The organism is Aminobacter sp. 01T433 (genome assembly GCF_056398585.1).
On record NZ_JBFTPR010000011.1, the window covers coordinates 110523 to 167424 of the forward strand.

Below are 56902 nucleotides of genomic sequence, written 5' to 3' on the forward strand. Positions count from 1 at the left end.
GAAACAGCGCTCTACGGCCTTGGCCAACTGGTTTCAGACAAGGGCGATCACCGCGAGGCGCACCGGCTGTTCGAAACGCTGGCAACCATCGCACCCAATTCAGCGAAGGTCTGGTTCAGGCTGGGATTTGCAGCACAGGCGCTCGACGATCACGCCGGTGCGGCCGAGGCCTTCCGCCGCTCGCTTGAGCTGGACACTCATTTCGCCGGAGCAAAATTCTCGCTGGCCAAGAGCCTTGCCGAACTCGACCGCAGCGAAGACGCCATCGGCATGCTTGAAGCGCTTGAGCATGAGCTTGAGGCGGAGCCACGCGGCGAAACCTTGTTGGCCAAGACCAAAGCGCTGCTGACGCGGTTGAAGCGGGAAACCCGGCCAAGCTACATCATGCTCAACCCGCAGCCCAAGGCAGCACGCCAGCTTGTTGGGGCGCTGTAGACAGCGAGGTCGCTGCAGTGCCAGTGGCTTCGCTACGGCCTTACGCCTTCAGCAGCCACTCATGCTCTTTGGCGTTGTGAAACTTCCACGTCCGCTTCGGCCCGGCCATCACATTGAGATAATACAGATCATAGCCATGGCAGGCCGCGCACGGATGATAGCCCTTGGGCACCAGCGTCACGTCACCGTCTTCGACCGCCATCGCCTCGTCGAGGTCGCGATGACCCGCATCGTTGAACTCGGTATAGACGCGCTGGAAGGCAAACCCCTGCGGCGGGTTGAGCCGGTGGTAGTAAGTCTCTTCCAGCTGCGACTCGTTTGGCAAATTGTCTTCGTCGTGCTTGTGCGGCGGATAGCTTGACGTGTGTCCGCCCGGCGTAATGACCTCGACCACCAGCAGCGAATCCGCCGGCTCGCCTTCGGGCAAGATATTAGTGACGTAGCGCGTGTTGGTACCCTTGCCGCGCGTCTCCTGCTTGACGTCGTCAGGTCCGATCACCCGCACCGAGAGGTCGCCAGCAAGACCAGGAGCTGTACAAACCGCAAGTTCGACATCGGTCTCGGCTCTTACCGACCAATCGCCGCCTGCCGGCACATAGACCGACCATGGCTTGCCCTCGAAAGGCGACATGCGTTCGCCCAGCGTGCCAAGGTCCTCTTCGCCGACCCGGACATGCGCCTTGCCCGAGACCAGCACCAGGCAGGTCTCGCGGTCGGCCGTCCAGTCGCCATAGGTGTCGCCGGGCTCGAGCTTGTGCAGGTCGAAGCCGACATAGGTCCAGCCGGCGATCTCGGGCGTCACATGGGTAACGCGTCCGGTGCCATGCTTGGGCTTGATCAGAAGTTTGGACATCTTCTCATTCCTTGTCGGCGGCAACGTCGATGCCGGGCTTGTAAGTGATGAGGAATTGCCAGGCACCGTAGGCGGCCATGCCGCCGGCAAGCGTGCCCCAGAAGCCGGAACCGGTGACAAATTCGAACACCGACCACGCCGCGCAGAACACGACGATTGCGATGCGCCGCCAAAGCGGCCGGAAGAACGGGTGGTTCTGGTCCTGGATCAATTGAGCACTGCCTCGCCGATGAACCGTTTCAGATCGTAGCCGGCCCCGACACTGGGTCAAGTATTGGGGAAGCCCTGTGTTTCGACCGTGTAGCCAGCAGCCGTCATCACCCGCATCAACTCCTTGTAGCCGACCTGAGCCATCTTGAGCGGAGGATTTTTCCTGGGGTCCTGCTCGGCCTCGACGACGAACCAGCCTTCATAGCCGTAGTCGGCAAACTTCTGCACGATCTTGCCGAAATCGAGCGAACCGTCGCCCGGAACGGTAAACGCCCCAAGTGCCACCGCATCGAGGAAGGACTGCTTTGACCAGTCGAGGCCCTGGATGACCTCCATGCGCACGTCCTTCACATGGACATGATTGATGCGCTTGTGGTGATTATCGATGGCGCGCAGCACGTCGCCGCCGGCAAAGGCAAGGTGGCCTGCATCAAGCAGCAGCGGAATGCCCTCGCCCGAGTTCTTCATGAACGCGTCGAGCTCGTGTTCGAACTGCACCACCGCCGCCATGTGATGATGATAAGACAGCGGCATGCCCTGCTCCGCACACCATTCGCCGAACGCGGTCAACTTGCGGGCGTAGACCTTCATCTCGTCGTCGGAGAGCACCGCCTTGCCGGCCAGCGGCTTCGTCCGGTCGCCCTGGATCGAGCGGCCGACCTCGCCATAGACGATACAAGGCGCATTCACCGCCTTGAACAGATCGATCATCGGCTGGATACGATCCTTGTTGGCAGCGATATCCTCATTGACCAGCGTGCCCGAAAACCAGCCGCCGCACAGGGTGACATCGATCTTTTTCAGGATCGGCAGCATTTCCTCCGGTGTACTGGGAAAACGACGGCCTTGCTCCATGCCCGTGAACCCTGCCGAACGCGACTGGCTCAGGCACTCCTCCAGCGACACGTCATCGCTCAGTTCCGCAAGATCGTCATTCCACCACGCGATGGGGGACATGCCCAGTTTGGCTTTCACGTCAGTTTCTCCGGTGTCATTTTGTTCCAGCGCGCCTGCTTGGCGGCAGCCCATATTCGTCCATCGTTAGCGCCGCCCCTCACTGTCCTGCCGGACATCTCTCCCCGTAAACGGGGAGAGAGTGGCTGCCATCACCGCTTTCGCAAATCACCAACTGCGCCAGTTGGCGAAATCAGTGCGGACGGAGTTTCTCTCCCCGTTTACGGGGAGAGATGTCCGGCAGGACAGTGAGGGGCAGCGCCAACATCACAAGTCCTAGGCTCGGCCTCAATCCCCAACGCGCTGCAGCTTCAGCTTTTCCTCGTAGCCCTTGCGCGCCGCATTGACCTCCGTGCGTGCGCTCACCTCAGGCACCGCGACGTCCCACCAGTGACCACCTTCCCCTGTCGAAATCAACGGGTCCGTATCGATCAGCACCACGGTCGTCCTGTCGCTCTTTCGGGCGCGGTCGAGTGCGGCTTCCAGATCGGCGATGGACGATGCCTTTTCGGCATTTGCCCCAAGGCTTTTGGCATGGGCTACGAAGTCGATATCCGGCAGCACCTCATGGCGGCTGTCACGCAGCAGATTATTGAAGTTCGCGCCGCCGGTCGCCATCTGCAGCCGGTTGATGCAGCCATAGCCGCGGTTGTCGAGCAGAACGATCGTCAGCTTCAACCCGAGCATGACAGATGTCGCGATCTCGGAATTCAACATCAGATAGGAGCCGTCGCCGATCATGATGACGACCTCCTTGTCAGGTCGTGCCATCTTGGCGCCCAGGCCGCCGGCAATCTCGTAGCCCATGCAGGAGAAGCCGTATTCCGAGTGATAGGAACCGGGGCTGCCCGCTTGCCACAGCTTGTGCATCTCGCCGGGCAGTCCGCCCGCCGCGTGCAAAACAATGATCTCGCTGCCAAGTGTGCGCTGCACCGCACCAATCACCTGTGCGTCCGAAGGCAACGCGGCGTTGGTCGCAGCAGTCACTTTGGCGGCCGCCTTGCGCCACTCCGCCTTGCCAGCTTTGGCGTTTTCGGTCCACGCGCTTGGCGCCTTGTAGCCCTTCACCGCAGCTGAAAGCTCAGTGAGCCCTTCGCGCGCGTCGGCGACAAGCGGCAATGCGCGATGCTTGGCTGCATCGAACAACTGCACGTTGAGCCCGATGATGGACTTGCCGGCACCATTGAACAGCGACCACGAGCCGGTGGTGAAATCCTGCAGCCTGGTGCCTATCGCCAGCACCACATCGGCCTCTTCGGCAAGCCGGTTGGCGGCAGCCGTGCCAGTGACGCCGACAGCGGCCATGTTGAGCGCATGTTCGTCGGTCAACGCCGACTTGCCGCCTTGCGTTTCGCAGATCGGAATGCCGGTCCCCTCGACAAAACGGGCAAGTTCTTCCGAAGCGCCGGAATAGAGCACGCCGCCACCGGCGACGATCAACGGCTTCTTGGCGGCCTTCAGCACTTCCGCGGCAGCTGCAAGCTCGTCGCGGTCGGGCCGTGGGCGACGCTGCATCCACAGCTTCTCGGCAAAGAAGCTCTCGGGATAGTCATAAGCCTCGGCCTGCACATCCTGGCACAGCGACAGCGTCACCGGCCCACATTCGGCCGGGTCGGTCAGAACCTGCATCGCGCGCGCCATCGCCGGGATGATCTGTTCCGGCCTGGTGATGCGGTCGAAATAACGCGATACCGGACGGAAGCAGTCATTGACTGAGACTGTGCCGTCGCCGAAATCCTCGACCTGCTGCAGCACAGGATCGGGCACGCGGTTGGCGAAGACATCGCCGGGCAAAAGCAGCACCGGCAGCCGGTTGACATGCGCAAGTGCCGCAGCCGTCACCATGTTGACAGCGCCGGGGCCAATAGAGCTGGTCGCCGCCATCATGCGTTGGCGGAAATTGGTCTTGGCGAATGCAATCGCCGCATGGGCCATCGCCTGCTCGTTGTGCGCGCGAAAAGTCGGCAGCTCGTCGCGAACCTGGTAGAGCGCTTCGCCGATACCCGCGACATTGCCGTGGCCAAAGATCGCCCAGACGCCGCCGAATAAGGGCAGCTTCTTGCCGTCAATGACGGTCATCTGCCGCGTGAGATAGCGCGTCAGCGCCTGCGCCATAGTCAGGCGAATGGTCTTGGTCATAGTAATTTTCCTCCGCCTTCCTTATGCCGCCCGACGGCCGCGCGCCGCAAGCCACGCCTTGGTCAGCTGTTCGAAACGCTGCGCCATGTCGTCCACCGCGGCCTGGTCCGTCATCTTGCCGCCGAGCCACTGCTCGGCTGCATGGACAAAGATGCTGCGGCCGACGGCGAACCCTTTGACCACCGACGCATCGACGGTCGCCGCGAACGCCACCTCCAGCTCAGCGAGTGGCGCCTCAAGTCCAAGCAGGACCACCCCCCGGCAATAAGGATCATTCCTGGTGATCACAGATTCGATCTTCTTCCACGCGGCCGCCGAAGCCTGTGGCTCGAGCTTCCACCAGTCGGGCTTGATGCCAAGCGCGTAGAGTTCCTCCAGCGCACGCGGAATGGTGTCTTCGTCAAGCGTGCCGTGCTTGCCGGCGATGATCTCGATCAGCAATTCGCGACCGACCTTTCGCGCCGCCTCGAACAGTGTCCGCAGCTTCTGCTGCTGCTCGGCCTTGAGTTCGGCGGGGTCATCAGGGTGGTAGAAGCACAAGCATTTGATGGTGTGATCGACAGGCCATTCGACCAGCTGCGAGCCGATGTCCTGCGAGAATTCGAAACGCAGCGGGCGTGAGCCCGGCAGTTCCACCGGCCGGCCCATCCAGCCAAAGGGGTGACGGGCGAATTCGAACATCGCCTCGCGGCCGAACTTCTCGTCGATCAACATGCCGTAGCCGTCGCGGCCGCCGGCAACCTTGGCCGCCGCCTTCACCGCCAGGACCTTGAAGTCGCGAATGCGCGCGGGATCGGCACCCAGGCGGGTGGCGATGTCTTCGAGCTGGATGCGGTGGTCGCAGGCCAGCGCCATCATCGCGGGGATCTCGTTGCGCCGCGTCGTTGCCCAGTGAACGTGGTTGATCGCCTCGTCCTTGCGCAGCGCACGCTGGGTGCTGCCGTTCTTGAGGAAGAACTGCAGCTCCTCGAAGGTCGGAATTTCGGGCGAGCACAGCAGCCGTGAGACTGCGAAGGCGCCGCAGGCATTTGCCCAGGTCGCCGAGGTGGCGAGAGTTTCGCCACCCAACCAGCCGCGCAGGAATCCGGACATGAAGGCGTCGCCCGCGCCCAGCACGTTGTAGACCTCGATCGGAAATCCCTTGCCTATGATGCCTGCTTCAAGATCGTCAGCGATTGGCCCGTCATAGACTATGCAGCCCATCGGCCCGCGCTTGAGCACGATGGTCGCGTTCGACAGCGCCCGGATTGTCTTCAGCGCATCGAGCAACTCGCTTTCGCCAGAGGCGATCATCACCTCCTCTTCGGTGCCGACGATCAGGTCGCAGTCGGCCAGCACGCCCTTGAGATGGTTGGAGACAGCGTCCGAGGCGATGTAGCGGCTTTCGCCTGCGGCATGACCGGCAAGGCCCCAGAGGTTCGGGCGGTAATCGATGTCGAACACCACCTTGCCGCCGGCTTCCTTGATCAGCCGCATCGCCTTGCGTTGCGCGGCATCGGTGGAGGGACGCGAAAAATGCGTTCCGGTAACAACGATAGCTCGCGCCGAGCGGATGAAATCAGGATCGATGTCGTCTTCGTTCAGCGCCATGTCGGCGCAGTTCTCGCGGTAGAAGATCAGCGGGAACGTCTTGTCGTTTTCGACAGACAAAAGCACCAGTGCGGTCAGCCGTTCCTTGTCGGTCACCAAACCCTTGTCGGAGACGCCCTCCCGCAGCATCTGCTCGCGGATATAGCGGCCCATATGCTCGTCGCCGACGCGCGTCAGCAGCGCCGAGCGCAGCCCTAGCCTTGCCGTGCCTATGGCGATGTTGGCCGGACAACCGCCGACCGACTTGGCAAAGGACGCGACGTCCTCCAACCGCGATCCGGTCTGTTGACCATAGAGGTCGACCGAGGCGCGGCCGATGGTGATGACGTCGAGCAGCGCTGTAGGCTGGATGTTGGGATCGGCCATGTGTTCCTCCCGGTCGCTCCGCCGCGCCGGCCTGCCTTCGCGTGATTTGCCGCAGGCCAAACAATGAAATTTGAATTCCAACAATTCGTCAATCGGAATGTTCATTCCCTCGACGGATTGTGCTTCGCCACCCCTCGCCTGTTAGGGAGGGGTGGCGAGCCGACGCTCAGCCCTTCAGGCGAACCGTCTTGCCTTCCTTGACCGACCTCAGTGCCGCATCTGCCAGTTGCAGCGCGATCAGCCCGTCCTTGCCGCTCGGCGAAACCTTGGCGCCCTTGGTCACCGAGGCGACAAAGGCGGCGATCTCGGCGGCATAGGCTTCGGTGTAGCGGGTCATGAAGAAGTCGTGCAGCGGCGGGCGCGTGTAGCCCATGGCGTTGGCGACCTCGATCGACACGGCGCGCTGGTTTTCCGCCGCGACCATGCCGTCCGAACCGTGCACCTCGATGCGCTGGTCATAGCCATAGGTGGCGCGGCGCGAATTGGTGATGACGCATTGCTGTCCGGTCGCCGTCTCGAGGATGACGCTGACGCTGTCATAGTCGCCAAGCTCTCCGATCTTCTTGTCGACCAGCGCCGAAGCCGTGGCTGTCACCGCCACCGGCTCAGCACCGAGCAGGAAGCGCGCCATATCGAAGTCGTGGATGGTCATGTCGCGGAAGATGCCACCCGAACGTGTAATGTATTCCGCTGGCGGCGGGCCTGGATCGCGCGAGGTGATCACGACCTGCTCGACCTTGCCGATGGCACCGTCGTCGATTGCCTTGCGCACGGCGGCGAAATGCGGATCGAAGCGACGGTTGAAACCAACCATCAGCGTGCCGCCGGCCTTTTCGACCACGGCCAGGCACTTTTCGACGCGGACAGCATCGAGATCGATCGGCTTTTCGCAGAACACCGCCTTGCCGGCGAGCACGAAGCGCTCGATCAGATCGGCATGCGTGTCGGTCGGCGTGCAGATCACCACCGCGTCGATATCCGACGCCTTTTCGATCTGATCGATGGAACGGACCTCGCATCCATAAGCGCCGGCCAGATCGTTCGCCGCTTTTTCGAAGGCGTCCGCCACCGCCACGAGTTTCGCCGAAGCATTGGACGCCACCGCTTTGGCGTGAACCTTGCCGATACGACCTGCACCCAGGACACCAAACCGAACTGTCATGACAACCTCATTTCCTTGGCCCGCGCCGTCCGGGCCTGCAACTTTGTTCTGGAAGGAGTGGCGGACCGCCCGCTGACGGGATGCCGGGCGGTCCGGATTTCTGACATGATCCCGATAAGATCATGTCCAAAGAACTCATCAAGCCTTCTTGCGCTTGTTCTGGCGATGCTGGTCGATGATCACAGCCGCCACGATGATGATGCCCTTGACGATCTCCTGATAATAGGCGCCGACCTTGAGGAAGGTGAAGCCAGAGGTCATCACGCCGAGAATGATCGTGCCGATAACGGTTCCGGTAATCCGGCCGACGCCGCCCGACAGCGAGGTACCGCCGATGACCGCAGCTGCAATTGCGTCGAGTTCGTAAGCGACGCCCATGCCCGGCTGGCCGGAGGCGGCACGCGCTGCCGTCACCACGCCAGCGAGACCCGACAGCAGGCCGGCGATGGCATAGACCTTGATCAGGTGGCTGCCGATATTGATGCCGGACACGCGAGCGGCTTGCGGGTTGGCGCCGATGGCATAGGTGAACTTGCCGTAGCGGGTGTAGCCCAGCGCGATGTGGAAAATGATCGCAACGAGCAGGAAGATGATGACCGGCAGCGGCAGCGGGAAGCCCATGATGTTGAAGCTCTTGCCGAGCCAGGTAAAGCTGTCGTCGAGCAGCGCCACCGGCTGGCCGAGCGTGTACCATTTGGCGAGGCCGCGCGCCGACACCATCATGCCCAACGTCGCTATGAAAGGCGGTATCTTGGTTCTGGCGATCAGAAATCCGTTGACCGAGCCGGCAAGCAGGCCGACGCCAAGGCCAGCGAGGATCGCCCAGATCGGCGAAATGTCAGTGAGCGAGGGGTAGACCGCCCTCGGGTTGAGCGACGTCTGCGCCAGGCTTGCCGCAACCATCGCTGCGAGGCCCACGACCGATCCAGACGAAAGGTCGACACCGGCTGTGATGATGACCTGGGTCACGCCGACCGCGATGATGCCGATGACCGACACCTGCAGGATGATGATCGACAGGCGCTGCTTGTTGGCAAGGAAGCTGTCGCCGACGATGATCCAGCCGAGTATCTCGAAGACAATGGCAATGCCAATCAGCACACCCAGGATCGACACCTCTGGCGGCAGGCGCTTCTTGCTTCCGATGGCGTTTGCGGAGCCCGCAATCTCGTTCGTCGACATGGTTCTTCCACCCTTGAGCTTATTGGCGCCGTCAGTTCGACGCGAGTTCCATGATCTTCACCTGGCTGGCCTCGGCGCGATCGAGGAAACCGGTCACCCGGCCCTCATGCACCACCATGATGCGATCGCTCATGCCCAGCACTTCGGGCATCTCCGACGAGATCATGATGACACCCACGCCCTGCCCGGCGAGCTTCGAAATCAGCCGGTGGATTTCCGCCTTGGCGCCGACATCGATGCCGCGGGTCGGTTCGTCGAGGATCAGGATCTTCGGTTTGGTCAAAAGCCAGCGGGCGATCAGCACCTTCTGCTGGTTGCCGCCCGACAAGTTGATGATCGGCTCGGCCATATCAGGCGTTTTCACCCTGAGTGCCTGGCTGATCTCGATTGAATCCTTGGTCAGCTGCTTTTGCTTGACGAAACCGTTCTTGACGTAACCCGACTGCAGCACCGCCATCTGGGTGTTTTCCTGGATGTCGAGCAAAAGGAAGCAGCCGGTTTCCTTGCGGTCCTCCGTCAGGAAGGCCATGCCGTGCCCCATCGCCTCAGCCGGGCTATTGATGCGCACGCTCTTGCCGAACAATTCGATCGTGCCGCCGTTGGCGGGCGTTACGCCAAACAGCGTTTCGGCGATGTTCGAGCGGCCGGAGCCGACCAGACCGGCAATGCCGAGAATTTCGCCCGCGCGCAGATCGAACGACACGTCGCTGAACACGCCTTTTAGCGTCAGTCCCTTGGCTGACAGCACCACCTTGCCGATCGGCACTTCCTCCTTGGGGAACATCTGGGTGATCTCGCGCCCCACCATCATGCGGATGATGTCGTCGCGCTTCACCTCATGCGAGGAATTGGTGGCGATATATTTGCCGTCGCGGAACACCGACACCTCGTCGGCGATTTCAAACAGTTCGTTCATCTTGTGGGTGATGTAGACGATGCCCTTCCCCTGCTCCCGCAGGGTGCGGATGATCGTGAACAGGTGATCGACCTCGCGCTCGGTCAGCGCCGATGTCGGCTCGTCCATGATCAGCACGTCGGATTCGTAAGACACTGCCTTCGCGATCTCGACCATCTGGCGGTTGGCGACGCTCAGCGTACCGACCTGCACATCGGGGTCGATGTCGATATTGAGGCGCTTGAACAGCGCTGTCGTCTTGCGGCGCATCTCGCCGTGATCGACGAAGCCGAAGCGGCTTGTCGGCTCGCGCCGGATCCAGATGTTTTCGGCTACCGTCATCGGCGCCATCAGGTTCAGCTCCTGATGGATCATGGCGATGCCGTTTTCGAGTGCATCGAGCGGACCGTTGAGCTTGATGTCCTTGCCACGCAGCTTGAAGCTGCCGGAGTCGGGCGTATAGATGCCGGCAATGATCTTCATCAGCGTCGACTTGCCGGCGCCGTTTTCGCCCATCAGCGCATGCACGCTACCGCGCTTGAGGCGAAGCTGGACATTGTCGAGGGCAAGCACGCCGGGAAATTCCTTGCGCACGTCGGCCACTTCGAGAAGATAGTCAGGTGCAGGCACAGCGCCGCTTTCGCGTGCTGCCTCGGTCATGCCAGGGCTCTGCATATCTGTTCTCCCAGACCCGGCTCAAGCGCGGCTTGAGACACGGAGGAAAATGCGCCGCCGCCATGCGGCGACGCATTTCATGGATCATATCAGTTCTTGGAGGTGAACTGTTCCATGTTTTCGGGCGTCACCAGCTGGAACGGGATCCAGACCTTGGGTTCAACCTTCTCGCCCTTGGCAAGCGCCATGGCCGCCTTGATGGCCCCGCCACCCTGGCCGGCCGCGTCCTGGAACACCGTCACGTCGAGGTCGCCAGCCTTCATATAGGCAAGCGCTTCCTGCGTGGCGTCGACACCGCCGACGACGACGTCCTTCATGTCCCAACCGGCGGCCTTCATAGCGTTGATCGCGCCGATCGCCATGTTGTCGTTGTTGGAAACGACAGCGTCGGGCTTATGTCCGGCTGCGATCCAGTTGGTCATCAGGTCCTGCGCCTTGACCGGGTCCCAGCCAGCCGTCTGCTCGTCGATGATCTTCATGAACGAGCAATCGGGCGTCGCGATCACGTCGTGAACGTCCTTGGTGCGCATCTGCGCAGCCTGGTTGGCCAGGTCGCCCTGCATGACCAGGATGCCGGCTTCGGTCTTGCCAGCCGCTTTCAACAGGCGGCAGATTTCCTTGGTCTCGAGCGTACCGGAATCGGCTTCGTTCGACGCCACGAACGCGCCCTTTTCACCAAGCGCATCGACGTCGATCGGCTGGCGATTGACATAGACGATCGGAATGCCAGCATCGTTGGCGAGCTTGGTCATCGGCGCGGTCGCCGAGGTATCGACGGCGTTGACGATGATGGCATCGACCTTGGCGGCGATGAAGTTCTGAACCTGCGAAAGCTGCTTGTTGACGTCGTCATCGGCAATTTCGATCACGACCGGCTGGCTCGCATCGGCCGCGGCCTTTTCGATACCCTTGCGCAGGACGGTCAAAAACGTGTCGGAATTGGCCATGCTGACGCCGATGTCGGCGGCAAACGCCGAGCCAGTCATCAGCGCGCACATCGCTGCGCCGAGCAAATATTTCTTCATGATCACTCTCCTCCAAGAATGGTGCCCGGCCGCACCCCATAGCGCCGGAAGTCCGCGGCTGCGCCGAAGACCCATTTCCACGGACGCCGCCATCGCTCCTCCGCGATAACAGTGCGCCGCCCGCCTTCCGATGGTGCCGACCCTGATTTCAGAATGTTCGGGCCGTGCTTTTTGTATATGAAATGTTTATTCCATATTCCAAGCGGACGTCAAGAGATATTCCGCTGCTGAGCATCGGCAGGGCATCGGATTTGGGTTCGATGAACAGGCGCGCGGAACCGAGCCGCCCACGCTTGCGCAGGCGACCTGCCAGCACGCTTATTTTCAGACGCGTGACTTGATGAATTCGATGCTCGCTGCGAGCGCGTCGGCAGGGTCGGCAAGACCGTGGACGGCGGGCGAAAACGGCTCGAACGACAACAGTCCGGCATAGCCGCCCGCCATCAGCGCGCGAATCTGGCCGATATTGTCGAGCCGGTCGCCGGCGTCGACCAGGATGCGGTGCGGGTCGCGCATGTCGGATACGCTGACCGCTTGATCATCGACACCGGAGATGTGGACCAGTCCGGTCATTCCAGGAAAAATCTCCGGCTCGCCGGCGAGGTGATGATGGAACGTGTCGTGCACCATGCGGAAGGTAGCCGCGCCATCGATGTCGCCAATCGCCTCCGCGGCTTCGCGCTTGGAGCGCAGCGAACAGACCTCAAAACCCAGCGGTTCGACCAATCCACGAATGCCCCTGTCGCCCAAGATCGACTTCAGTGCCGTGAGCGCCATCCGCACATTGCGTTGCCGCTCGCCTTCGCCCTGCCCCGAACCGTCATTGACCGGAACCAGGACGAGTGCCGCAGCACCGACATCTCGGGCATAGTCGGCGAGTTCGATGGCCTCGGCCTCACGCGCCGCATTCCACTCGTTGAATCGCTGCAGCGCATTGATGCTTGATATGGATATTCCATTTTCAGCGGCCAGCTCGCGGATCGCCTTGGCCGGCGTGCCATCGAGAATGGCGTTGCCGGAAAGATCATTGCGAATTTCAACATGGCCGATGCCGAGTTTTTTGCTCAGCGCGAAGAACCCAGCGGGCGATAGCCCCGGTGCCGCCATGTGATTGAGCGCGAAAGTGAGCTTGCTGGTCGCTGCCATGCCGACATCCTCCCGGGAAACAGGCCGCGGCGATGTGCCGACGGCATTTCCATTCCATTCCGCCCGACTTGCGGAATAGTCAATCTGAAAAATGACGAGAAACCATCATTGCTGATAGATTCAGGGTCAGATGTTTTCCGGCAGATAGATGTCGAACGGCAGGAAGGTCTGTCCCGGCGCGTTAGCCGCCCCCTCCTCGATCGAATGCGCCATCAGCCCGACAAGTTCGCGGCACAGCGGCTGGAGCGGGGTGGCGATCACCATCACGGCCAGCCCCTCGGCAAGTGCCGCACGCGTCTCGGTGGTGATCTCGTTGCAGATCAACACCGGCAGAGGATCGGGCCTGAGCTGCCGCAATGCCGAAATCGATCCTTCGATGCCACCGCCAGCGACGTAACAGCCGACAAGGTCAGGATGCCGCGCAAGGAGGCCTACAACCGACTCATGGGTCATCTCATGGGATTCGTGATTGACGATCGTCTCCAGCACGGTGAATTCAGGCGCGTGTTCGCGGAAGAACGCGCGAAAGCCGATCTCGCGCAATTCGTGCCCATGAAAGCGATGGCTACCAACGAACAGCGCCACCTTCCCCGGTTTTCCAGCGCATTTGGAGATCATCCAGGCGGCAGTGCGCCCGACCTTGAGATTGTCGATGCCCACATAGCCTTCGCGCACGCCCGTGGCGAAATCGGAAAGCAGCGAGAAGACCGGAATGCCCCGCGCCTTCATCTCGGCGACCGCGGCCGTCACTGTCGGATGGTCTGGGCTGACCAATGCGACGGCGTCGCAATTGGCCGCCAGCCGATGCAGCCGTTCGACGATTTCTTCGGGTGCCAGCGACTCGGCGAAGTCGATTGCGGCCACCCCTCGAAAGCGCTGAGCCTGCGCAATCGCCTTTTCCAGCTCGCTTGCGAAGGTGCGGTAGAACACGTCCTTCGGGCGCAACAACAAGAAGCCGAGCCGGTATTCGGGCAGTTCCTTGCGCATGCGCTGCGCGATCAACCCGGCAGCGTGATAACCGATGCCTGTCGCAGCCTCATAAACGCGCCGCGCCGTTTCCTCGCGCACCGGCAGGCGGCCGTTGAGCACGCGGTCGACGGTCGCGACACTGACGCCTGAAACGCGGGCGAGATCCGAAATGGTGGGCCGCTTGCTCATGGTCGCTTCCTAGCACATGTCAGCCCACCATAGCCCATCGTGATAGAAAATGATAGAAACTATCATCTTCCGATTGAGAGAATTGCATGAGAGGATTATGGTTCTTTCCGTAAACGGCCTCCCGGACAGACATCGCCGAGCCGTTTCCGACTTCAGGGAGAGAGCCATGACCGTGACGCCATCGGCGCGCGACTACAGCCTCGTCGGCCAGGACTCCAGGCGTGCCGTGGAAAGCGGCCTCGCCGCCGCCGAGTGGTACCACACCGACATTCCCCGCAAGCAGATGAAGGAGCTGATGCAGCGCTCCGACGGCCCGGCCATTCGCGACACCGCCATCTGGCTCGGCCTGCTCGTTGCCTTCGGTGCAGCGGGCGCTGCCCTCTGGGGCAGCTGGTGGTGCGTTCCCTTCTTCCTTTGCTACGGCGTGCTCTACGGCTCGGCCACCGACTCGCGCTGGCACGAATGCGGCCACGGCACCGCCTTCAAGACGCAGTGGATGAACGACGTTGTCTATCAGATCGCCTGCTTCATGATCATGCGCAATCCGGTGACCTGGCGCTGGAGCCACACCCGTCATCACACCGACACCGTCATCGTCGGCCGCGATCCCGAAATTGCCGTCATGCGACCGCCGGGCCTTTTGCGCGTCGTGCTCAACTTCTTCGGCATCATCGATGTCTGGCACGCACTGGTCGACATGATCCGCAACGCGGCGGGCGTGTTGAGCCCTGCTGAAAAGACCTTCGTCCCCGAGCAGGAGCAGCACAAGGCGATCCGCATCGCCCGCATCTGGGTGGTGATCTATGCGCTCACGATCGGCCTGGCTGTCTATCTCGGCTCATGGCTGCCGCTGATGTTGATCGGCCTGCCGCGCCTCTACGGCGCCTGGCACATGGTGATGTGCGGCCTGCTGCAGCATGGCGGCCTCGCCGACAACGTCATCGACCATAGGCTCAACAGCCGCACCGTGCTGATGAACCCCATCAGCCGCTTTACCTACTGGAACATGAACTACCATGTCGAACACCACATGTTCCCCATGGTGCCCTATCATGCGCTGCCCAAGCTGCATGAGATGATCAAGCACGACCTGCCCGCGCCAAACCCGTCGATCCTGGACGGCTATCGCGAGATGGTGCCCGCCTTCCTGCGCCAGCTCCGCAACGAGGACTATTTCGTCAAGCGTGAGCTGCCGGCGACGGCGCGGCCCTATCGCGACGACTTCCACCAGGCAACGGCAATAGCCGCGGAATGACGCCTCCCAAGGCATAGCGAAGGGGCGGCTATTTGGTCGCCGCCCCAACCCAAGAAATTCTCAGGGAGAGAGACGATGAGTGACTGGGTGGAGGCCTGCGCGGCCGACGACATCAACGAAGAAGACGTCATGCGTTTCGACCATGACGGACGCACCTTTGCCATCTACCGCAGCCCGGAAGACGAGTTCTTCGCCACCGACGGCCTGTGCACGCATGAGCAGATCCATCTGTCGCAAGGTCTGGTCATGGGCGACATCATCGAGTGCCCCAAGCACAATGGTCGTTTCAACTACAAGACCGGAGCCGCCCGTGGCGCGCCCGTCTGCGTCAACCTCAAGACCTATCCGGTGAAAGTCGACGCCGGCAAGGTCTTCGTCCAGCTGGGTTGAAACCGATGGCGGCAGGAATGGTCATCATTGGCGCCGGAGAATGCGGCATCCGCGCGGCCTTTGCACTGCGCGAGGCAGGTTACGACGGTAGCGTCACCCTGGTCGGCGCCGAAGCGCATCTGCCTTACGAGCGTCCGCCGCTGTCCAAGGACGCGATGGTCGACCCCGAAGCACCATCCATCAAAACCATAGCAGATACGGCGCGCCTCGCAGAACATGGCATTAACCTGCTCGGCTCGACATCGGCCATCTCGATCGACCGCGCCAACCGCTCGATCCGCCTCACCGACGGGTCCGATCTTGCCTACAACAAGCTTTTGATTGCAACGGGCTCTCTCCCGCGCAAGCTGCCGCTTCATGGTCTTGGGCCGCGCTGCGTTGATCTCCGCACTTTCGACGATGCGCTCGCCATCCGCGCCCATTTGCGCGCCGGTTCGCATGTCGCCATCGTCGGCGGCGGCTTCATCGGTCTCGAACTCGCAGCGTCCGCCCGCAAGCTCGGCGCCGAAGTCACAGTCATCGAGGCTCAGCCGCGCATCCTGATGCGTGGCGTGCCCGAAGAAATCGCGCAGATCGTCCACGAGGCACACTATGCCGAGGGCGTCGACATCGTCTGCGGCGACGGTATCGCCACGATCGAAGACAATGGCGCCAGCGTCCAAATCACGCTTTCAAGCGGGCGGATTGTTGCGGCCGACCTCGCCATCATCGGCATCGGCGCGGTTCCCGTCACCAATCTTGCCGAAACATCGGGACTGACGCTCAACAACGGCATTGCGGTCGACGCCCAGCTGCGCACCAGCGATCCGCACATCTTTGCCGCCGGTGATTGCTGCTCGTTCCCGCTCGCTGTCTATGGCGACCGCCGTGTGCGGCTTGAGTCCTGGCGCAGCGCCCAGGAGCACGGCGCGCTCGCCGCGCGCAACATGCTGGGCGCTGAAGAGGCGCATGCATCGGTGCCGTGGTTCTGGTCCGACCAGTACGGCCTCACCCTGCAGATCGCCGGCCTGCCCGACGAAGGCAAGCACAGCGTGCGCCGCGATCTCGACGACGGTGCCTTCATCTTGTTCCACCTCAAGAACGACGGCCGCCTCGTCGCCGCCAGCGGCATCGGCCCAGGCAATGCTGTCGCCCGCGACATCAGACTGGCCGAAATGCTGATTGGAAAATCGGCACGTCCAGATCCGGCAGCCCTCGCCTCGCCCTCGACCAAGCTCAAGAGCCTGCTCGCCGCCTGATTGAGGCAAAAGCCGCTTGAGAATCGAATGGCTTTCCGTGACTCTGCGTTTGGGGTGGCTTGCCTCGCGGAGGTGTCAAACATGCCGGTCACGGAATTCGGACGGTTGGACGACGGGTCGATCGTCGAAGCGATCACCATTGCTGCGCCTGGCATCGAAGCCAAAATCCTCACCTTCGGCGCAACACTTGCCGATCTGATCGTTGAGACACCAAGTGGAGCGCGTTCGGTCATTCTCGGCTTCGAGGGTCTCGACGGCTACCTCGCCCATGGCGGTTATTTCGGCGCCATTGCCGGGCGCTGCGCCAACCGCATCGCCGGTGGCCGCTTTACCCTCGATGGAAAGGAACATCAGCTCGATCTCAACGAAGCCGGCCGCACCCATTTGCATGGCGGCGGCGACGGCTTCTTCCGCCGCAACTGGACCATCGTCGACACCAACGACAGCTCAGTCCTGCTCGCCCTGACCTCGCCTGATGGCGACCAGGGCTATCCCGGCAAGGTCATCGCCACCTGCCGCTACTCGCTCACATCAGGCCGCTTGAGCATCGCGCTCGGCGCGCGCGCGGACGCGCTCACCTTGGTCAATCTCGCGACGCATGCCTATTTCAACCTCGATGGCTCAGGCTCGATCCTCGACCACCGCCTCAAGATCGCCGCCGAGGCCTACACGCCGGTCGACGGACAAAGCATTCCAACGGGCGAAGTGCTGGCGACTGACGAAACCATCTTCGATTTCCGCGAGCTGCGCCCGATCCGAAACGGGCAGGACGGTGCGCATACCGCTTACGACCACAATTTCGTCCTGGCCATGCAACCAGCACCCGAACCATGGCACGCAGCCCGGCTTGAGGGCGCGCGGTCCGGCATCCGGCTCGACCTTTGGACCACAGAACCGGGGCTGCAATTCTACGACGGAGCTTTCTTGCCGGTTGCACCGCCCTTGCGCGGCGGCATCGAGCCGGTACGCCATGGCGCGCTATGTCTGGAGCCGCAGCGCTTCCCCGACGCCATCCATCACTCGCATTTCCCGAGTGCCGTGTTGCGGCCGGGCGAGATCTATTCGCAGGTCACCGAATATCGATTCTCGACGGTGGAGTAGACCGCCTACACCCAGCCGCCGTCGACGACGAAATTCTGCGCCGTGCACATGCGGGAATCGTCAGCGGCGAGAAACAGCGCCATGCGCGCAATGTCGTCAGGCATCACGCGCCCGGCCAGGCACTGGGCCTTGTCGATCTCGGCGTTCGCGGCTTCATCGACCCAGAGCTCGAGCTGGCGCTTGGTCATCACCCAGCCCGGCACAAGCGTATTCACCCGGATGCCATGTTTGCCAAGGTCGCGGGCAAAGGACCGCGTCATGCCATGCACCGCCGCCTTGGACGACGCATAGATCGGATAGCCGCCCGACGCCTTCATCCAGCCGATCGAGCCGAAATTGACAATCGACCCGCAACCCGCAGCAATCATGCCGGGCGCAACCGCCTGGATGGAAAAAAACGCGTGCCGCAAATTCACCGCCACGCGGCTGTCGTAATAGTCCGGCGTCACCTCGCGCCAGTCGTGGCGCGTATCGTTGGCGGCGTTGTTGACCAGCGCAAGCGTTGGCCCGTGCAGTGCTTCGATCTCGGTGATCGCCTGACGATAGGCCTCGATGTCGGTGACATCGCACTGCCGGAAAACAACCGTGCCGCCTGCCGCCACCACTTCGTCGGCCAGCATCTTCCCCTCATCCTCCGCCAAGTCGACAAAGCCGACCTTGGCGCCCTGCCCGGCAAAGCCCCGCACCAGCGCCTCGCCGATGCCGGTCGCCCCTCCCGAGATCAGCACCGGACGGCCTGCAAGGCTCGGATAATTGCTCATCATCGCGTCGCTCATCTCGGCACCTCACAACGCCCGCACGGCAACCGGCGCAGCCGTTCGTGCCAGCTTGAGCGGGTTTCTCAGCGGCAGGCCGAAATCCTTGGCCTCTATCTCGAACACGTCGCCGGGCTCGGCCTTCACCCCATCCGCAAAAGACAGCGTTGCCGTGCCGAACATGTGCACATGCACGTCGCCCGGCTGGCGGAAGACGCCATATTTGAAATGATGGTGCTCGAGATTGGCGATGGTGTGGGACATGTTGGCCTCGCCCGACAGGAACGGCTTTTCCCATATCGTCTTGCCCGCACGGACGATCCGCGAGGTACCCCTGATATCAGCCGGAAGATCGCCCACCAAAATCTCCGGACCGAAGGCGGCATTCCTGAGCTTCGAATGGGCAAGATAGAGATAATTGATACGCTCGGTCACGTGGTCGGAAAACTCGTTGGCGAGCGCAAAGCCGATGCGATAGGGCGTGCCGTCGTCGCCGACGAGATAGATACCGGCGATCTCCGGCTCCTCGCCGCTGTCGAGCGCGAAATAGGGCGACACCAGCGCTTTGCCGGGATCGATCACCATGTTGCCGTTTCCCTTGTAGAACCACTCAGGCTGAACGCCCGCCTGCCCGCGCGCCGGCCTGCCGCCTTCGAGCCCCATGCGAAACATCTTCATGGAGTCGGTCAGTGCCTCTTCGCCTTCAGAATTGAGCTTCTTGTGCATGCTGTCGCGCGCCGCCGCCGAGCCCAGATGGGTAAGTCCTGTGCCGGTGAGATGCAGATGCGCGGGATCTGGATGCCGGACCGGCGAAAGCAGTTGCCCGGCGCGCGCCGCCGCATCGAGGTCGACCGCTTCGCCCAGGCCGCGATCGGCAACGACGGTGGCAAGCGTAGTTCCGGCGCGAACCGCCTCCAGCGCCAGCGCATAGATCGACTTGGCATCGTTGACCAAGCGCGTAGTCTCACCCTCGCGCACCGCGACGCGGCTCTTGCCATCGGCGGAGATTATCTGGGACATCAGCATTCCGGCACTCCTTTCGTTTCGCCGCAACCGTCTCCGGTGATCGACGAAAAACTTTCCCCCGCGAGACGGCGCACCGCCCGCGTCCAAACCTTCGATCTCATGATTGCGGCCCTGCCTCGCAGCGCCGCCGTCAGCCGCCTCTGCGGCTCAAGTCTTGTTCTTGTTGTAGACGTCGAACACCACCGCCCCGAGCAGCACCAGGCCCTTGATCACCTGCTGCCAGTCGATGTTGACGCCCATGATCGACATGCCGTTGTTCATCACGCCCATGATGAAGGCGCCGATGACGGCTCCCGCCACCTGACCGACGCCACCCATAGCCGAGGCACCGCCAATGAACACGGCGGCAATGACGTCGAGCTCGAAGCCCAGCCCCGCCTTAGGCGTCGCGGTATTGAGGCGTGCGGCGAAGATGAGGCCGGCCAGCGCCGCAAGCACCCCCATGATGATGAAGACGGTGAAGGTCAGCCGCTCGGTCTTGACGCCCGAAAGCTTGGCCGCCTTCTCGTTGCCGCCCATGGCGTAGATGCGCCGGCCAAGTGTCGTGCGCTTGGTGACGAACACGAACAGCGCGATCAGCACGCCCATCACGATCAGCACGTTGGGCAGGCCCTTGTAGGATGCCATCATGTAGGTGAGGAACAGAACGATGCCGGCGATCACCACGTTCTTGGCGACGAACAGCACGAAAGGCTCGGCCTCATAGCCGTGCTTCTCGCGGCTCGCGCGGCTCTTGATGGCGAAATAGAGCATGGCCGCGACGATCGCCACGCCGATCACCAGCGTGGTCGAATGCAGCTTCACCCCGGCGATCGTCATCGGCCCGATCACATCAGGGATGAAGCCGGCGCTAAGCAGCTGGAATTCGGGCGGAAACGGTCCCACCGACTTTCCGCCCAGCAGCCACAAGGCGAGGCCCTTGAACACTAGCATGCCGGCGAGCGTGACGATGAAGGACGGGATCTTCATATAGGCGATCCAGTACCCTTGGCTCGCCCCGATGAAGCCGCCGACAACCAGGCAGATCAGCGTAGCGAGGATCGGATCGAGCTTGTATTGCACCATCAGCACCGCCGCGATCGCGCCGACGAAGCCCGACACCGACCCGACCGACAGGTCGATGTGGCCGGAGACAATGACCAGCAGCATGCCTAGCGCCATGATGATGATGTAGCTGTTCTGCAGCACCAGGTTGGTGAGGTTCACCGGCTTGAACAGGACACCGCCGGTGAAATACTGGAAGAACACCATGATGGCGATCAGCGCCAGCACCAGGCCATAGTCGCGCAAATTGCTTTGCCAGGCCGAGCGCGCCGCGGAGTTTGCCGGCCGACTGGCCCGCGCTGCCGTTTCTGTGCTCATGATGCTTTCGCCTCCCCGCGCACGATGGCGCGCATGATCTTTTCCTGGCTCGCCTCGTTGCCGGCCATTTCGCCGACGATGCGGCCTTCATTCATCACGTAGATGCGGTCGCAGATGCCGAGCAGTTCCGGCATCTCCGAGGAGATGACCAATATGCCCTTGCCCTCGCCGGCCAGCCTGTTGATGATCGTGTAGATTTCGTATTTGGCACCGACGTCGATGCCGCGCGTCGGCTCATCGAGGATCAAGACGTCGGGATTGGCAAACAGCCACTTCGACAGCACCACCTTCTGCTGGTTGCCGCCGGAAAGGTTGCCGGTCTTCTGGTAGACGCTCGACGAGCGGATATTGGTCTTCTTGCGATAGTCGTTGGCGGCATTCAGCTCGGCGATGTCGTCGAGAACCCCGCCATGCGACACCGCCTTGAGATTGGCGACCGTCACATTGTGCTTGATGTGGTCGATCAGGTTGAGCCCGTAGGTCTTGCGATCTTCGGTGGCGTAGGCGAGCCCATGTGCCACCGCGCGTCCGACAGTCGAGGCATCGACCTTCTTGCCGTGTACGAAGACCTCGCCGCTGATCCTGGTGCCGTAGCTCTTGCCGAACACGCTCATGGCGAACTCGGTGCGCCCGGCTCCCATCAGCCCGGCGATGCCGACGACCTCGCCCTTGCGGAGGTTGATATTGACACCCTTGATGATCTGCCGGTCAGGATGCACGGGGTGATGCACCACCCAGTCCTTCACCTCGAAGATCGTCTCGCCGATGTTGGGCGAGCGGCTTGGAAAGCGGTCCTCCAGCGTGCGCCCCACCATCGAGGTGATGATGCGGTCCTCGCTGATTTCGTGCGGGTCGAGCGTCTCGATGGTCTGGCCATCGCGCAGGATGGTGATGCGGTCGGCCACCTTGCTCACCTCGTTGAGCTTGTGCGAGATCAGGATCGAGGAAATGCCCTTGCTCTTGAACTCGATGAGCAGCTGCAGCAGCGCGTCGCTGTCTTTTTCGCTCAACGATGCCGTCGGCTCGTCGAGGATGAGCAGCTTCACTTCCTTCGACAGCGCCTTGGCGATCTCCACCAGTTGTTGCTTGCCGACACCGATATTGGTGATCAGCGTGTCGGGGTCCTCGCGCAGGCCAACGCGCTTGAGCAGTTCGGCAGCACGCCGCCTGACCAGGTTCCAGTCGATGATGCCGTAGCGCGACTGCTCGTTGCCGAGGAAGATGTTTTCGGCAATCGACAAGAGCGGCACCAGCGCCAGTTCCTGGTGAATGATGACGATGCCCGCACGTTCGCTGTCGTGGATGCCGCCGAAACGGCATTCCTGGCCCAGATAGCGGATTTCACCCGAATACTCGCCAAAGGGATAGACGCCTGACAGCACCTTCATCAGCGTTGATTTGCCTGCGCCGTTCTCGCCGACGATGGCCAGGATCTCGCCGGCCCGAACGTCCAGATTGACGTTCTGCAGCGCCTTGACGCCCGGAAACGTCTTGGTGATGTCGCGCATTTCAAGGATTGTGCTGTCCGTCATCCGAATTCTCGATCCAGCAACGAAGAAGGCAACCGCAAGCGCAGTCTGCCGCACTTCTGGAGAGAAGAAAACGCCTATGCGCCGAGCCTGCCCTTCCCCCGCAAGATGCAGGAGAAGGGTTGGGTTCGAAGGGCGCCTTCGCTTACTTCAGCTCGTCGGCCTTGATGTAGCCCGAGCCGACCACGATCTTTTCGTAGTTGGTCTTGTCGACGGCCACCGGCGTCAACAGGTAGGACGGAACCACCTTCACGCCGTTGTTGTAGGTCTTCTCGTCGTTGATTTCAGGCTTGCCGCCCGAAAGCACGGCGTCGACCAGATTGGCCGTTACCTTGGCGAGTTCACGCGTGTCCTTGAACACGGTCGAATACTGTTCGCCGGCGATGATCGCCTTGACCGAAGGCACTTCGGCATCCTGGCCGGAAACGATCGGCCATGGCTGGTCGGCGGTGCCGTAGCCGACGCCGCGCAGCGACGAGATGATGCCGCGCGACAGGCCATCATATGGCGACAGCACCGCATCGACGCGGCTGCCGTCGGAATAGTTGGCCGACAGGATGTTATCCATGCGTGCCTGGGCGACAGCACCGTCCCAGCGCAGCGTGCCGACCTTCTGCATGCCCGTCTGGCCGGACTTCACCACAAGTGTGCCCTTGTCGATCAGCGGCTGTAGCACCGACATGGCGCCGTCGTAGAAGAAGAAGGCGTTGTTGTCGTCGGGCGAACCGCCGAACAGCTCGACGTTGAACGGACCCGGCTTCCCAGGATAGCCGAGGCCCTGGAGCAGCGATTCCGCCTGCAGCACGCCGACCTTGAAATTGTCGAAGGTGGTGTAGAAGTCGACATTGCCGCTGTCGCGGATCAGACGGTCATATGCGATGACCTTGACGCCCTTGTCGGCGGCTTGCTGGAGGACGGCCGACAGCGTCGTGCCGTCGATCGAGGCGACGACCAGCGCCTTGACGTCCTTGGTCACCATGTTCTCGATCTGGGCGAGCTGGTTGGGGATATCGTCTTCGGCATATTGCAGGTCGGCGTTGTAGCCCTTGGCCTTGAGTGCTGCGACCAGTTCGTTGCCGTCGCTGATCCAGCGCAGCGAAGACTTGGTCGGCATGGCGATGCCGACGGTGCCCTTGTCCTGGGCATGCGCCTGGTAGGACATGGCAGCCAGGCTGACCGCGAGCGCGGCCACGAACGTCTTGATGATCTTCACCTTCTTCTCCCTTGTGAAGTGCCGGCACGCGGACGCGAGCGCACGCGCGTGGCCCCGCCATGAACGGCGCGGCAAAGCCAGTTTGTGCAACATTCTCCCAAAGAGCCGCGAGCCCTGCGTTTCCTCCGCTCGATGCTCCAGCGCCCGGCTGGATTGTATCGAACTCGCGACGGCCACCAGAATTATGGAGTACGACATAACAGTCAAATGCAATCTTAGATGTTTCTCATATCATTTCTGGTATGCTTTTCGACGAGGGCGCCAAGCCCGCGCAACAGCCTGGGAGGAGCTGAAGCCATGGTCGACATCCCGGTCGACGTGCGGGTGCTGGGTTCGAGCGTTCGTCTCAGCGAAAGCGAGACGCTGCTGCGCTCCGGCCTCAAGCTCAGGCACATGCGCATGGTTGTCGCCCTTGAGGACCACGGCCAGATCAGCGCCGCAGCGCAAGTCATGAACATGTCCCAGCCGGCCGCCTCGCGCATGATCTCCGAGATCGAGGATATCCTTGGGGTGCAGGTCTGCGAACGGCTGCCGCGCGGCATCAGGCTGACGCCTTATGGTGCCGCCCTTGCCCGGCGCGGCCGCGCCATCCTGCTTGAAATGCAGCAGATCGACCGCGAAATTTCCGATCTCAAGTCAGGCAAGGGTGGTTCGGTCGTCATGGGCGCGGTGACAGCCCCTGCGATCGAACTCGCCGTGCCGGCGATCCGCAAGATCCGCCAGCGCTATCCGCGCATCGAGATTTCCGTCCAGATCGAAACAAGTGCCGTGCTGGCGCGCGAACTGCTCGCCTCGCGACACGACTTCATCATTGCCCGCATTCCCGACGACCTGGACCCGCGCCTGTTTGAAAGCCGCATCATCGGCATCGAAAAGGCCTGCCTCATCGTCCGGCGCGGCCATCCGCTGGCTGGTTCCGGCACGGTCCCGCTCGAGCGCCTCGCCGAATTCGACTGGGTGTTCCAGCCCGGCGGCTCGCTGCTGCGGCAGACCGTTCAAGGCATCTTCATGAGCCGCAACGTGCGCATGCCCGACCGCATCCTCAACACCAGCTCACTGCTGCTGACGCTGGTGATGGTGGCCCAGTCCGACGCCATCGCCCCCATCGCCGTCGACGTCGCCAAATTCGTCAACAGCGAGAGCGGCCTTGCCGGGGCGATCGAAATCCTGCCGATCGCCTTCGACATCAATGTTCAGCCCTACAGCCTGATCATGGTGCGCGGCCGCACATTGTCACCGACAGCGCAGCTGCTGCACGATCACATATTGAGGGAGATTGCCTGACCTCAAACCCGTTCGCACAACGCCTCGAAGAACGCGACATTGTCGAGGTCGAGCGGATCGTCGACCGGCAGCGCCTGCGACGACATCTTGGCGATGACCACTTCGGCCTTCGGATCGACATAGAGCCACTGGCCGTGGATGCCGATGCCGCAATAGGCATTGGCCTTGTTGCCGCTCTGGTACCACTTGTTGCGATAGCGGCCATTGGCGAAGAGGTTGACCATGTCGCCGCGCTGCCACGCCCCGGCATCGCCGCCATGGACCGTGTCGTCGACCCAGGCCTGCGGTACGATCCGCCCGCCCAAAGCCGCTCCACCCTGCCGCATCATCTCGCCGACGCGGGCAAGGTCGCGCGCCGAAACCGACACACCACCGGCAGCTCGTGCGGAGCCCTCGCCATCAACGGTCACGAAGCCGTCGCGCTTTGCGCCGAGCGGACGCCACAGCTTCTCTGACATCAGGTCGGCATAACGCTGGCCCGACGCGCGCTCGACGATGATGCCGAGCAGGTCGGAATTGGGCGAACGGTAGCGGAAGGTTTTGCCATGCGGCTCGTCCAGCTGCTGCAGCGTGACCAGGAATTCGCGCAACGTTTCGCTCCCACCGCCCGGGTTCCACATGGTGGCACGGCGATAGCGTGCAAACGCACTTTCGGGATCGAGATAGGCTTCCTCGAAATCGAGACTGACGGTCATGTCGAGCACGTGCCGCACCGTCGCATTGGCATAGACCGAACCCTTGGCCTCGGGCACATAGGTCGTGACGGGTGCGTTCGGATCGAGCTTGCCGTCGGCCTCAAGTGCTCCGGCGAGGATCGCCGTCAGCGACTTCGAGATCGAAAAGATGATATGGCGCGCGTCCGGTCGCATCCTTGGCGCGAACCAGTCGCCGACGAAGCGTCCCTTCTTCATCACCACCAGAGCGTCTGCCGACGAGCGTTCGAGGAAGCCGGCAACCGTCTCGTTCCGGCCGTTGATCGCAACGTTTTCGGCAAGCAGCCCGCCCAGATCGACCGGCGTGCCTTCGAGGTTCCCTTCAACGGCTGATATCCGCGCACTGCGCACCATTTCGCCGACATTCTGGAAAGCCCAGCGGCTGTAGGGCTCCTCGCGCCAGTTGGCGAGCGCAACATCGTTGCGGGCAAAGCCAAAAGTCTGCTCGAACACGGTGGATGACGTCATGATCTTATCCTGCTGCTAATCTTTGCGTTCAGGCCAGTGCCTGAGATATCGCGTGCACGGCCTTCAAGGTCGCCACCGAATAGGGTACCGAGGTGAAATCGGGCCAGGTCGACAGCTTCACCGTCACCATCCTTGTGTCCCAGTCGATATGGATGAGCTGCCCGAACACGCCCCGGCACATCAGCGCGCGCGAGCGAGGGTCCTCGATCCAGAACTGGTTGCGGTAACTGCCTTCCAGCATCGAGGCGCTGTAGTCGGGGCCATGCACGCCATTCCGCGTCTCGGCGATCCACGCAGCCGGCACGATACCGGCACTGTCTTCGAGGATCGTCTGGCCGAAGCGGGCATAGTCGCGCAGCGTCGCGTTGAAGCCGCCATCGGCCAACGCATAGCCGGCGCTATCGACGGTGAAGAACGCACTCTCTTCCGCGCCGATCTTCTGCCACAGTTCTTCCGATACAAGCTGCGGCAAGCGCTTGCCCGTCGCACGCTCCATGATGAAGGCCAGCACGTCGGTCTCGATCGAGCGGTACTCGAATTGAGCCCCATGCGGGCGCGTCGTTTCGGTCAGCCGCAGGATCAGTTCGAAGACGCTTTCCGGCCAGTGAAACGCTGGGTCTGTACCAGGCGGAACCGCCTTCCAGCCCGAGGCGACATCGACCTGGCCGATGTCGGAATAAGGATCTGTGTAGGCCTCGTTGAAGCGCGTGCCCGATGTCATGTCGAGCACGTGCTGGACACTTGCGCCGCGCCAGCCAGTCGCGGCCAGTTCAGGCAGATAGTCGGTGACCGACCTCTTTGGATCAACGATCCCGCGCCCCGCCAGGATGCCGAACACCGTTCCGGTCACCGACTTCGCCACCGATTGCGAAAGATGCGGAGTGCGATCGGTCATGCCGTTGAAGTAGCGCTCATAGGCGATCTTGCCGTCCTTGAGCACCAGGATGGCGTCCGTGTAGGTCTCGTCGAGCAGGCCAGCCAGCGTCGTCGGCCTGCCTTCGCTGTCTGTGACCGCCAACTGGTCGAGATCGACCTCGGCACGCGGCAGCGCGCGCACCGGCCCCGCGCCGCGCCATACCTCGGCGGTCGGCAGGATTTCGCGGATATGCTGGAACGACCAGCGGTTCCAGGGCGGGGTGTCCCAGTTCAGCCGGGACGGCGCCATGGCCGGCGGCGAGCCCTGCATGATCGGCGGCGGCACATCGCTGTTGCGGTAGGAACTCATGGCATCACCAGCCCGAAATGGAAAAGCCCGGCACCACCAGGTGCCGGGCTCTGATGGTAGGCTTACTTCTGAAGCTCGGTCCAGATCTTGGTGTAGATCGCATCGACCTCCGCCGGGCACATGATGGCCATCGTGCCATGCGGCTTGCTGGCTTCCGGAATGACGATCTCGGGTGCGTCCTTCATCTCTGCCGGCATGAACTTCTCCGACCCGGCAATGCCGTTGGCATAGCGATGATAGGCGGAAAGCCCGGCCGCGATCTCGGGATCCATGATGAAGTTCTGGAACAGCTTGGCGTTCTCGACGTTCTTGGCGTCCTTCAAGACGACGACGTTGTCGCTCCAGTAGGTGAAGCCTTCCTTCGGGTAGCCGAAGTGAACTTCGGGGCGCGCCAGGCGGATGCGCAACCCGGCCCCGTTCCAGGTCGTGGAGGCCTGGAAATCGCCAGCCTTCATCTTGTCGATGGCGCCATACTCCATGGCGATCCAGTTCGGCTTGGCCGCGACCAGCAGGTCGCGCACCTTCTTCAGCACTTCCTTGTCGCCGGTGCACTGCTTGCCGCCGACATAGTGGACGGCGGCAGTCATGACGTCCTTCATCTCAGGAACGACGTTGACCTTGCCCTTCAGCTCATCCGGCGTGTTGAAGATGATGCCCCAGGTGTTGATATCGCCCTTGTAGGTGTTGGTGTTGACCACGGTGCCAACGGTACCCCAAGCCCACGGCACGGAATATTTGCGGCCGGGGTCGAAATCGGGATTGGCCCATTCCGGCGCGATGTTCTTGGCGTTTTCCATGCCGCCGGGATTGGTCTCGAGCAAAAGACCTTCGTTGATCCAGATTGGCAGATGCGTCTGCGAGGGAACGGCGATGTCGAAGCCGCTGCCGCCCTGGCGCACCTTAGCCAGTGCCGTGTCGTTGGAGTCGTAGTCGGTGATCGTCACCTTGACCTTGTACTTCTCCTCGAACTTCTTGATGACGTCCGGGTTGGTGTAATTGCCCCAATTGTAGATGTTGAGCGCACCTTCGGCGTGGGCCAAGCTGGTTGCGGCCAGCAGCGCCAGGGCCGCGGTGGCGGCGGACAATCTCGATTTCACGGCAATACTCCTTCAGTTACCTGTGACGTCTTCTGCCACGTGCAGAAAAAACGCTTGTGACAGCCGGGATCGAAATCCCGGCTGCGTTGATGTTGGCTGGACGCCTGCGCGAAGGCTTACTTCTGCAGTTCGGTCCAGATCTTGGTGTACAGCGCCTGGATTTCCGGCGCGCACAGGCGCTGCAATTCGCCGCGCGATTTTTCAGCCTCTGGAATGATCACTTCCGGTGCGTCCTTCATGTCGGCCGGCATGAACTTGTCGGAACCGGCGATGCCGTTCGCATAACGGTGGAAGGCCGAGTTGAGTGCCGCGTTTTCCGGATCCATCATGAAGTTCTGGAACAGCTTGGCATTCTCGACGTTCTTGGCTTCCTTCAGCACAACGACGTTGTCGCTCCAAAGGCCATAGCCTTCCTTGGGATAGTTGAAGTGGATCGCCGGATTGGCAAGGCGCTGGCGCAATGCCGAACCGTTCCAGTCGCTGGTCGCCTTGAAGTCGCCGGCACCCATCTTCTCGATGGTGTTGTACTCCATGGCGATCCAGTTCGGCTTGGCAGCGACAAGCATGTCGCGCACCTTCTTCAGAACCGTCTTGTCGTCGGTGCACTGCTCGCCGCCGACATATTTGATCGCCGCAAACATCACGTCGTTCATTTCGGGAACGACATTGACCTTGCCCTTCAGCTCTTCGGGCGTGTCGAAAATGATGCCCCAGCTATCGGCCGGTCCCTTGTAGGTATCGGTGTTGACGACGACGCCGATCGTACCCCAGGCCCATGGCACCGAGTATTTGCGGCCGGGATCGAAGTCGGGATTGGCCCATTCCGGCGCGATGTTCTTGGCGTTTTCCATCTTGCCCGGATCGGTCTCCTGGATGAGGCCTTCCTTGATCCAGATCGGAATGAAGGTCTGAGACGGAATCGCGATATCGAAGCCGGTGCCGCCCTGGCGCACCTTGGCAAGTGCTGTGTCATTGGAGTCGTAGTCGGTGACGGTGACCTTGACGTTGTACTTCGCCTCGAACTTCTTGATCATCTCGGGGCTGATGTAATTGCCCCAGTTGTAAATGTTCAGCGCGCCTTCGGCGGAGGCGAGGCTGGTCGAAGCCAGCAGCGCCAGGCCAACGGCCATCGACATGGATTTCAGGTTCATCATTCCACTCCCGTTGAACTAATCCCGTTTTCTGCTCATGATGAAGAACAGTGTGACGATGACGACCGACAAGAGCAGGAAGACGGTCGAGATCGCATTGACCTCCGGCGTGATGCCGCGGCGGATTTGCCCCAGCATGTAGGTTGGCAACGTGTCCTGGCCGCCCGACTTGACGAACTCGGTGATGACCACGTCATCGAGCGAAATGACGAAGGCGAGCATCAACCCGGCGATGATGCCGGGCCAAAGCAGCGGCAGTGTGACCCTGCGGAACGCTTTCCATGGCGTGGCATAGAGATCGGCTGCCGCGCGCTCGAGCGTCAGGTCCATGTTCTCGAGCCGCGCCCGGATAGGCAGGTAGGCGAAAGGAATGCAGAACGCCGTATGCGCGGCGATCAGATAGCCAAGCCCCGAATAGCCGGTCGCGATCTTGACCTGGGCAAAGAAGATCAGCAGCGCCACGCCGGTGACGATTTCCGGCACCATCAGCGGCTGGTTGATGAAGGCATATTTGAACGTCAGCCCGCGATAGGGTTGTGTCCGCGTCGTTGCCAGTGCCGCCATGGTTGCGGCAATCGTCGCCATGATTGCAGCCGCCGAAGCGATCTTCAGCGAACGCCAGGAGGCGTCGATCACCTGCACGTTGTTCCAGGCGGAGACGAACCAGCGCAGCGAAAAGCCACCCCACTCCGAAACCGAGGTCGACTCGTTGAAGGCATAGGCGACCAGCACCACGATCGGCAGATAGAGCAGCACGAAGCAGGTCGCAGCGATCGCGGTAAAGCCGGTCTGGTGTCGTATCGAAAACCGCTTAGCCATGACGCGCATCCGATCCGGACGTGTTGCGGACATAGACCAGCAGCGCCACCATCACGATCGCCATGACGGTGATCGACAAGGCGGCCCCCAGCGGCCAGTTGCGGCCCTGCCCGAACTGCAATTCGATCAGATTGGCGAACATCATGTTCTTGCCGCCGCCAAGCACGCTCGGCGTCACATAGGCGCCGATGGCCGGGATGAACACCAGGATCGAGCCGGCGATGACACCCGGCTTGACCATCGGGAAGATAATCCGGCGCAGCACCTGCCAGCGCGTGGCGTAGAGATCGTAGCCGGCCTCGACGAGACGGAAGTCGAGCTTTTCCATGCTGGCATAAAGCGGCAGCACCATCAGCGGCAGGTAGACATAGACCATGCCGACCATGATGGCGAAGTCGGTGAACAGCATCTGGATCGGCTGGTCGATGATGCCAAGCTTGATCAGGCCGGTGTTGATGATGCCCTCGTTGCGGATCACCTGCAGCACGGCGAAGGTGCGGATGAGGAGGTTGGTCCAGAACGGGATGGTGATCAAGAACAGCCAGATGTCGCGCGTCCGCTCCGAACGCGTGGCGATGAAATAGGCTGTCGGGAATCCGAAGATCAGCGTCGCCACGGTCGCCATGAGGGCAAGCTTCAGCGAGCGCCAGAAGATGGTCAGATGCGCGCTGGCAAAGGCCAGCGTGTCGTCGAAAATGTCGCGCTCAAGCAGGACCGACACCCAGCCGTCGGTGGAGAATTTCCACACCACGTCGCCATAGGGTCCCGGTGTCAGGAACGAGTAGATCAACACGATCAACAGCGGACCGGAGGCCGCCAGGAAGATGATGATCAGCGCCGGCGCCGACAACAGCCAGCGCTTGCGTACATCGCGGCTTTCATTGAGCTTTTCAACTTCCGCAGCAGTGGCCATGGCTCAGTCCTTCAGGATCTGGGCCGCGTCGTCACCAATGACGACGCCGACGCGCTCGCCGCGCTCGAAGGTAGCATCCGCTCCGCGCGCATTCTGCTGGCGAACGGTGAACGTCTCGCCATCGTCCAGCTTGATGTGAACATGCGTATCGGTGCCGAAATAGACGACGTTTTCGACAACGCCCGAAATGTCGCCCTGCCCTTTGACTGCCTTTGCGTGCTCGGGCCGGATCACCACAGTCGCGTCGCCATCGGGCTTGAAGCCCTCGGCAACGGTCGCCGAGATGGTGGCGCCGGACTTCAGTGTCACCTTGGCCCTGCCGCCGTCGAGGCTGTTGATCCGGGCGTCGAGGAAATTGGTCTCGCCGATGAAGTCGGCGACGAAGCGCTCGGCTGGGCGATCGTAGATGTCGCGCGGACTGCCCACCTGCAGAATCTTGCCCGACGACATCACCGCGATGCGGTCGGACATCGTCAGCGCCTCTTCCTGGTCGTGGGTGACGAAGATGAAGGTGATGCCGGTCTCGTGCTGCAGCCGCTTGAGCTCGATCTGCATTTCCTTGCGTAGCTTGTAGTCGAGAGCCGACAACGGCTCGTCGAGCAACAGCACCTTGGGCTGCGGCGCGAGCGCACGGGCCAAGGCGACGCGCTGTTGCTGGCCACCTGAAATCTGGCTGGTGCGGCGCTTGGCGAGCTTTTCCATGCGCACCAGCTTCAGCATCTCGGCCACCCGCGCATCGATCACGGCGCGCGGCTTGCCCAGCATTTCGAGACCGAAGCCGATATTCTGTTCCACGGTCATATGCGGAAACAGCGCATAGGACTGGAACACCGTGTTGACCGGCCGCTTGAACGGCGGCAACGGCGCAATATCGCTGCCGTAAAGCAGGATCTCACCTTCGGAAGGGAAGTCGAAGCCGGCGATCAGCCGCAAAAGCGTGGTCTTGCCGCAACCCGATGGTCCGAGCAGCGTGAAGAACTCGTTTTCCCTGATCGACACCGAAACGGTGTCGAGCGCCGCTACCTGTGCCTCACCCGTTCCAAAGACTTTACGAACGCCGCGAACTTCAATCGCATTCCTACCCGGTGTGTCCGGCACGCATAACGCCCCATTGTTTCGTCCACCTTCACAGTGGAACTTTTTTCCCCGTTCAATTGTCACCACAGGCCACGCGGCTTGGCAACAACAGCACTCAATCAATTCGCCAGGCCACTCAGGCCTGGTAGGTCACCCTGCCACCGCAGATCGTCGTCACCGGCCGAACCTCATGCAGACCTTCAGGCGCTGTCGCTTCGAGATCGGCCGACAGCACGACCAGATCGCCGAAAAAGCCGGGCTTTATCAGCCCCTTCTTGTCTTCCATGAATTCGGCATAAGCCCCCTCGAGCGTGTAGCCGGCCAGCGCCTGTTGCAGCGAAACACGCTGGTCGGGCATGTCGTCCGCCCAAGGCTTGCGCAGCATGGCCGCCTGCATGCCCAGGATCGGGTCGATGGGCGCCACAGGCCAGTCCGATGCAAACACCACATGGGCGCCGGCATCGATCAGCGTGCGCGTCGGGTAGGCATAAGGCCAGCGCTCGCGGCCGATCCGCGACACAGTCGGCTCAAGCGGGAAGCTCATGCCTCCAGGCGGATGGGGCGGCTGCATCGAGGCGATGACGCCGAGATCGACAAAGCGCGGAATATCGGTCGCGGTGGTCAACTCGATATGTTCGACGCGGTGACGGCTGTCGCGCTTGCCATTAGCCTTCTGAGCTGCCTCGTAGCCGTCGAGCACGGCGCGCACGGCACCGTCGCCGATCGAATGCACGGCGATCTGCAGGCCGCGCCGGTCGATCTCGACGGCGATGCGCGAAAATTCCTCCGGCGAAAACAGCGGCTCCCCAACCCAGTCGGGGCGGTCGGCATAAGGCTCGATCATGACGGCCGTCCAGGAGTCGAGCACGCCGTCGTAAAACAGCTTCACCATGCCCGAAGACAGCCACTCGCTGTTGTAGCGCTCGGCCATGTCCGATGCCTTGTCGAGCATGTCGAGGGTCATGAAGTTCTTGTAGTGGAACGGGACCTTTACCCGGCAGATCAGGTCGCCCTCGGCCTCGACTTCCGACAGGAGTTCGAGCTGGTAGTAGTTGCCGTCCATGTTCTGGACCGAAGTGATGCCGTGGCGCGCGCACCAGTCGAGGCCGCGGCGCATGATGGCGCGGTCGCCGGCACGTTCCTCCGCGTTCGGCATCGGGTCGGGCTCGCCGCCGGTCGAAAGCCCGAGCCGCACGCGCCCCTCACCGGCAAGCTTCAGCACCGGGTTGAACGCCTCGTTTTCGCGCAGCTCGCCTTCAGCCAGGCCGTCGGCGCCCATGACGATCTCGTTGCCGGGCGTCAGCTCGCGCCCATGCAGCACTTCGGCCATCTCGAGCGCCCGGGTGTTCGCCCAATACGTGTGGTGGTCGGGTGCCGCCATCAGGAACGGCCGGTCGGGCAGGATCGCGTCGAGATGATGCCGTGTCACGCGCTCAGCGCCCAAGATCGTATAGTCCGCGCCTTGCCCCACCAGCATGCGCGCATCGGGCCGCGACCTGGCGTAGGCCTGCACCGCATCGCGCAAGGCTTCAAAGCCGTGGACGCCCGCGAGCTGGAGATGGGCGAGTTCGGCCGCACCCGAAAAGAGATGCATGTGCGCTTCGATGAAGCCCGGCACCACCGATCCGCCACGGGCATCGATGACCTTGGTCTGAGGTCCGCGCAACGCTTCAACGGTTGCCTTGGCGCCGACGGCGGTGATCAAGCCGTCAGTGATGGCCACCGCTTCCGCCGCGGGCCGGGTCGGGTCCATGGTCAACACGCGGCCGTTGATGACGATCAGATCGGCATTGCGAACCGTTTGGACAGACATCGCGACTCCGCGCTTTTGACTGACAGAGACCGTTCAATCTTGGAAGGTTGAGACCGGTCCGCTGTCCCAGGAATTCCTCGCGTTTCCCTGAAGACAGCAACGGGAAAAAATGCGACTAATTATTCGCGTTTGTCAATATGCGGGATAGTGGATGCGTTGTGGAGGACGCGCTCGCATATGATGACCGCGCCTAGGGAGCGAGAAGATCATTCCGTGAATCGCAGTCTCAGCTGGAAAACCACGACAGCGCTCAAGCCGCGCAAGCAGCCCCGACAGGAACGGTCGAGCAAGGTGGTCGACAGGATCCTCGATGCCGCCCTGATATTGACCAGGGAACAGGGCACCAAGACGCCAACGACGCTGGCGATTGCGCAGCGCGCCGGCTTGTCCGTCGGGTCGGTCTATCAATACTTCCCCAACAAGGAAGCGATCCTTCTCGACCTCGCCCGGCGCTGGCTCGGCGCCTTCCCCGAAGTGATCGCCAGGCGTATCGACGCCCCGCGCCCCGCCAACCGCGGCGAGTTTCAGCAGGAGGTCGACAAGCTCTTCGCCGACACCTCCAGGCTCTATCTCGACAACGCCAATCTGATGCCGGTCATCGAGGCCATCACCGGCAATCCCGATCTCAGGCCCATCCAGAACGAATACGACGAACAGATCATCGCCCTCTACGCCGCCTGGCTGCAGCATGTGAATCCCGCACTTCAGGACCAGGTCGCCAGCCGGCTCGGCGTGGTGATGATGGAAGTCGGCCACGTCTGCCGTCTCGTCGGGCTCAAGCGCGACCGCAAGGCCTTCGATCTCATCCAGGACGACGTCAAGACCATGTGGCTTGCCCTCGTCGACCCCTATCTCGACTTCAACTAGAACCAGGAAGGATTTTCATGAAGACAGTCTTTTCGCCGCTTCACGCCGGCCACAGCGGCCAGATGGAGCTTGTCGCGGGTGCCATCGTGCCCGGCTTCGAAAAACCCTCGCGGGCCGAGATCATCAGGACGCGGATCGAAAATCAAAAGCTGGGGGACATCCTGGCGCCCGAGGTGCACGACCTCACGGCTGCCAAGCGCGTCCATACCGCCGACTACATCGACTTCCTGCCGACCGTCTGGCCGGAGTGGGAAGCCGCCGGCAAGTCGGGCTCGGCCATCCCCTTCGCCTGGCCGACGCGCGGCCTGCGCGGCGACGTGCGTCCGCGCAACATCGAGGCCTTGCTCGGCTTCTACTCCTTCGACGGCGGCGCGAGCTTCGTCAAAGGCACGTGGGACGCCATCAAGTCGTCTTATGACGTGGCGCTGACCGCGGCCCAGCTGGTCAAGGCTGGCGAACGCAGCGCATTCGCGCTTTGCCGTCCGCCCGGCCACCACGCGGGTGCCGCCTTCATGGGCGGCTATTGCTTCATCAACAACGCCGCCGTCGCAGCCCAGTGGTTCCGCGACCAGGGCGCCAAGCGCGTCGCCGTTCTCGACGTCGACTACCACCACGGCAACGGCACCCAGGAAATCTTCTACGATCGCCCCGACATCCAGGTCATCAACCTGCATGGCGACCCGATGACCGAATATCCGTTCTTCCTCGGCCATACCGACGAGCGCGGTTCAGGCGCAGGCGAAGGCTTCAATCTCAACTACCCGATGCCCTTCGGCACCTCGTGGGAGAAGTGGAACGAAGCGCTCGAGGATGCCTGCCAGAAGCTTGCCGCCTATGCGCCCGAAATCGTTGTAGTCTCGCTCGGCGTCGACACTTTCGAAAAGGACCCGATCAGCCAGTTCAAGCTGACCAGCGCCGACTACCCCAAGATCGGTGCGCGCATCGCCAAGCTTGGCCTGCCGACACTATTTGTCATGGAAGGCGGCTACGCCGTCGACGAGATCGGTATCAACGCTGTCGGCGTGCTCACCGGCTTCGAGGGGCGGTAATTGCCATCTACGCCGTCGCGCCGCCTTGCGGTGCGGCGGCTGCCGCCTTGCGCTTGCCGAACCTCGTCAGCACATAAGCCAAGGCAAGCCCGGCCACAGCGATGCCGACCGCCAGCAGCGGCCGGTACCAGAACCACGCCACAGCGATGGTCGCCGTCCCTACTAGCAGCGCCAGCACGAAGGCGATCAGCCCCGTCCCCATGCGCACGATGCTGCCGACGAACGGGATCACATCGGCCAATACGCCGAGCGGTGCCAGCAGCAATCCGAAACCGATGGCCAGTAGAAGCAGGCAGCCGGCGCGCACCAGCCAGGTAATGATGGTGTTGGCGCTCACCGCGTTCGCGAACATCTTTTCGGCCGGCACCTTGCCGGCATCGACCAGCAGCAATTCATCGCCCGCGACCGTCTGGTAGGGCGAAAACCTGTGGCCGCTTTGCTGGCCGATCACGCTGATGTCGCCGAGCGGCACCAGCCTGTAGCCGATGCGATAGTCGCCAATAACAGGCGATGTCGGGTTGACGCCCAGGAATATCCGGCCATCGACGACGCTGATGCGCTCGGTGCCGGAATGGGCGTCCTGGATATCCGAGAGCTGGGTCGGCGATATGGTCAGCGGCTGGGCATCGCCGATGCGGTCGAGCACTGGTTCGTCCAGAACGAACGCGCCAAGCCTGCCCTCGGGGATCTGGAACGACCGCGAAGCGATCTCCATGGACGGATTCTGGTGGTTGGACGGCTGCTTGAACTCGGATGACGAGATCGGCCGGTCCTGCCATTGCTTGGCATAGCTGTAGGTGGTGACCGTCTCTTCGCCGCCGCCCAGCTTGGTGGTCGTCTCCGATTTGGAGTTCTCCACCCACTGGTACATCTCAACGTTGCGCACCAGGCGCACGCCTTCGGCCGATATTGCAAAGTCCGGGTCGCTGAGCCCTTCCGATGTGCTCATGGCCCCACTGGTATGGATGAGCTTGCCCTCATTGGCGCCATTGATCGCATCGGACGGCACCGACACCACGGCACCCGCGCCTTCGGCCAGAGAGCGCGCGGTGGTCACCGCCCTGCCTTCGTTCCAGAACAGCACCGCCACCATGGCAACGACAAGGATCAGGCCGACCAGCACGCCGCCGACCGCACGCTTGATCCGCCCGAACCATGATACGCTGGTCACTTCACGAATTTGCTCGCTCATCGCATTCCCCTGCCCGCAGTGGACGCAGCGTTATGCCTATTGTGTCAGCCGATCAATGGCGATTGTCGCGAAGCTTTCCCCAAGGTTTCCGCGAGCTTTCAACCCGCCTTGAGTCTGTCGAAGGACTCTGAATTAACTTTTTGTCAATTATGTTTGCAGAGCGATTCGCGAGCGGTTAGATTAACCACGAATCAGCCGGTCCTCGGGGGGCGCGGCGAACCACCAACTCTCTGAAATGCCGGGAATTTTCCCGGTTGAGAGCGCGTCAGGTTTCGCGCGACCAGTACGGATTCGGCCGATGGATGCCCCAGGCGTCCGCGTCGCGTTTTTACGTCAAAGTTATGGATATTTCGACCGGATCGGGCCGCCGCCCAACTCCGGTTCCCAAATGGATTCCGGCAGAAGTTTTGAGAATGACCGCCCTCGCAGCCCGCCACGAACATACGACCGTCGCAGCAAGGCTCGCATCACGCAGCGATCTCACCGCTTTCTTCATGAACCTGACCGACGAGATCGGCGCCGACGGCTACATGCTCGTCGCCATCGCCCAGGACCAGGAGCGCGACAATCTCCAGATCATCGCCTCGAACTGGATCTATGACGCCATCCAGCTTGCCGGCCATGCGCTCATCGCCGGTCTCGCCCAAGGCCCGTTCGCCAGCGCGCCGGGCGGCCGCCCGCAGAGCCTCATCGCCTCGCAGGCTCCAGGAATCCTCGGCGGCGAGGAAGCCCGCCTGCTCGACATACTCGGCCATGCCGAAATCTTCGCTCTACGCCTGCATGTCGGCCGCCAGCGCCTGTTCGTGCTGTTTTCCGCAGACGAAGCTGGCCGCATTGACCCAGCCGTCATGCCGCGCACTCAGCTCGAATGCTGCTATGCGCTGTCGCAGGCGCCCAGCATCCTGGCAGCCGCGACAATGCAGGACCCGCTCTCCGACCGCGAGCGCGAATGCCTGTTTTGGGTGTCCGAAGGCAAGACCACCGACGAGGTCGCGCTGATCCTTGGTGTGTCGTCCAACACCGTCAATTCCTACATCACCCACGCGATCCAGAAACTGTCGGCCTCCAATCGCGCCATGGCGATTGCGACCGCAATCAGGAGCGGCATCATTTGAGCTACGCCCAGGCAAAACAGCTAGGCCGCGCGTCGGACTGCCAGCAGGACATTGCGTCCGCCGCGATCGGCATGCCCGCCGTAACCCTCGCCGACGCTGCCAAGCGCTGCCGCTGGATTGCCGTCGATCTCGGGGCGCGCGATTTCGCGCTTTGCCTCGCTGGTTCGTCCGCCGACAGCAGCCGGCTCACGCCGTGCTTTGATTCCGACTATCCCAGCACCATGTCCGCTGCCCGCCTTCTCGGCGGTGGCATCGGCGAACATCTGATGCGACATGCGCGCCAGTCGACCGCGCCATGCTGGTGGGCAGACAATGCCGATGCAGCGCACGCTTTCTCAGAACTTCCCTGGACGAGCCGCATCGAGCCGCTGGCACAGAGCGGCCGCGGCATCGCCTTCCCTGTCTACACCGACCGCGGCCAGGTCGGCCTTTTCATCTTCGCCGGTCCTGAGCTTTCACCCAACCCGCAATCGCTGCATGACCTGCATGGCCGCTGCTTCCAGCTGTTTGATGCGGTGGCCCGCATCAACGCCACCCAGTCTCGCGAAATGCCTTCGATGTCGCGCCGCGAGATCGAATGCCTGAAGCTGACCTCGCGCGGCTACACCAGCGAAGAGATCGCCAAGCTGCTCAAGCTTTCGGTCCACACCGCCAATCAATATCTCACCCAGACGACGCAGAAGCTCAACGCCGTCAACCGCATGCATGCGGTCGCCAAGGCGCTGCGTCTGGGCCTGATTGATTAGACTGACACGTCACCTTAAGCCGCCTCTGCGCGCGGTGTCTCCGGCCGCCTGAGCATCGCATGCTGGATCGCGGCTGCGAGATATTCGGTGTTCTTCTCGGGCTCGGCATCGGGCTTTTCGAAGGAGACGTAGTGCACCTCGACCGAGGCATTGTTGGCGGTCATCGACAGCTGGAAATAGATCACCGCACCTTCGGGCCTGAGCTCGAGGTCGAGCACGATGCGCGGAGCACCTGTCCAGCTGACATGCGCCTCGCCGCCCAGCCCAAGGCGCAGCGCGCCTGGCATGAAATAGAGTTCAGCCGCTGAATCGACGAGATCTGCCACGTTGGCGAAATGCTCCATCCGGATGAAGGCGATGTAATCGGCCAGGTCGACGAGGCGCAATTCGCGCACCACCGGCTGGATAGCCGTTGCGACAAGGACCTCACGGGACGAAGCATGCTGCTGATGTTTCATGACTGATTGCGCTGAGCCCTGTTTCCGTAAACGATCCGCACCAGTTCGGCGACGGCCTGATAGAACTGCGATGGGATGATATTATCCACCGAAACTTGCTTGTACATGGAGCGGGCTAGAGCCACGTCCTCGAAGACCGGAATGCCGTTCTGTTCGGCGATCTCACGGATCTTCAGCGCCACCAGATCTTGCCCCTTGGCGAGCACGACAGGGGCCGCATCCTGGTCGCGAACATAGCGCAGCGCGATGGCGAAATGGGTCGGATTGGCGATCACCAGCGTTGCTTTCGGCACCGCCGTCAGCATGCGCTGGCGGGCGCGGTCGCGCGCGATGGAGCGCAGGCGCGACTTCACGATCGGATCGCCTTCCGACTGCTTCATCTCGTCCTTGACCTCTTGCTTGGTCATGCGCTGTTCCTGGAACCAGTGGAAGCGCGACCACACGATGTCGGCGACGCCGATCACCCCCATGACGAAGACGATCGCCACCAGGATATCGACGGCGATATCGCGGATGACACTTCCGAAGGCCACGGGATTGGTGATCATGCCGGCGAGCAGTCGCCGATGATCGTCCGACAGGACGAAGTACAGCACGATCATCACAAAGCAGAGCTTGGCCAGCGACTTCAGGAACTCGGCGAAGCCCTGCGCGCCGAACATGCGCGACCAGCCCTTGGTCAGCGAGATGCGCGAGGCTTGCGGGCGGATGCGTTCGCCAACGAACTGCGGGATGTTCTGGACCAGCGATGCGCCGAGGCCGGCGACCACGAGCAACAAGAACAGGCTCGCGACAGCACGCCCGACCTCGACAGCGACAGCCTGGTAGAGCTCGATCACGTCGCGTTCGGTACCAAGCGGCCAGGCTTCCGGCTGTTCGAGGAAATTCGACAAAAAGACGCCGAGCTCAGCCACCGAATCGGAGACGAAGAAGACGGTGTAGACCATGATCGCCAGGAACGAGGTGAAGATCGCGATTTCCTTGGAGACAGGCAATTTGCCTTTCTCCATCGTGTCGCGGATTTTCTTCTCTGTCGGCTCTTCTGTTTTGGAGTCTTTGTCTTCGTCCGACATCGCTCAGCAGTCCCGCGCGGACGGGATCAGGCGGCTTCTTGCGTCGTTGGCAGTTCGAGGAGACCCTCGTTCGCCATGCGCAAAGCCGTGGAGGCAATGGTCTTGCGGGCACGCAGGATGTCGGCAGGCTGGATGCCTTCCGATCCCTGGCTGAGTTCGGATTCGATCATGCGGCGCGAACGAGCGCCGATCGACGACAGTACGGCCTCGGCCAGTGGCAGCGCCGTGCCGCGCAAGGCAAGCGTGATAAGCTCGCTCGACAGCCCGTCGAACAGCGCCACGCGCGCTTTCTGCGACATCGTGGGGACATCGTCGAAGGAAAACAGCCGGGCGCGGATGGCATCGAGATCGGCCATGCCAACTTCGCGCAGGTCGCTCATCACTTCTTCGAGCTGCGACTTGTCGAGTTCGTTGAGCACGCTTGCGACGCGGGTCTGCCCGGCAGAGGTGTCCTTCTGGGCGCTTTCGGTCAGAACGCGGGTGCGGATCTGGTTTTCGACCAGCCTCGTCGCAGCTTCCGGTACGTTCGTCAGTTCCATCATCCGCTTGATGATTTCGCTGCGCGCCGGCTTTTCCATCGTCAGCACCACGCTTGCGGCATAGTTCGGCGCGAGGTTGGACAGGATCATCGCCGACGTCTGTGGATGCTCATTGGCAAGGAATGCCCCGATCTGGGCGGCTTCGAGCTTTTCGAGCTGCGGCCACACCGGCACCGTGGTGTCCTTCTTGGCCATGGGCTCGTCCTTGCCCATCAGCGCCTTCATCTCTTCGGGCGACAACGACTCGTTGAGGATCGTGTCCATCTTGTCGGCCGAATCGAGCAGGCCCGCACCCTCGGTGAACTCGGCCTCGAATTCGGCGACGATCCGTTCGAGGTCGGCCTGCGGAATGGTCTGCAGCAGCCGCGCGCCCTCGATCAGCGCCTTGAGCTCATCTTGCTTGAAGAACTTGAGCAGCCGGCTTGCCGACGGCTTGCCCATCGCCACCAGTATGGCCGCCGCCTTTTGCGGCCGCGTCAGCGTCGCCAGCGTCGTCATGCGCAAGCCTTTCGAAAAGCAAGGGAAAGCACGTTCAAAGTCCTCAGGCGGTCTTGGTCGCAGCAACGATTTCGGTCAGGCGGATGCCAAAGCGCGACGGATCGCTTTCGAGCACGGTGATTTCGCCGCGCGCGATCCTACGGCCATTGACCACCACGTCGACCGGCTCGCCGATGCGACGGTCGAGTGCGATGGTCGAGCCCTTCTGCAGCGTCATCAGATCAGCCACCGGCATTTCGGTGCTACCGAGCACGATCTGCACCTCGACTGGAATGTCGAAGATGACGCTGTTGTTGCCAACGTTGGACGTGCGGGCAATACCGGGTCGCTTTTCTTCTTCGCTCAGAACGCCACGCAGCTCTTCGATGGCGCGGTTGAGCTGGTCGTCCTCGACTTCGACTTCGGGCTTTTCGACCTCGGGCTTGGACTGCGCCTTGCTCATCGGTGTTCTCCAGTTCTGTCGTTCGCGGTGCCTCACGCTGCTTGGCAGCGCATCAGCTCAGCCCGCGACGATCCCTTCAATTGTTTCTTCGGTGGCGTCGATCGGACGCTTGATGCGTACGGTGTAGTTCTGGCCGAGCTTGCCGAACTCGCAGGCAAACAGCGTCTTGCCACGCGCGGCGATCACGGCATTGGATTGGGTGTTCTCAGCCAGTTCGATGACCTGCCCGACCGCGAGCCCGGTCAGGTCGCCGAGCGTCAAGCGCCCGAGCGGCATCGATGCTTCGAGGCGTACAGTCGAACGCATCAGCTCGTCGGAAAAGCGCGACCGCCACTCGGTCGTCGGGATTGCCTCGGCTTCCTTCTCGGCCTTTGAGCGGCGATCTTCGATCAGCACGCGCTGCGGCAGGGTCAGCACCAGCAGGCCGCGCGACACGGCCGTCGAGATCGACAGCGTGACGCGGGCAGAGGGCCCGTCGCGGAAAACATGCTTCTTCATGACAGTGCCGGTCATCGCCTCGGCCACCGGCAGCTTGACGCCGAGACCGCCGTCCGGACCTTGCACGTTCATGGCGCGCGCCACGTCCTGGAAGACCAATGTCGCAACGCTCGTCTCGATCGATGACAGCTCGCGGTCGATCGGCGCGACCTCGCGGCTCGGATCGCCACCGAACATGATATGCACCAGGATCGCCAGCGCTTGCGGATCGAGCGTCATCACCAGCCCGTCCGGAGACGTCTGGGTGATCGCGACCGACATGGCCTGGTTGCTTTTACCCGCCTTGGCATCGGCCATGCGGGCGAGCTTGACCTCGACCACCTCGACGAAGATCTGCTCCGGTAGCACTTCGCTCAAATACTTGGCAATCAAAGGTGACGAGCGCTCGGCCAGACGGCGGGCGGCCGAATGCACCTTGGCCGGCTCGCCGGTGTCGCCCAGAAGGCGCTCGATCACGATGTCGCGTGGTTCCGCCGGGCTTGCCGTGGTGTTCATGGCTTGCGATGCCCTTTGTCAGCGTCCCGCATCGGTCAGGCCGCCTTCTTTTCGGTATTGCCGGTGTTCAGCGTGCTCTGCTCCACCGCATCGATCGACGGACGATCGTAAGACGAGATCGTCTTGCGGCCGAACTCGATCGCCACCTGCGGCAGCGAGCCGTTCATGTAGGCAAGCAGCGTCTGCTTCACGACGATATAGAGGCGGTTCTTCTTCTCGCGGACCGTCTTGACCTTGGTGGCGATCGGGTTGACCACCGAATAGGACAAGAAGATGCCAAGGAAGGTGCCAACAAGAGCCGCACCGATCAGGCCGCCGAGGATCTCGGGCGACTGGTCGAGCGCGCCCATCGCCTTGACCACGCCGAGCACGGCGGCAACGATGCCGAGCGCCGGCAGACCGTCGCCGACCGCGACAAGCGCGTGATAGGACTTGAGCTTGTCGGCACGGATGGTCTGGATTTCCTCGTCCATCAACGCTTCAATCTCGTGCGAACGTGCATTGCCGATGATGATGATGCGGCAATAATCGCAGATGAAATGCGTCAGATCGTAGTTTTTCAGCACCGTCGGGAAAGCCTGGAAGATCGCCGACTCGTCCGGATTGTCGATATGGGCTTCGACTTCCGAACGCGTCTTGGTGCGCAGTTCGCGCATCAGGGAATGCAGCACGCCCAGCGTTTCAAGATAGTCCTGCTCTTTCGGCACCGCCTGCTTGAAGGCTTCCATGATGCCCCTGCCGGTGTCCTTGACGGTGGCCATCGGGTTGGCCACGAGGAAGGTGCCAAGGGCTGCGCCGCCGATGATGACGAGCTCCCAGGGCTGCATCAACACGTTTAGATGTCCGCCCATCGCCATGAAGCCGCCAAGCACACAGCCCAGCGTCACGACGAGTCCGATCAGAATGCCCACAGGCAGGTCCTTCCGCATTCAAAGCACTATGCAGACACAGATAGCTTGCGTGCCTTGTGTGAGGCTTGAAGGAACGCAGCAAAATGATTCAGCCTCGCGCAAGCATTTGAGCGTAGCCTCCCCCGACTATCCTGCGGCGGAAGGGCTATTGTCATGCTCAATACCTATACAAGCTATCACCTGATCGCGAGGGACATCGGCAAGGCAATCGACCGCGTCGAGTCCCAGCCCACCGTCGAGCGCGAGACCGAATACTATCTGAAGAACATCAAGAACGTGAAGTCGATCGACGAGTTCGTCAAGAACGACCGTCTGTTCAAATACGCCATGAAGGCGCACGGTCTCCAGGACATGGCCTACGCCAAGGCGTTCATGGTCAAGGCGCTGAAGGAAGGCATCACCAGCAAGGACAGCTTCGCCAACAAGCTGACCGACAAGCGCTACGCCGAATTCGTCAAGAGCTTCAATTTCGCCGAACTCGGCGCGCAGGCCACCACCTACAACAAGGCCCAGCAAGGTGCCGTCAGCCAATATCTGATCAAGGCAGAACTGGGCGGCCTCGATCCCAAGTCGGAAGCGGTCCAGAAAGAGGTCAAGTACTACCTCGACAACATCGTCAAGGTGAAGTCCTCCAAGGATCTGCTGGGTGACGACAGGCTGTACAAATTCGCCATGACATCCTTCGGCATCGAATCTTCGATCCCCAACAAGGAGATGATGGAGAAGGTCCTGGCTGGTGGCGTTCGAGATCCGAAAAGCTACGCCAACCAGATGACGAACAAGAACTACGCCGCCTTCGCCAGCGTCTATAACTTCGAGGCCTATGGCGAGAGTGCCACCACCATCAATCCCTCCCAGAAGCCGGCCGTCGACAAGTTCATGCGCCAGACGCTGGAGGAAAACGCCGGCAAGGACAATGAAGGCGTGCGCCTGGCGCTCTATTTCGAGCGTAAGGCATCGACCATCACCAGCTTCTACCAGGTGCTTGCCGACCCCGCCCTCGCCAAGGTCCTGCGCACGGCGCTTGCTCTGCCCGAGTCTTTCGCTGGCGCCAACATCGACCGCCAGGTCGCGCTGTTTGAGAGCAAGCTCAAGGTCGAGGACTTCTCCGATCCCAAGAAGCTCGGCGAATTCATGAAGCGCTTCACCAGCCTTTGGGAAATCAACAACCCCTCCTCACCGGTGCAAGCCTCCGTCGGCGTGCTTTTCGGCGGCTCGCCGGCCGCTGGCGTATCGACCGACCTGCTGTTTGCCATGCAAAAGCTGAGGTTCTGAGGACATCATGCAAAACGGTCTCTACGTCGCCCTCTCCGCCCAGGTCGCACTCGAAAAGCGCCTCAACACCATCGCCGACAACGTCGCCAACGCCTCCACCGTCGGCTTCCGCGCCACTGGCGTGAAGTTCGAGGACGTCGTCTCCGGCCTCGGCCAGAAGTCGGTGTCCTTCACCTCGCCCGGCGACACCTATCTCTCGACCCAGCACGGCGGCATGCGTGAAACCGGCAACCCGTTCGACTTCGCCATTCGTGGCGACGCCTGGTTTGGCATCGACACGCCCGCCGGCGTGGTGATGACGCGCGATGGCCGCTTCTCCATGACCCAGGACGGCCAGCTCGTCACCGTCGAGGGCCACCAGGTACTCGACGCCGGCGGCGCGCCGATACAGCTCGACCCGCGTGCTGGTCCCCCGACAGCGGGTGCCGACGGCGCGCTGCGCCAGGGTGACCGCCTGGTCGGCGCCATCGGCCTCTACGACTTCAACCCCGGCATCAACTTTGTCCGCTATGGCAATTCGGGCGTTGTGCCACCGACACCGCCCCAGCCGGTTGTCGACCGCATGAACGCCGGCATCGTCCAGGGCTTCGTCGAAGAGTCCAACGTCAATCCGATCAAGGAGATGACCAAGCTCATCATGGTGCAGCGTGCCTTCGAAAACACCGCCGCCCTGATACGCCAGAACGAAGCCTCGTTCTCCGACGCCATCAAGACGCTCGGCTCGAAATAAGTGAGCACGTCCCTGACCGCCATCCGCAACGGGCCACAGCCGGTCCACGACAACCGGCTCGAGGCGCTGGAGCGTATCCAGAACCGCTTCACTGACGACCGCCTGCTGGTCAGGCGTGGTGGCAGGGTCACCGAAATCGCGCCAACCCACTACAAGGTCGGCGGCCTGTCCGCGAGCGCGCGGCTCGGCGACATCGTCGAGCACCGCGGGCACGGCCGCAACCGCCGGGGCGAAATCGTCCAGATCGCTCGCGACGAAGTGCTGGTCGCCCCTTATGAGAGCAGCGCCGAGGTGGGTGTCGGCGATGCCGTCTTCACCCGCGGCCCGATCGCCATTACCCCGCATCCGAGCTGGCGCGGACGCGCCATCGACGCCCTTGCACGCCCCATCGACGGTGGTGCACCGCTGATCCGCAACGCCAAGCAGGACGCGGCCGAAGCCGTGCCGCCGGCAGCGCTTGCCCGCCAGCGCGTCGAAACCGGCTTCATGACCGGTGTTCGTGTCATCGACATCTTCACCCCCCTCTGCTTCGGACAGCGCATGGGCATCTTCGCCGGCTCCGGTGTCGGCAAGTCGACGCTGCTGGCCATGCTCGCCGGCGCCGATGCCTTCGACACCGTCGTCGTCGCCCTGATCGGCGAGCGTGGCCGCGAAGTCCGCGAATTCCTTGAAGACACCATCGGTGCGGCCTCCATGGCCAAGACGGTCGCGGTCGTTGCCACCTCCGACGAGAGCGCGATGATGCGCCGCCGTGCGCCCGACACCGCCATGCGCGTCGCCGAGCATTTCCGCGACCGTGGCGACCGCGTGCTTCTGGTTTTGGATTCGATCACCCGCTTTGCTCACGCCCTGCGCGAGGTCGCGATCGGTGCCGGCGAACCGCCGGTCGCGCGTGGCTATCCCGCATCCGTCTTCACCGACCTGCCCAAGCTGCTCGAGCGCGCTGGCCCCGGTATGGAAGGCACCGGCTCGATCACCGCGATCATCTCGGTGCTCGTCGACGGCGACGACCATAACGATCCGGTCGCCGATTCCGTCCGCGGCATCCTCGACGGCCACGTCGTGCTCGACCGCTCGATTGCCGAGCAGGGCCGCTATCCGCCAGTCAATCCGCTGTCTTCGATCTCGCGTCTGGCCGGCAAGGCCTGGACCCCGGAACAGCGCCAGCTCGTCAGCAAGCTCAAGGCGATGATCTCGCGTTTCGAAGACACTCGCGACATCCGCCTGCTCGGCGCCTACCAGGCCGGCGCCGATCCGGAGCTCGATCTCGCCGTGCGCCAGGTTCCGGTGATCTACGAGGCACTCGGCCAGTCGCCTGCCGATAGGCCTTCGCTGGATCCGTTCTCCGATCTCGCACGTCACCTGAAAGCCAAGGATAGAGCCCATGTTCAGGCGGAATGACCCGGCAAGCGTGTTCCTCGAAATGATCGGGAGCAAGGACAAGCCGCTCACGCTGCTCCAGCGCCTCGGCTTGAAGCGCTCGCCGCTGACCATCACCCCAAGGCGCGAAAAGCGCGACCGCAGCAGCGACTTCGTCATCGCTGGCCTCGGCATCGCGCTCGGTCTCACCTGCGCGCTGTTTCCCTGGTACATCTTCTTCAACCAGGAGAAATTCGGCGTCCGCGCGATGAAATTCTCCGGAGGCGGCCAGAACCAGCAACCGATTCCGCTCGCCATGGGCCAACAGGTCAACCGCATAGGCGCGCCGATGTCGGTCGAAGATATTCCGCCGATGAAGCTCGACCTCTTTGCCACCGGCTCGCTGCGCCGCGACAAGGACGACGAGGTTGGCGTTCCGGGCGTTACCGAACAGCCCTTCCCCGGACCGAAGATCGAATTCAAGCTCGTTCATATCGCCAACGGCCGAGCCATGGTCGAAGACGATGCCGGCGTCTGGATCGTCCAGCGCGGTTCGCCGCTGCCCGACTCGAGCCGTGTCGCCTCGATCGAACAGCGCGACGGCAAATGGGTGCTCGTCACCTCGCGCGAAGAGGTCTTCCACGTCTCGCCTTGAGCTGGTTTTGCCGAAGGGCCGCCGCGCAAGGCCCGCGCAAGACTGACGCAATAGTGTTTGGAAATCTGCTCGGAGATTTCCATGGACCCCGTCAACCTGTTCGATCTGGCCGCCCAGCAGGCACGCTGGCTTTCGGTGCGCCAGAACACCATCGCCGGCAACGTCGCCAACGCCAACACGCCTGGCTATCGGACCAACGAGATCGAGCCCTTCGAGCGCGTGCTTGACCGTTCGCGGGTCGCCATGACGTCGACCCAGAAGGGCCACCTCACCGGCGGCGCCACCGAAGCAGGCTACGCAGTCAAGCCCGAAGAACCCAAGCACGCCGTCCTGCCATCCGACAACACGGTGGCGGTCGAAGACGAGCTCATGAAAGCCGGCGAAGTCCGCCGCTCGTTCGAGCTCAACACGGCCATCGTCAAGGCCTTCCACCGCATGATCATGCTCAGCACAAAGGCCTGACAGGGATGGACCCGCTCGTTTCAGCACTCAAGGTCGCAGGCTCCGGTCTCGGAGCCCAGTCCGAACGCCTTCGCATCGTTTCGGAAAACCTTGCCAACGCCCAGTCTACCGGCAACACGCCCGGTGCCGACCCCTATCGCCGCAAGACTGTCAGCTTCGCTGCCGAGCTCGACCGGGCAACTGGCGCTTCAACCGTCGAGGTCGCCTCGATCGGCCATGATCAGTCGGCGTTTCCGCTGGAATTTCAGCCCGGCAACGAGGCCGCCGACGCCAGCGGCTTCGTCAAGATGCCCAACGTCAATGTCATCATCGAAATGGCTGACATGACCGAGGCCAACCGTTCCTATGAAGCCAACCTGCAGGTCATCAAGCAGGCGCGCGATCTCATTTCCATGACCATTGATCTTATGAGGGGCCAGTAATGATCGGCAGCATCAGTCCAATCGGCACGCAACTACTGAGCAAGCCGACGAGCGTCGTGCCCGAGGCAGGCGCGGCCGCAACTGGCGGCGTCGGCTCGTCCTTCGCGGCAGCCCTTGCGGACGCCGCAGCTCAGACCAAGGCCACCTTGCACAAGGCAGAGCAGCTCTCGCTTTCCGGCCTCCAGGGCAAGGCCGACACCCGTGAGGTTGTCGACGCGGTGATGAGTGCCGAGCAGGCGCTGCAGGCGGCCGTCGCCATCCGCGACAAGATCGTCACGGCATATCTCGAAGTCAGCCGCATGGGCATCTGAGGAACATCCCGATGAAAGCGCTAGCCATTGCCGCTACGGGCATGAATGCCCAGCAGACAAATCTCGAGGTGATCGCGAACAACATCGCGAACATCAACACCACCGGCTATAAGCGCGCCCGCGCCGAATTCTCCGATCTGCTCTATCAGGTGGACCGCCTGCAGGGCGTGCCCAACCGCGCCAATTCGGCGATCGTGCCGGAAGGCGTCAGCATCGGCCTCGGCGTCAAGACGGCGGCCGTCCGCAACGTCCACATCCAGGGCGGCCTGACCAGCACCACCAACGAGTTCGACCTCGCCTTGTCAGGCAAGGGCTGGTTCCAGATCGAAGGCGCCGACGGCCAGACGCTCTACACCCGCGCCGGCTCGTTCAACAAGAACGCCACCGGCCAGCTGGTCACCGTCGACGGCTTCAACGTCGTCCCGGCGATCACCGTGCCGCAGGATGCGGTCGAGGTCATCGTCAACAATTCCGGCCAGGTCTTCGCCCGGCTCGACGGCCAGGCAGCGCTCCAGCCGCTCGGTCAGCTGACGCTCGCCAACTTCGCAAACGAGGCCGGCCTGATGCCGCTCGGCGACAATCTCTTCCAGGAAACCGAAGCTTCAGGTGCCGCCAATGTCGGCATCCCAGGCGATCCCGGCTACGCCACGATCAAGCAGGGCTACCTGGAAAACTCCAACGTCGACCCGGTCAAGGAAATCACCGAGTTGATCTCGGCGCAGCGCGCCTACGAGATGAATTCCAAGGTCATCCAGGCAGCCGACGAAATGGCCGCTGTCGTCTCCAAGAATATTCGGTGAGCATCATGCGGCGACGGAACGCCCTCCTCCATATCCGCACGGCGGTCCTCGCGTTCGCCATGCTTGGCGGCGCAGCGCAGGCGGCCGACCAGGAGGTCGTGCTCGTTCCCAACCGCGTCATCTACCCCGGCGAGGCGATCGCCTTGTCCGCGCTCAAGGAAGTCACGCTCAAGCCGGGCAAGGTTCGCCCCGACGCGGTCGCGACGCTTGCCAAGGAGCTCGACGGCAGGGTCGCCAAGCGCACGCTGCTGCCCGGCCGCTATATTCCCGTCAACGCGCTGCGCGAGGCCTGGCTGGTCGACCGCGGCGCCTCCGTCCAGGTCGTGTTCGCTGCGGGTGCTCTTTTGATCTCGGCCGCCGGCGTCACGCTTGAACCGGGTGCTGCCGGCGACCTAGTCAAGGTCCGCAACATAGACAGCGGCAAGGTCCTCAGCGGCACGGTCATGGCCGACGGCTCGATCCACGTGGGTGCCATATGATCCGCAGACTGTTGCTCGCGGCAGTCGCCGTTCTTGGCCTCCAGAGCGCGTATGCCGACGGGCCCGACGGCGTTCCGGCGTCCGAGCTGGCAGCACGTGCCGGCAAGGCTGGCGGCGACGATGCCTTTGGCGCCGGTGACGGCGGACGGCAGACCACGCTCAACAGCGGCGGCGCGCATCTCATCAATGTCCGCATCAAGGACGTCGCCTCGCTACAGGAATCCCGCGACAACCAGCTTGTCGGCTACGGCCTCGTCATCGGCCTGCCTGGCACAGGCGACAGCCTGCGCAACTCGCCCTTCACCGAACAGTCGATCCGCGCCATGCTCGAAAATCTCGGCATCGCCTCGGAAGACGGCCGCCTGCGCGTCAAGAATGTCGCTGCGGTGGTTGTCACGGCCAACATGCCGGCCTTTGTCCAGTCCGGCGCCCGCATCGACGTCAACGTCTCCTCGCTCGGCGATGCCACAGCGATTTCAGGCGGCACGCTGGTAATGACGCCGCTCAAGGCACCGGACGGCGAGATCTATGCCGTCGCCCAAGGCTCGCTGCTGGTCGGCGGCTTTGCCGCGCAAGGCAATGCCGAAAAGGTGATCCAGGGCGTCCCGACCGCCGGCCGCATCCCCAACGGCGCCATCGTCGAGCGCGAGGTCAAGGCCCGCTTCGGCGACGAGAACGTTCTGACGCTGCAGCTCTTCAATCCCGATTTCTCAACAGCGGTCCGTATCGCCGACGCCGTCAACGACTACGCCCGCCACCGTTTCGGCAAGCGCGTGGCCGGCGAGCAGGACTCGCGCACCGTCGTCATCCGCAAGCCCGAGGGTGTGTCGACCGCGCGCTTTTATGCCGAGCTCGAAAACCTGATGGTCATGTCCGACAGCCCGGCCCGGGTCGTCGTCGACGAGCGCACCGGCACCATCGTCATCGGCAACGAAGTCAAGATCTCGCGCGTCGCCATCAGCCACGGCACGCTCACGGTCCGCATCACCGAGCAGCCGCGCGTGGTCCAGCCCGAGCCGTTCGCGCGCGGCCAGACCGCCATCGAGGACTTCACCGTTATCGAGACGGAACGTCCCGACTCGAAGCTCGCCATGCTCGACGGCCCCGATTTGCAGACGCTGGTCGCCGGTCTCAACCGCCTCGGCGTCAAGCCGGACGGCATCATCGCAATCCTCCAGGGCATCAAGTCGGCCGGCGCGCTGCAAGCCGACCTGGTGGTTCAATAGGCCATGGCCATGACAACAAGCCATTTCCAGATGTTCTCCCGCCAGGCCCTCCCCGCTGCGGCACTGGCCATCGTCCTTGCCGGCGGCGGCTTGGCTCACGCCGAACAGATGCTCGCCCAGGGCACGCCCACTCAGGTCATGCCGCGCGAGGTCAAACCGCAAGTTTCGCCCGAGCACACCGCGACAATCCCGCCAAACACGGTCGAGCCGAGCGAAGTCGAGCGCTTCTGCTCCAACATCGCGGACGCTGCCCGCGACCGCCGCTACGCGCTTCAGGCCGAAGAGCTGAAGAAGCTCCAGGCCGAAGTCGACAAGCGCATTGCAATGCTCGAGGAGCGCAAGACCGAATACGAGACATGGCTGAAGCGCCGCGAGGTCTTTTTGGCCCGCGCCGAAGAAGGCGTCGTCCAGATCTATTCGCGCATGAAACCCGATGCCGCCGCTGAGCGCCTGGCGGTCATGAACATCGACCTCGCCGCCGCCATCCTGATGAAGCTCGACGCCCGCAAGTCCAGCGTCATCCTCAACGAGATGGAAAGCAAGTCGGCGGCCGAGCTTACCCGCATCATGGCAAGCGCATCCCGCCGGGAAGACCCAACATGACCAGAAAAGTCCTTCTCGCGGCCATGCTCGCAAGCCTCGCCGGCTGTGCCACCGACCTCAAAGAAATCAACAAGGAGCCGACGATGTCGGCGGTTGGTTCCGGCATCGAGGATGGCAGCTCGTCAATGTATCGCTATCCTGAATCGCCCTCGGCCCCGCCCAAGCGTTTCTCGCTGTGGCAGGACAAGCAGAGCCGCCTGTTCACCGACCCGCGCGCGCTCCAGCCCGGCGACATTTTGACCGTCAGGATCGAGATCGACGACAAGGCCCGCTTCAAGAACGAGTCCGAGCGCCAGCGCACGTCCAGCCGTGGCCTGGGCATGGGCCTCGACCTCGAATGGGACGGGGCTGGCACCAGCGGCTCGGCTGATGGAAACATCGACTCGAAAACCAAGTTCACAGGCGACGGCGCCACCGCGCGCTCCGAAAAGCTGAACCTGCTCGTTGCCGCCGTCGTCATGGAAGTGCTGCCTAACGGCAACATGATGATCCGCGGCTCGCAGGAGGTTCGCGTCAACGCCGAGCTGCGCGTGCTGACCATCGCCGGTATCGTGCGCCCGACCGATATCGGCCCGCACAACACCATTCCTTACGAGCGCATCGCCGAAGCCCGCATCTCTTATGGCGGTCGCGGCCGCATCTCCGAGGTCCAGCAGCCGCCCTATGGCCAGCAGTTCCTCGACCAGGTCCTCCCCTTCTAGGTCGGTCATGTCAGCAGTCGAACAGCCCCCCGCAGCTAAACCCGGCCCGTCACTGGTCATCCAGATCGGCATCTTGCTGATGATGACCTCGGCGGCCATCGGCATGGGCTGGCTGTCCGGCGGCTATCTCAAGGGCGAAGCCAAGCCGGCCGAACAGGTGGCGGCCGACACTGTCAAACCGCCTGCGCCCGCCAAGGAGGGCGGCGAGCCCGCAGCTGCCAGCACGCTGGTGCAACTCCCCACCATCACCGCAAATCTCGCAGCACCCGACACCATGTGGGTGCGCCTCGAGGTCTCGCTGGTGCTCGACGCGCCGCAGCCGCCCGAGCTCGCCGAACGCGTCCACCAGGACCTGCTCGCCTTCGTGCGCACGCTGAGGATCCATCAGATCCAGGGCGCCAGCGCTTTCCGTCATCTCAAGACCGACCTCGACGAACGCGCCGCGATCCGCAGCGACGGTCACGTCAAGGAAGTCCTGATCAGAACGTTGCTGTTTGAATGAAAAAGTTCCTGGCCACCGCAGCCATCCTCGCGGGCACCGCCCTGCCCGCGGGCGCGCAGCAGCTTGACCTGAGCGCGCTGGGCAACACCGACGGCGCAACCATCGGCTACATCATCCAGATGTTCGGCCTGCTGACCGTCTTGTCGGTGGCGCCGGGCCTGTTGATCATGGTGACGAGCTTCACGCGCTTCATCATCGCGTTTTCGATCCTGCGTACCGGCATCGGCCTGCAGTCGACGCCTGCCAACCTGATCCTCATCTCGCTGTCGCTGTTCATGACCTTCTACGTCATGGCGCCGACCTTCGATCAGGCCTGGCAAAACGGCGTCAAGCCGCTGATGGACAACCAGATCACCCAGACCGAGGCGGTAGATCGCATCTCCGATCCGTTCCGCACCTTCATGATGCGCAACGTCCGCGACAAGGACTTCAACCTGTTCGCCGACCTCGCCCGCGAGCGCGGCCAGACCGTGTCGGAAGACAAGGTCGACCTGCGCATCCTGGTTCCGGCCTTCATGATCTCGGAGATCCGCCGCGGTTTTGAAATCGGCTTCCTGATCGTGCTGCCCTTCCTGGTCATCGACCTGATCGTCGCCACCATCACCATGGCCATGGGCATGATGATGCTGCCGCCCACGGTCGTGTCACTGCCGTTCAAGATATTGTTCTTCGTCCTCATCGACGGCTGGAACCTGCTCGTCGGTTCCCTTGTGCGATCTTTCACCTAGATCACCGCGCGTCCGCTACGGGCGCGCGAAAGGCACCATCCACAAACGCCCGCGCCATCGCGGGCGTTTGTGCATCTTCGAAGCACTATTTCAAAAGAAATCAGCAGGTTAATGCGGGTTAACCATACCTCTTAGAGCTTTGGTAGCAACTATCCGCCAGATTGCCGGACATGGCGGGTGACCTTCCTTGAAGCGCTCATGGGCATGATGCCTCTCCGCCATACCGGCCGATCCGGTATGTCCCTGTACATTTCGCATTTTTAGGGGCGTTTTTCCCATGTCTTCCATCAATACCAATGCTTCGGCAATGACCGCGCTGCAGACTCTCGCTGCAACCAACAAGAACCTCGCCACGACCCAGTCGCGCATTGCCACCGGTTTCCGCGTCGCCGAAGCGTCCGACAACGCCGCTTATTGGTCGATCGCCACCACCATGCGTTCGGACAACAAAGCCAACTCGGTTGTTCAGGACTCGCTCGGCCTGGGCGCCGGCAAGGTCGATACGGCCTACACCGCCATGAACAAGGCCATTGAAGTTACCGACAACATCAAGAAGAAGATCATTTCGTCGATCGGCGCCAGCCCTGCTGACAGAACCAAGAATCAGAGTGACATCAAGGTCATGGTGGAGCAGCTCAAGGGCATCGCCGTGGGCGCGACCTATGCTGGCACCAACATGCTCGCCTCTGGCACCGCGGGTTCGGCCACTGGCTTCCAGGTTGTCTCGTCCTTCAACCGCGACGCGGCCGGCGTCGTCACGGTCGGCAAGATCAGCGTGGACACCACGAACATCAAGCTCACTGACGCTACTGGCACTGCCGCTGGTGCCGATCTTCTCACCAACGTTCTGTCGGTGGATGTTGCTGCCGCTGCCGACGACACTGCTCTGGCAACCCTGCTGACCGGCGTCGAAGGAGCTCTGACCAAGATGATTTCGGGCGCGTCCGAACTCGGCGCAGCCAAGTCGCGCATCGACATGCAGAAGGACTTTGGTTCGAGCCTGATGGATTCGATCGACCGTGGCGTCGGCCAGCTCGTCGATGCCGACATGAACAAGGAATCGACCCGTCTGCAGGCTCTTCAGGTCCAGCAGCAGCTCGGCATCCAGGCTCTGTCGATCGCCAACTCCAATACCCAGTCGATCATGTCGCTCTTCCGCGGCTAATCAGCCATCGTCGAAGATCGGCTTTGATCTTCGAATAGCAGCTAAGAGCCGTCTCAGGCGCTTGCGCTAGAACGGGCCGCACCCCAGGGTGCGGCCCGTTTTCGTTTTAAAGCGCAGCTGCCACCGGCCAGACGAGCCTGGCGCAAGCCATCCTCTACAGAAGTACCCCCGCGTCAGAAGGCGGATCATAGTTGAATCCTCCGACGCTCTTAATCCGCCGTTAACCACGAAGCTCTAGTTATGGTTAACCAATTGCCATGCGGTTCGACTGCCCCGGGCGCAACGAACGGCATCCGCGACCGGTACGCAGCCGCATGCAGCGGCGGGGTTTTCACAGAGGGGGCTTTATTCGATGTCCAGTATCATGACCAACGCTTCGGCGATGACGGCACTCCAGAGCCTTAGCGCCACCAACAAGGCGCTTCAGACCACGCAAGGGCGCATTTCGACCGGCCTTCGCGTCGCCGAAGCGTCCGACAACGCTGCTTACTGGTCGATCGCGACCACCATGCGTTCTGACAACCAGGCCAACTCGGTCGTGCAGGACTCGCTCGGGCTTGGTTCCGGCAAGGTCGACACCGCCTACACCGCCATGAACAAGGCCATTGAAGTCACGGACAATATCAAAAAGAAGGTCGTTTCGTCGATCGGCGCCAGCCCCGCTGACAGAGCCAAGAATCAGAGTGACATCAAAGTCATGGTGGATCAGCTCAAGGGTATCGCCATGGGTGCGACCTATGCCGGCACCAACATGCTCGCCTCCGCTACCGCGGGTTCGGCAACTGGCTTCCAGGTTGTATCGTCCTTCAACCGCGACGCGGCCGGCGTCGTCACGATCGGCAAGATCAACATAGACACGACGAACATCAAGCTCACTGATGCTACTGGCACTGCCGCAGGTGCCGATCTTCTCACCAACGTTCTGACGGTAGACGTTGCCGCCGCTGCCGACGACGCTGCTCTGGCAACGTTGCTGACCAATGTCGAAGGCGCTTTGGGTAAGATGATTTCGGGCGCCTCCGAACTCGGCGCTGCCAAGTCGCGCATCGACATGCAAAAGGATTTCACGTCCAAGCTGATGGACTCCATCGACCGCGGCGTCGGCCAGCTCGTCGATGCCGACATGAACAAGGAATCGACCCGCCTGCAGGCGCTCCAGGTGCAGCAGCAGCTCGGTATCCAGGCGCTGTCGATTGCCAACTCGAACTCGCAAAGCATCCTGGCGCTGTTCAAGGGCTGATCGGCCGCTCTCTGAACCAGCGACATCTATTTGCCATGGGCCGCGCATCTTGCGCGGCCCATATCATTTTCGCGCAAGCTTCGCGGTCTAGGGTCTGCCGGATAGTTTTGCGGGGAACCTACGCACGTGCCTGAACAGCTAC

General features: G+C 62.3%; 58 protein-coding genes (2 of these 58 only partly in view). 27 read left to right on the top strand and 31 right to left on the bottom strand.

Going from position 1 to position 56902, the window contains the following annotated elements; all coding sequences use genetic code 11:
• Nucleotides 1-435, top strand: partial view of a GNAT family N-acetyltransferase gene (locus tag AC1DLV_RS19595; protein WP_476801596.1) — the 3' end only. Its footprint begins 1185 nt before the window's first position; only the last 435 of its 1620 coding nucleotides appear in the window; the start codon falls outside the window, past its left edge; the stop codon is at nt 433-435.
• A gap of 40 nt (nt 436-475) precedes the next feature.
• Here the strand turns inward: AC1DLV_RS19595 and iolB are convergent, their stop codons facing one another.
• The 11 genes from iolB to AC1DLV_RS19650 form a co-directional block, all read right to left on the bottom strand.
• Nucleotides 476-1288 (bottom strand): 5-deoxy-glucuronate isomerase, encoded by an 813-nt coding sequence (gene iolB / locus AC1DLV_RS19600; RefSeq protein ID WP_476801597.1) that lies wholly within the window; start codon nt 1286-1288, stop codon nt 476-478.
• Nucleotides 1289-1292: 4 nt separating this feature from the next.
• Entirely contained in the window at nt 1293-1496 is a 204-nt protein-coding gene (locus tag AC1DLV_RS19605) for a DUF3329 domain-containing protein (protein ID WP_476801664.1), read from the bottom strand.
• Nucleotides 1497-1555: 59 nt separating this feature from the next.
• Nucleotides 1556-2473, bottom strand: a complete 918-nt coding sequence (gene iolE / locus AC1DLV_RS19610; RefSeq protein WP_476801598.1) for a myo-inosose-2 dehydratase — start codon at nt 2471-2473, stop codon at nt 1556-1558.
• Between the two features lie 267 nt (nt 2474-2740).
• Nucleotides 2741-4591, bottom strand: a complete 1851-nt coding sequence (gene iolD / locus AC1DLV_RS19615) for a 3D-(3,5/4)-trihydroxycyclohexane-1,2-dione acylhydrolase (decyclizing) (RefSeq protein WP_476801599.1) — start codon at nt 4589-4591, stop codon at nt 2741-2743.
• 21 nt (nt 4592-4612) lie between these two features.
• A complete protein-coding gene (locus AC1DLV_RS19620) occupies nt 4613-6547 on the bottom strand; it encodes a bifunctional 5-dehydro-2-deoxygluconokinase/5-dehydro-2-deoxyphosphogluconate aldolase (protein WP_476801600.1) in 1935 nt (644 codons plus the stop codon).
• A 166-nt stretch (nt 6548-6713) separates the two neighbouring features.
• Nucleotides 6714-7709, bottom strand: a complete 996-nt coding sequence (gene iolG / locus AC1DLV_RS19625; protein WP_476801601.1) for an inositol 2-dehydrogenase — start codon at nt 7707-7709, stop codon at nt 6714-6716.
• 138 nt (nt 7710-7847) lie between these two features.
• Nucleotides 7848-8891 carry an ABC transporter permease gene (locus tag AC1DLV_RS19630; protein WP_476801602.1) on the bottom strand — a complete coding sequence of 348 codons (1044 nt, stop codon included), beginning with the start codon at nt 8889-8891 and terminating at the stop codon, nt 7848-7850.
• Nucleotides 8892-8922: 31 nt separating this feature from the next.
• Nucleotides 8923-10461 carry a sugar ABC transporter ATP-binding protein gene (locus AC1DLV_RS19635; RefSeq protein ID WP_476801603.1) on the bottom strand — a complete coding sequence of 513 codons (1539 nt, stop codon included), beginning with the start codon at nt 10459-10461 and terminating at the stop codon, nt 8923-8925.
• 89 nt (nt 10462-10550) lie between these two features.
• The gene (locus AC1DLV_RS19640; protein ID WP_476801604.1) at nt 10551-11486 is read right to left on the bottom strand and encodes a sugar ABC transporter substrate-binding protein; all 936 of its coding nucleotides are present in this window, start codon (nt 11484-11486) and stop codon (nt 10551-10553) included.
• 324 nt (nt 11487-11810) lie between these two features.
• Entirely contained in the window at nt 11811-12632 is an 822-nt protein-coding gene (locus tag AC1DLV_RS19645; protein ID WP_476801605.1) for a TIM barrel protein, read from the bottom strand.
• 126 nt (nt 12633-12758) lie between these two features.
• Nucleotides 12759-13790, bottom strand: a complete 1032-nt coding sequence (locus tag AC1DLV_RS19650) for a LacI family DNA-binding transcriptional regulator (protein ID WP_476801606.1) — start codon at nt 13788-13790, stop codon at nt 12759-12761.
• 166 nt (nt 13791-13956) lie between these two features.
• Here AC1DLV_RS19650 and AC1DLV_RS19655 point away from each other — a divergent pair, with 166 nt between their 5' ends.
• The 4 genes from AC1DLV_RS19655 to AC1DLV_RS19670 all read left to right on the top strand — a co-directional run bounded on the left by AC1DLV_RS19655 (nt 13957) and on the right by AC1DLV_RS19670 (nt 17774).
• Complete coding sequence (locus AC1DLV_RS19655) at nt 13957-15045, top strand: fatty acid desaturase family protein (protein ID WP_476801607.1); 1089 nt, start codon at nt 13957-13959, stop codon at nt 15043-15045.
• Nucleotides 15046-15120: 75 nt separating this feature from the next.
• Complete coding sequence (locus tag AC1DLV_RS19660) at nt 15121-15435, top strand: MocE family 2Fe-2S type ferredoxin (RefSeq protein WP_476801608.1); 315 nt, start codon at nt 15121-15123, stop codon at nt 15433-15435.
• Between the two features lie 17 nt (nt 15436-15452).
• Nucleotides 15453-16673 (top strand): NAD(P)/FAD-dependent oxidoreductase, encoded by a 1221-nt coding sequence (locus AC1DLV_RS19665; RefSeq protein WP_476801609.1) that lies wholly within the window; start codon nt 15453-15455, stop codon nt 16671-16673.
• 81 nt (nt 16674-16754) lie between these two features.
• Complete coding sequence (locus AC1DLV_RS19670) at nt 16755-17774, top strand: aldose epimerase family protein (protein ID WP_476801610.1); 1020 nt, start codon at nt 16755-16757, stop codon at nt 17772-17774.
• A gap of 5 nt (nt 17775-17779) precedes the next feature.
• On the opposite strand, the gene AC1DLV_RS19675 is transcribed toward AC1DLV_RS19670, so the two are convergent.
• The 5 genes from AC1DLV_RS19675 to chvE form a co-directional block, all read right to left on the bottom strand.
• The gene (locus AC1DLV_RS19675; RefSeq protein WP_476801611.1) at nt 17780-18550 is read right to left on the bottom strand and encodes an SDR family NAD(P)-dependent oxidoreductase; all 771 of its coding nucleotides are present in this window, start codon (nt 18548-18550) and stop codon (nt 17780-17782) included.
• Nucleotides 18551-18559: 9 nt separating this feature from the next.
• On the bottom strand, nt 18560-19555 hold the full coding sequence (gene araD1, locus AC1DLV_RS19680) for an AraD1 family protein (protein WP_476801612.1): 996 nt from the start codon (nt 19553-19555) through the stop codon (nt 18560-18562).
• Nucleotides 19556-19702: 147 nt separating this feature from the next.
• Nucleotides 19703-20917 (bottom strand): multiple monosaccharide ABC transporter permease, encoded by a 1215-nt coding sequence (gene mmsB / locus AC1DLV_RS19685; RefSeq protein WP_476801613.1) that lies wholly within the window; start codon nt 20915-20917, stop codon nt 19703-19705.
• Entirely contained in the window at nt 20914-22449 is a 1536-nt protein-coding gene (mmsA, locus tag AC1DLV_RS19690; protein ID WP_476801614.1) for a multiple monosaccharide ABC transporter ATP-binding protein, read from the bottom strand. The genes mmsB and mmsA overlap by 4 nt, the downstream gene beginning before the upstream one ends.
• Before the next feature lie 142 nt (nt 22450-22591).
• The gene (chvE, locus tag AC1DLV_RS19695; protein ID WP_476787903.1) at nt 22592-23659 is read right to left on the bottom strand and encodes a multiple monosaccharide ABC transporter substrate-binding protein; all 1068 of its coding nucleotides are present in this window, start codon (nt 23657-23659) and stop codon (nt 22592-22594) included.
• 297 nt (nt 23660-23956) lie between these two features.
• Between chvE and AC1DLV_RS19700 the strand changes: the two genes are divergently transcribed.
• Nucleotides 23957-24943 carry a LysR family transcriptional regulator gene (locus AC1DLV_RS19700; protein ID WP_476801615.1) on the top strand — a complete coding sequence of 329 codons (987 nt, stop codon included), beginning with the start codon at nt 23957-23959 and terminating at the stop codon, nt 24941-24943.
• 2 nt (nt 24944-24945) lie between these two features.
• On the opposite strand, the gene AC1DLV_RS19705 is transcribed toward AC1DLV_RS19700, so the two are convergent.
• From AC1DLV_RS19705 to AC1DLV_RS19740, 8 genes are all read right to left on the bottom strand, one after another.
• Nucleotides 24946-26124 (bottom strand): serine hydrolase domain-containing protein, encoded by a 1179-nt coding sequence (locus AC1DLV_RS19705; RefSeq protein ID WP_476801616.1) that lies wholly within the window; start codon nt 26122-26124, stop codon nt 24946-24948.
• Nucleotides 26125-26152: 28 nt separating this feature from the next.
• Nucleotides 26153-27349: a serine hydrolase domain-containing protein gene (locus AC1DLV_RS19710; protein ID WP_476801617.1), complete on the bottom strand. Its 1197-nt coding sequence runs from the start codon at nt 27347-27349 to the stop codon at nt 26153-26155.
• A gap of 62 nt (nt 27350-27411) precedes the next feature.
• Entirely contained in the window at nt 27412-28446 is a 1035-nt protein-coding gene (locus AC1DLV_RS19715) for an extracellular solute-binding protein (protein ID WP_476801618.1), read from the bottom strand.
• A gap of 116 nt (nt 28447-28562) precedes the next feature.
• Nucleotides 28563-29597 carry an ABC transporter substrate-binding protein gene (locus tag AC1DLV_RS19720; RefSeq protein ID WP_476801619.1) on the bottom strand — a complete coding sequence of 345 codons (1035 nt, stop codon included), beginning with the start codon at nt 29595-29597 and terminating at the stop codon, nt 28563-28565.
• Nucleotides 29598-29615: 18 nt separating this feature from the next.
• Entirely contained in the window at nt 29616-30416 is an 801-nt protein-coding gene (locus AC1DLV_RS19725) for an ABC transporter permease (protein WP_476801620.1), read from the bottom strand.
• The gene (locus tag AC1DLV_RS19730; RefSeq protein ID WP_476836215.1) at nt 30409-31329 is read right to left on the bottom strand and encodes an ABC transporter permease; all 921 of its coding nucleotides are present in this window, start codon (nt 31327-31329) and stop codon (nt 30409-30411) included. Before AC1DLV_RS19730 ends, AC1DLV_RS19725 begins: the two co-directional genes overlap by 8 nt.
• A gap of 3 nt (nt 31330-31332) precedes the next feature.
• On the bottom strand, nt 31333-32427 hold the full coding sequence (locus AC1DLV_RS19735; RefSeq protein ID WP_476801622.1) for an ABC transporter ATP-binding protein: 1095 nt from the start codon (nt 32425-32427) through the stop codon (nt 31333-31335).
• Nucleotides 32428-32542: 115 nt separating this feature from the next.
• The gene (locus AC1DLV_RS19740; RefSeq protein ID WP_476801623.1) at nt 32543-34219 is read right to left on the bottom strand and encodes an amidohydrolase; all 1677 of its coding nucleotides are present in this window, start codon (nt 34217-34219) and stop codon (nt 32543-32545) included.
• Nucleotides 34220-34432: 213 nt separating this feature from the next.
• Between AC1DLV_RS19740 and AC1DLV_RS19745 the strand changes: the two genes are divergently transcribed.
• Nucleotides 34433-35086 (top strand): TetR/AcrR family transcriptional regulator, encoded by a 654-nt coding sequence (locus AC1DLV_RS19745; protein ID WP_476801624.1) that lies wholly within the window; start codon nt 34433-34435, stop codon nt 35084-35086.
• A 17-nt stretch (nt 35087-35103) separates the two neighbouring features.
• A complete protein-coding gene (locus AC1DLV_RS19750; RefSeq protein ID WP_476801625.1) occupies nt 35104-36135 on the top strand; it encodes a histone deacetylase family protein in 1032 nt (343 codons plus the stop codon).
• 7 nt (nt 36136-36142) lie between these two features.
• Here AC1DLV_RS19750 and AC1DLV_RS19755 read toward each other — a convergent pair whose 3' ends face one another.
• Nucleotides 36143-37327, bottom strand: coding sequence for a TMEM43 family protein (locus tag AC1DLV_RS19755; RefSeq protein ID WP_476801626.1), 1185 nt, complete (start codon nt 37325-37327; stop codon nt 36143-36145).
• Between the two features lie 413 nt (nt 37328-37740).
• Here AC1DLV_RS19755 and AC1DLV_RS19760 point away from each other — a divergent pair, with 413 nt between their 5' ends.
• On the top strand, nt 37741-38442 hold the full coding sequence (locus tag AC1DLV_RS19760) for a helix-turn-helix transcriptional regulator (protein ID WP_476782484.1): 702 nt from the start codon (nt 37741-37743) through the stop codon (nt 38440-38442).
• Nucleotides 38439-39188 carry a helix-turn-helix transcriptional regulator gene (locus AC1DLV_RS19765; RefSeq protein ID WP_476801627.1) on the top strand — a complete coding sequence of 250 codons (750 nt, stop codon included), beginning with the start codon at nt 38439-38441 and terminating at the stop codon, nt 39186-39188. Before AC1DLV_RS19760 ends, AC1DLV_RS19765 begins: the two co-directional genes overlap by 4 nt.
• A 14-nt stretch (nt 39189-39202) precedes the next feature.
• Here the strand turns inward: AC1DLV_RS19765 and AC1DLV_RS19770 are convergent, their stop codons facing one another.
• From AC1DLV_RS19770 to motA, 6 genes are read right to left on the bottom strand one after another with little or no spacing between them, the layout of a single operon-like run.
• Entirely contained in the window at nt 39203-39646 is a 444-nt protein-coding gene (locus AC1DLV_RS19770) for a hypothetical protein (RefSeq protein ID WP_476801628.1), read from the bottom strand.
• Entirely contained in the window at nt 39643-40719 is a 1077-nt protein-coding gene (gene flhB, locus AC1DLV_RS19775) for a flagellar biosynthesis protein FlhB (protein WP_476801629.1), read from the bottom strand. Before flhB ends, AC1DLV_RS19770 begins: the two co-directional genes overlap by 4 nt.
• Before the next feature lie 26 nt (nt 40720-40745).
• Entirely contained in the window at nt 40746-41756 is a 1011-nt protein-coding gene (locus AC1DLV_RS19780; RefSeq protein ID WP_476801630.1) for a flagellar motor switch protein FliG, read from the bottom strand.
• Nucleotides 41757-41799: 43 nt separating this feature from the next.
• On the bottom strand, nt 41800-42198 hold the full coding sequence (fliN, locus tag AC1DLV_RS19785; RefSeq protein ID WP_476801631.1) for a flagellar motor switch protein FliN: 399 nt from the start codon (nt 42196-42198) through the stop codon (nt 41800-41802).
• Nucleotides 42199-42255: 57 nt separating this feature from the next.
• Nucleotides 42256-43191: a FliM/FliN family flagellar motor switch protein gene (locus AC1DLV_RS19790; RefSeq protein ID WP_476801632.1), complete on the bottom strand. Its 936-nt coding sequence runs from the start codon at nt 43189-43191 to the stop codon at nt 42256-42258.
• A 35-nt stretch (nt 43192-43226) separates the two neighbouring features.
• On the bottom strand, nt 43227-44102 hold the full coding sequence (gene motA / locus AC1DLV_RS19795) for a flagellar motor stator protein MotA (protein ID WP_476782491.1): 876 nt from the start codon (nt 44100-44102) through the stop codon (nt 43227-43229).
• A gap of 153 nt (nt 44103-44255) precedes the next feature.
• Between motA and AC1DLV_RS19800 the strand changes: the two genes are divergently transcribed.
• The 17 genes from AC1DLV_RS19800 to fliF all read left to right on the top strand — a co-directional run.
• Nucleotides 44256-45377: a DUF1217 domain-containing protein gene (locus AC1DLV_RS19800; RefSeq protein WP_476801633.1), complete on the top strand. Its 1122-nt coding sequence runs from the start codon at nt 44256-44258 to the stop codon at nt 45375-45377.
• 7 nt (nt 45378-45384) lie between these two features.
• Nucleotides 45385-46107, top strand: coding sequence for a flagellar basal-body rod protein FlgF (gene flgF / locus AC1DLV_RS19805; protein ID WP_476836216.1), 723 nt, complete (start codon nt 45385-45387; stop codon nt 46105-46107).
• On the top strand, nt 46108-47508 hold the full coding sequence (fliI, locus tag AC1DLV_RS19810) for a flagellar protein export ATPase FliI (RefSeq protein ID WP_476801635.1): 1401 nt from the start codon (nt 46108-46110) through the stop codon (nt 47506-47508).
• Entirely contained in the window at nt 47492-48121 is a 630-nt protein-coding gene (locus tag AC1DLV_RS19815; RefSeq protein WP_476784982.1) for a hypothetical protein, read from the top strand. Before fliI ends, AC1DLV_RS19815 begins: the two co-directional genes overlap by 17 nt.
• 81 nt (nt 48122-48202) lie before the next feature.
• Nucleotides 48203-48583 (top strand): flagellar basal body rod protein FlgB, encoded by a 381-nt coding sequence (gene flgB / locus AC1DLV_RS19820; protein ID WP_476801636.1) that lies wholly within the window; start codon nt 48203-48205, stop codon nt 48581-48583.
• Between the two features lie 5 nt (nt 48584-48588).
• Complete coding sequence (flgC, locus tag AC1DLV_RS19825) at nt 48589-49005, top strand: flagellar basal body rod protein FlgC (protein WP_476801637.1); 417 nt, start codon at nt 48589-48591, stop codon at nt 49003-49005.
• The gene (gene fliE / locus AC1DLV_RS19830) at nt 49005-49316 is read left to right on the top strand and encodes a flagellar hook-basal body complex protein FliE (protein ID WP_476801638.1); all 312 of its coding nucleotides are present in this window, start codon (nt 49005-49007) and stop codon (nt 49314-49316) included. The genes flgC and fliE overlap by 1 nt, the downstream gene beginning before the upstream one ends.
• A gap of 11 nt (nt 49317-49327) precedes the next feature.
• Nucleotides 49328-50116 carry a flagellar basal-body rod protein FlgG gene (gene flgG, locus AC1DLV_RS19835; RefSeq protein ID WP_476801639.1) on the top strand — a complete coding sequence of 263 codons (789 nt, stop codon included), beginning with the start codon at nt 49328-49330 and terminating at the stop codon, nt 50114-50116.
• Nucleotides 50117-50121: 5 nt separating this feature from the next.
• Complete coding sequence (gene flgA, locus AC1DLV_RS19840) at nt 50122-50595, top strand: flagellar basal body P-ring formation chaperone FlgA (RefSeq protein ID WP_476801640.1); 474 nt, start codon at nt 50122-50124, stop codon at nt 50593-50595.
• Complete coding sequence (locus tag AC1DLV_RS19845) at nt 50592-51821, top strand: flagellar basal body P-ring protein FlgI (RefSeq protein WP_476801641.1); 1230 nt, start codon at nt 50592-50594, stop codon at nt 51819-51821. The genes flgA and AC1DLV_RS19845 overlap by 4 nt, the downstream gene beginning before the upstream one ends.
• A 3-nt stretch (nt 51822-51824) precedes the next feature.
• The gene (locus AC1DLV_RS19850; RefSeq protein ID WP_476801642.1) at nt 51825-52424 is read left to right on the top strand and encodes a MotE family protein; all 600 of its coding nucleotides are present in this window, start codon (nt 51825-51827) and stop codon (nt 52422-52424) included.
• Nucleotides 52421-53125 (top strand): flagellar basal body L-ring protein FlgH, encoded by a 705-nt coding sequence (flgH, locus tag AC1DLV_RS19855; protein ID WP_476801643.1) that lies wholly within the window; start codon nt 52421-52423, stop codon nt 53123-53125. The genes AC1DLV_RS19850 and flgH overlap by 4 nt, the downstream gene beginning before the upstream one ends.
• 7 nt (nt 53126-53132) lie before the next feature.
• Nucleotides 53133-53627, top strand: a complete 495-nt coding sequence (locus AC1DLV_RS19860) for a flagellar basal body-associated FliL family protein (RefSeq protein ID WP_476801644.1) — start codon at nt 53133-53135, stop codon at nt 53625-53627.
• Nucleotides 53624-54355, top strand: coding sequence for a flagellar type III secretion system pore protein FliP (gene fliP / locus AC1DLV_RS19865; RefSeq protein ID WP_476787896.1), 732 nt, complete (start codon nt 53624-53626; stop codon nt 54353-54355). The genes AC1DLV_RS19860 and fliP overlap by 4 nt, the downstream gene beginning before the upstream one ends.
• Nucleotides 54356-54632: 277 nt before the next feature.
• Nucleotides 54633-55520 (top strand): flagellin N-terminal helical domain-containing protein, encoded by an 888-nt coding sequence (locus AC1DLV_RS19870; RefSeq protein WP_476801645.1) that lies wholly within the window; start codon nt 54633-54635, stop codon nt 55518-55520.
• 352 nt (nt 55521-55872) lie between these two features.
• Complete coding sequence (locus tag AC1DLV_RS19875) at nt 55873-56760, top strand: flagellin N-terminal helical domain-containing protein (protein WP_476801646.1); 888 nt, start codon at nt 55873-55875, stop codon at nt 56758-56760.
• A 126-nt stretch (nt 56761-56886) separates the two neighbouring features.
• A protein-coding gene (gene fliF / locus AC1DLV_RS19880; RefSeq protein WP_476801647.1) for a flagellar basal-body MS-ring/collar protein FliF crosses the window boundary here: on the top strand, nt 56887-56902 show its beginning. 1625 nt of this gene lie beyond the right edge of the window; only the first 16 of its 1641 coding nucleotides appear in the window; the start codon lies at nt 56887-56889; the stop codon falls past the right edge of the window.

Coding starts and splice junctions, on each gene's coding strand:
- AC1DLV_RS19710 (WP_476801617.1), bottom strand. CDS start 27,349: ATGAGTTCCTACCGCAACAGCGATGTGCCGCCGCCGATCATGCAGGGC.
- flhB (WP_476801629.1), bottom strand. CDS start 40,719: ATGTCGGACGAAGACAAAGACTCCAAAACAGAAGAGCCGACAGAGAAG.
- flgB (WP_476801636.1), top strand. CDS start 48,203: ATGGACCCCGTCAACCTGTTCGATCTGGCCGCCCAGCAGGCACGCTGG.
- fliP (WP_476787896.1), top strand. CDS start 53,624: ATGAAAAAGTTCCTGGCCACCGCAGCCATCCTCGCGGGCACCGCCCTG.
- AC1DLV_RS19740 (WP_476801623.1), bottom strand. CDS start 34,219: ATGTCTGTCCAAACGGTTCGCAATGCCGATCTGATCGTCATCAACGGC.
- AC1DLV_RS19675 (WP_476801611.1), bottom strand. CDS start 18,550: ATGAGCGACGCGATGATGAGCAATTATCCGAGCCTTGCAGGCCGTCCG.
- AC1DLV_RS19670 (WP_476801610.1), top strand. CDS start 16,755: ATGCCGGTCACGGAATTCGGACGGTTGGACGACGGGTCGATCGTCGAA.
- AC1DLV_RS19660 (WP_476801608.1), top strand. CDS start 15,121: ATGAGTGACTGGGTGGAGGCCTGCGCGGCCGACGACATCAACGAAGAA.
- AC1DLV_RS19620 (WP_476801600.1), bottom strand. CDS start 6,547: ATGGCCGATCCCAACATCCAGCCTACAGCGCTGCTCGACGTCATCACC.
- AC1DLV_RS19640 (WP_476801604.1), bottom strand. CDS start 11,486: ATGAAGAAATATTTGCTCGGCGCAGCGATGTGCGCGCTGATGACTGGC.
- AC1DLV_RS19720 (WP_476801619.1), bottom strand. CDS start 29,597: ATGAACCTGAAATCCATGTCGATGGCCGTTGGCCTGGCGCTGCTGGCT.
- flgG (WP_476801639.1), top strand. CDS start 49,328: ATGAAAGCGCTAGCCATTGCCGCTACGGGCATGAATGCCCAGCAGACA.
- iolG (WP_476801601.1), bottom strand. CDS start 7,709: ATGACAGTTCGGTTTGGTGTCCTGGGTGCAGGTCGTATCGGCAAGGTT.
- AC1DLV_RS19750 (WP_476801625.1), top strand. CDS start 35,104: ATGAAGACAGTCTTTTCGCCGCTTCACGCCGGCCACAGCGGCCAGATG.
- AC1DLV_RS19645 (WP_476801605.1), bottom strand. CDS start 12,632: ATGGCAGCGACCAGCAAGCTCACTTTCGCGCTCAATCACATGGCGGCA.
- AC1DLV_RS19850 (WP_476801642.1), top strand. CDS start 51,825: ATGGCCATGACAACAAGCCATTTCCAGATGTTCTCCCGCCAGGCCCTC.
- AC1DLV_RS19705 (WP_476801616.1), bottom strand. CDS start 26,124: ATGACGTCATCCACCGTGTTCGAGCAGACTTTTGGCTTTGCCCGCAAC.
- AC1DLV_RS19725 (WP_476801620.1), bottom strand. CDS start 30,416: ATGGCTAAGCGGTTTTCGATACGACACCAGACCGGCTTTACCGCGATC.
- iolD (WP_476801599.1), bottom strand. CDS start 4,591: ATGACCAAGACCATTCGCCTGACTATGGCGCAGGCGCTGACGCGCTAT.
- AC1DLV_RS19635 (WP_476801603.1), bottom strand. CDS start 10,461: ATGCAGAGCCCTGGCATGACCGAGGCAGCACGCGAAAGCGGCGCTGTG.
- AC1DLV_RS19815 (WP_476784982.1), top strand. CDS start 47,492: ATGTTCAGGCGGAATGACCCGGCAAGCGTGTTCCTCGAAATGATCGGG.
- mmsA (WP_476801614.1), bottom strand. CDS start 22,449: ATGACGGACAGCACAATCCTTGAAATGCGCGACATCACCAAGACGTTT.
- AC1DLV_RS19800 (WP_476801633.1), top strand. CDS start 44,256: ATGCTCAATACCTATACAAGCTATCACCTGATCGCGAGGGACATCGGC.
- AC1DLV_RS19780 (WP_476801630.1), bottom strand. CDS start 41,756: ATGACGACGCTGGCGACGCTGACGCGGCCGCAAAAGGCGGCGGCCATA.
- AC1DLV_RS19650 (WP_476801606.1), bottom strand. CDS start 13,790: ATGAGCAAGCGGCCCACCATTTCGGATCTCGCCCGCGTTTCAGGCGTC.
- araD1 (WP_476801612.1), bottom strand. CDS start 19,555: ATGCTGATGTCCCAGATAATCTCCGCCGATGGCAAGAGCCGCGTCGCG.
- AC1DLV_RS19630 (WP_476801602.1), bottom strand. CDS start 8,891: ATGTCGACGAACGAGATTGCGGGCTCCGCAAACGCCATCGGAAGCAAG.
- AC1DLV_RS19655 (WP_476801607.1), top strand. CDS start 13,957: ATGACCGTGACGCCATCGGCGCGCGACTACAGCCTCGTCGGCCAGGAC.
- fliE (WP_476801638.1), top strand. CDS start 49,005: ATGATCGGCAGCATCAGTCCAATCGGCACGCAACTACTGAGCAAGCCG.
- AC1DLV_RS19665 (WP_476801609.1), top strand. CDS start 15,453: ATGGTCATCATTGGCGCCGGAGAATGCGGCATCCGCGCGGCCTTTGCA.
- AC1DLV_RS19700 (WP_476801615.1), top strand. CDS start 23,957: ATGGTCGACATCCCGGTCGACGTGCGGGTGCTGGGTTCGAGCGTTCGT.
- AC1DLV_RS19790 (WP_476801632.1), bottom strand. CDS start 43,191: ATGAACACCACGGCAAGCCCGGCGGAACCACGCGACATCGTGATCGAG.
- flgC (WP_476801637.1), top strand. CDS start 48,589: ATGGACCCGCTCGTTTCAGCACTCAAGGTCGCAGGCTCCGGTCTCGGA.
- AC1DLV_RS19860 (WP_476801644.1), top strand. CDS start 53,133: ATGTCAGCAGTCGAACAGCCCCCCGCAGCTAAACCCGGCCCGTCACTG.
- flgF (WP_476836216.1), top strand. CDS start 45,385: ATGCAAAACGGTCTCTACGTCGCCCTCTCCGCCCAGGTCGCACTCGAA.
- mmsB (WP_476801613.1), bottom strand. CDS start 20,917: ATGAGCACAGAAACGGCAGCGCGGGCCAGTCGGCCGGCAAACTCCGCG.
- AC1DLV_RS19760 (WP_476782484.1), top strand. CDS start 37,741: ATGACCGCCCTCGCAGCCCGCCACGAACATACGACCGTCGCAGCAAGG.
- AC1DLV_RS19875 (WP_476801646.1), top strand. CDS start 55,873: ATGTCCAGTATCATGACCAACGCTTCGGCGATGACGGCACTCCAGAGC.
- AC1DLV_RS19870 (WP_476801645.1), top strand. CDS start 54,633: ATGTCTTCCATCAATACCAATGCTTCGGCAATGACCGCGCTGCAGACT.
- AC1DLV_RS19845 (WP_476801641.1), top strand. CDS start 50,592: ATGATCCGCAGACTGTTGCTCGCGGCAGTCGCCGTTCTTGGCCTCCAG.
- flgH (WP_476801643.1), top strand. CDS start 52,421: ATGACCAGAAAAGTCCTTCTCGCGGCCATGCTCGCAAGCCTCGCCGGC.
- AC1DLV_RS19730 (WP_476836215.1), bottom strand. CDS start 31,329: ATGGCCACTGCTGCGGAAGTTGAAAAGCTCAATGAAAGCCGCGATGTA.
- fliN (WP_476801631.1), bottom strand. CDS start 42,198: ATGAGCAAGGCGCAGTCCAAGCCCGAGGTCGAAAAGCCCGAAGTCGAA.
- iolB (WP_476801597.1), bottom strand. CDS start 1,288: ATGTCCAAACTTCTGATCAAGCCCAAGCATGGCACCGGACGCGTTACC.
- flgA (WP_476801640.1), top strand. CDS start 50,122: ATGCGGCGACGGAACGCCCTCCTCCATATCCGCACGGCGGTCCTCGCG.
- AC1DLV_RS19770 (WP_476801628.1), bottom strand. CDS start 39,646: ATGAAACATCAGCAGCATGCTTCGTCCCGTGAGGTCCTTGTCGCAACG.
- AC1DLV_RS19755 (WP_476801626.1), bottom strand. CDS start 37,327: ATGAGCGAGCAAATTCGTGAAGTGACCAGCGTATCATGGTTCGGGCGG.